This window comes from Serratia sp. FDAARGOS_506 (genome assembly GCF_003812745.1).
GTDB lineage: Bacteria > Pseudomonadota > Gammaproteobacteria > Enterobacterales > Enterobacteriaceae > Serratia.
In genome coordinates this window covers 1,198,627-1,256,297 of record NZ_CP033831.1, presented here as the reverse complement: position 1 = coordinate 1,256,297, position 57,671 = coordinate 1,198,627, and the positions used below count along the sequence as shown (strand labels likewise).

Here is a 57,671-nt window from a genome sequence, read left to right as displayed (position 1 = left end):
TCAGCATGATGCGCTCTTCGTCGCTCAGCGCGTCTTTATCCCTCCCGTCCTCCACGCCGGACAGATGCACCAGGCCGATCTGCGCCACCTGGATTTGCGCGTCGAAGTCGGCCTGCGCCACGCCGCTCAGATAGTGGTGGAAAGTATCGAGCACGATGCGGTACGGTGCGCCCGAATCGCCGATAAGCGCCTGGGTCAGCAGCGACGATCGCAGCGAGCTGATGCCGAATCCCAGCGGCTCGACGTACCCCTGCACGCCATAGCGGGCAAACAGCGGCGCCAGCAACCGCAACGCGGCGAGGGTGTCGTCCCGTTTTTGTTGCTCGCTGCGCTTGTCATCGGCGCTGCAGTGCGGGCACAGCACCAGCGCCCGGCTGTGGATGGCCTGTGCCTGCGCCAGCAGCGCTTCGGCGCGCTGCTGCAGCGCCGCCGGGTCGTCTACCCGATTGAACATGCCAAGGGCGTTGATCGTGACGATCTCGATGCCGTATTGCGCGGCGAGCGCGTTGAGCTGCGTGTCGCTCAGATCGTCTGTCACCTTGCCGCTGGGCATGTCGTTGCGCAGCTCAACCTTACTGAGCCCACAGCGTTTCACCAGGCGGAAAAAACTGTCCAGATCGAGATTCGGCGCGATCTTGCGGTTAATGCAGAAGCGGTTCAGCGCAATGGTCATGAGGCATTACTCCAGCGGTCAGGGGTGAGAGATCAGGATTTACCGTTTTCCAGCGGCAGCGGCTTGCCGTCGGGCAGGGGGTGACGGTGGCGTTTGGCCAGCACCACCTGCTCCATTTTTTCCAGCGAGACGCCTTTGGTTTCCGGAATGTAGCGGCCGATGAACCAGTAGCTGAACAGGCAGCAGGCGGCGAAGATCCACATCGGGAAGGCGCCGTGGAAATGAGAGAACAGGTAAGGGTGGTCGTTGATCATCGGGAACGACTGCGACACCGCGAAGTTGGCGACCCACATGCAGCCGACGGCGATGCTCATCCCCTGCGCGCGCATGCGGTTCGGGAAGATTTCCGACACCAGCACCCAGGCGCCGACGCCCCAGGACAGCGCATAAAACACCATGAAGAACAGCATGCCGAACAGCGCGAAATAGCCGGTGGCCTGGGTGTAGAGCGCATACGAGGTGAGCAGCAGGCCGGCGATGGCGCCCAGCGTGCCGTAGCGCATCAGCGGGATGCGGCCCATGCGATCCATCAGCATGGCGCCGATGACCGAACCGACCAGCTGCAGCACGCCGATCCAGATGGTTTGGAACAGCGCTTCCTGCGCGTTTTCGGTGACGGTTTTCAGCACCACCGGCGCGTAATACATCATCACGTTGACGCCGGTCACCTGCTGCAACATGGCGATCATGCAGCCGACGAACAGGATGAAACGTACCCGCACATCGCCGTAGTTCAGCTTCCGGTGCTGCTGCTGTTGATCCTGCTGCAGCGAGTCTTTGATTTCTTTCAGCAGATTCTGCGCGTGGGCGGCGTTGGAGACCTTGGTCAACATCGCCAGTGCCTGATCGTCGCGCCCCATCATTACGTTCCAGCGCGGGGATTCAGGAATGACGAATACCAGGATGCAGAACAGGATGCAGGGGATCACGCCTGAGGCGAACATCCAGCGCCAGCCCATTTCCACCAGCCAGGCTTCGCTGGCGAGGCTGGCGATTTTGAAGTTGACGTAGAAAATCACGATTTGGCCGAACACGATGGCGAACTGCTGCATGCTGAGCGCGCGCCCGCGCATGTCTTTCGGCGATACTTCCGACATGTACATCGGCGACACGGTGGCGGCAATGCCGACCGCCAGCCCGCCGATGATGCGGTAGATGACGAACCAGGTGAAGGTCGGGGCCAAGGCCGCGCCGACGGCGGACACGGTGAACAGCAGTGCCGCCAGCATCAGCGCCTTTTTACGGCCCCAGCGCGCCGCCAGCGGCCCGGCGGCGAAGGCGCCGACCACGCAGCCGATCACCACGTTGGAGACCGCCCAACCGGTTTCGGCCGGGCTGAGACTGAAATAGGTTTTCAACGCTTCGATCGCGCCGGAGATCACGGCGGTATCGTAGCCGAACAGAATGCCGCCCAAGGCGGCGATGCCGCAAATTCGCAATATGTAGCCGGTATTGTGCTTACGCTGATATGACATGTGTTGCTCCGATTTTTATCCTGGCTTCCGTCCGCACGGTTGGGGTGTCGGGGAGAGGGCGAGCGGAAGGGTGTGAACCGTGCCTGTCATCAAGGCGATGTCGTCGATAAATACTGGAACAAACAAGAACATTTATTTCATAATTAGTGAATAATGGAATATTGATTTTTAGATCCAGTTCAAAAAAAACCGTTGTGAGCGCTCCAGGCATCTTGGGCGCCCGGGGGCGGACGGTAACGGCGGCAGGGCAGGCACGGCGCGGATTTTATGTAGCAAAGTCAGTGTGCATTGCCCGCGATTTCTCCCCTGTCATCGCGCTTTGCTTGGCACGGTAATGAAAGCATCAACCCGATCGACACCGCAAAATTGCGACCTCACGCACTAAAAATAAATTTTCCAAAACAATTTATTTGAAACTTTTTTTTCAATGAAATAGAGTTTGCTGTATCCGGTCAGGATTTAGCCGGCTTGCCGACGGGGTTTGGCGAGCGGGACGATTAACGCCGCGCCACCTACGTGTGGTCAGGCGACAGCGGACTTGAAAAGAGGGCGTGACATGAAAACCGTGGGTAACTTTATTGGCGGGCAGGTGTGCCTGAGCAGCAGCAATCAAACCGTCGACGTGCATAACCCGGCCAGCGGGCAGGTTGAACGGCGCGTCACGCAGAGCACCGCCGCCGAAGTCAAACAGGCCATCGACGTGGCCCATCGGGCGTTTGCCGACTGGTCGCGCACCACGCCGCTGCGCCGCGCGCGCATCATGTTCAATTTCAAGGCGCTGCTGGAACAGCACCGCGACGAGCTGGCCGAACTTATCGTCAGCGAGCACGGCAAAGTGTATTCGGATGCGCTGGGTGAACTGACGCGCGGCATGGAAGTGGTCGAATTCGCCTGCGGCATCCCGCATTTGATCAAGGGCGAGTATTCACCGGACGTCGGCAGCGGCGTCGACAGCTTCTCGCTGATGCAGCCGCTGGGCGTGGTGGCGGGCATTACCCCGTTCAACTTCCCGGCGATGGTGCCGATGTGGATGTTCCCTATCGCGCTGGCCTGCGGCAACACCTTCATCCTCAAGCCGCCGGCGTTGGTGCCTTCCGCCTCGGTTCGCCTGGCGGAACTGCTGAAAGAAGCCGGCCTGCCGGACGGCGTGTTCAACGTGGTGCACTGCGCCAATGAAGACGCGGCGCAGCTGTGCACCGATCCGCGTATTCAGGCGGTGAGCTTCGTCGGCTCCTCCACCGTGGCGGAACATATCTACACCACCGCCAGCGCGCACGGCAAGCGGGTGCAGGCCTTCGGCGCGGCGAAGAACCAGGCGATCATCATGCCGGACGCCGATCTGGACGCCACGGTCAACGCGCTGATGGGCGGCGCATTCGGCTCCGCCGGCGAGCGCTGCATGGCGCTGCCGATCGCGGTGGTGGTCGGGGACGACACCGCCGATAAACTGATTGCCAAACTGAAGCCGCTGATTGCGCAGCTGCGCGTCGGGCCGGGCTTGCAGCAGGGCGGCGAAGAGAATGAAATGGGGCCGCTGGTGTCGTCCGCCCACCAGAAAAAGGTGCTGGGCTACATCGATCTGGGTGTGGAAGAAGGCGCGACCCTGGTGGCCGACGGCCGCAATTATCAGGTGCCGGGCTATCCTGAAGGCTATTACGTCGGGGGCACGCTGTTCGACCATGTGAAACCGAATATGCGCATCTATCGCGAAGAGATCTTCGGGCCGGTGCTGGGCATCGTGCGGGTGCCGGACTACCGCACTGCCATCGACACGGTCAACGGACACGAGTTCGGTAACGGCAGCGCTATCTTCACCGGCAGCGGCCACTATGCGCGCCAGTTCGTGCAAGAAGTGCAGGCCGGGATGGTTGGCGTCAACGTGCCGGTGCCGGTGCCGATGGCGTTCCACAGCTTCGGCGGCTGGAAACGCTCGGTATTCGGCGCGCTGAACGTGCACGGCACCGATGGCGTGCGCTTCTACACGCGCATGAAGACCGCCACCGCGCGCTGGCCGGCCGGGCAGCAGACGGTGTCCGAATTCAGCATGCCGACGCTGGGTTAAGCGATTTCAGAGTATGAGCGGGCCGTTGCTCCTGCGGGGCAGCGGCCTTTGCACGGGGAGTTAACAGGAGAATCGAGATGTCTTCACTGCTTGCCAAATGTCAGACGCCGAACGCCGAGGGGCGCATCCAGCACGTGACGCCGGAAAATGCCGGTTGGCGCTATGTCGGCTTTGACGTTTACCACCTGGCCGCCGGGCAGTCGCTGCAGCTTGAGTGCGGCGACAAGGAGCTGTGTCTGGTGTTGGTGGCCGGTATCGCCTCTGTCGCCACGCTGCGCGCCGAGTACCCGCATATCGGCAAGCGCATGAGCCCATTCGAGCGCACGCCGCCTTACGCGGTGTATGTGCCACACCACGATCGCATCGACGTGCGGGCAGAAACCGATCTGGAGCTGGCGGTGTGCAGCGCGCCCGGCAGCGGCCACCTGCCTTCACGGCTGATCACGCCGGCGGATATCGGCGTAGAGCGGCGCGGCAAGGGGCGTAACCAACGGTTGGTGCACAACATTCTGCCGGACAGCGAACCGGCCGACAGTCTGCTGGTGGTGGAGGTTTACACCGACGAGGGCAACACCAGCTCCTACCCAAGCCACAAGCACGATCGGGAAGATTCGCCGGACGAAACCTATCTCGAAGAGACGTACTATCACCGCATTCAGCCGGAGCAGGGGTTCTGCATGCAGCGCGTCTATACCGACGACCGCGCGCTCGACGAGTGCATGCCGGTCTACAATCGTGACGTGGTGAAAGTGCCGCGCGGTTACCACCCGGTGGCGACCCTGGCGGGCTACGACAATTATTATCTCAACGTGATGGCCGGGCCGGTGCGACAGTGGAAATTCACCTGGGAAAAAGACCACGCCTGGATTAACGGCGACGCCTATCCCGCCGCGCAATAAGCGCTTGAGGCCCGGCTTGCCGGGCCTTCTTTTTATCAGGGTATAAATTTGACCTAAATTTGCCCTCCATCTTGTTCAAATGATAACCTGTCCGCACGCGATCGCTCCCCGGCTGAGTGAATCCAAAGAACCGCTGTGATACAGCGTGATTGCCTATGCGCAGGAGGAAAAACCATGACGACTACCATGTCCCAAAAAGCGGCGCGAGAAGGATTAGGTTCGCCCGATCTGTTTGAAGGCGGGGTTTACGTCACAAAAAATGGTGTTGCTGAGCTGTTTGTGCAAACGGCGGCTGAGAGAGAGGCCGAAATTCGGGAACGCAATCTGGAGCGCCAGTCCAACGCGTTGCTGAAACTGACTATGATGGCGAAGCAAGAGATTAAGAATCAGCGCGGTCTGTCGCCCGAAGAAACGTTGCAGCGGCTGCGCGACGCGCGGAAATAGGCCCGAGGTGCAGGATGCCCAAGGAAATACGTTTTACCGTCGCGCCGGCGGCGGAATGGAGCCTGAAAGACATCGAGTCTTACAAGAGCGGAACGATAGGGGCCGCCGCAGCCGGGGTGTTCGTGGACAATCTGTTGTTATCGTCCCTTGCGGCAATTGCCGACGATCCTGCCCGCTACCGCTTCAACGCCGTGCTGGCGGGCATGGGGGTACGGTTGCACGAGCGATTGGATCCCGATAGCGAATACCGCGTTGTCTATGACTACGACGGCCAGACGGTGGAGATTCTGCTTTTCATCAGCATGAAACAGGATCTGGAAAGCGCGCTCTACCGCTATTTGTTGTTGCAATAATCCCGCCGCGCCCGAGCTTACCGGGCGCGTTCACACCAGCCTTACTCGTCCCGGGCGTTATTCAGCGCCAGCGAGACCGCCAGCGTCTGCGCCAGGCACATTGAGGCCACCTGCGAGCGGAACCCATCCACCTGCGCTTCGCGCACCACGAAACAGACGTCGCTGAAGGCGGCCAGCGGGCTGACCTGGCTGTCGGTGATGGCGATCTGTTGCGCGCCGCGCTTGGCGCCCAATTCCACCAGTTCCACCGCCTCGCGGGCGTACGGCGAATAGCTGATGGCGATCACCACGTCCTTCGGTTTCACCATGCTCAGCTGTTCGGTGAACATGCCGCCCAGCCCGTCGATCAGAAACGCGCGGCGCTCCAGATGGCGCAGCGCATAGGTGAGATAAGAGGCGACGCTGAACGAACGGCGCAGGCCGATCACGTAGATGTTTTCGGCGTTGTTGAGCAGCTCGACGGCGCGATCCAGCTGCTCGGGGGCGATCTGCATCGCCAGCTGCTGCAGCGCCTGCGCGTTGACCATGGTGAATACGTTGAGAATTTCCGCCGGTTTCTCCGGCGCGACGTTGTCGTCGGTGGAGGTTTGGCGGAACAGGCGCGCGCGTTCGGTATAGTTCACCGTTTCTTCCATCAGATGCTGACGGAACACCTGCTTCATTTCGTTGAAGCCGCTGAAGCCGAAGGCGTTGGCGAAACGGATCAGGGTGGAGGGGGGGACGCTGGCCTGTGCGGCGATGGAGGCAACGGTATCGAAAGCGATGCTGTTACTGTTATCCAAAATATAGCGCGCCACCTGCTTCAAACGCTTGCTCAGCGTTTCATAACGGTGGCGAATCTCGTCCTGTAACAGCGAAAGTTGAGTTGGGTTGTTCATCCATTCGGCTCGCAGTGGGGTGGAGGCGCATTGGCCTGACGCCTGAAATATTGACAGGGTATTTTAACAGACGGAGCGGAAATTTCATTTCCTCAAAAAGCGATTTATTCGATCGCACGGTGCGCGACTTCACAGAAAATGGGCAAAAAAATCCCCTTAAAGCGGCGAAATGGCCTTAAGGGGACGTGAACTCGCTTTCGCTGTCAGTGCGCGCCGCTCGCCCGCGGACGGTACTGGCGCCAGAAACCGATCAGCGTCAGGTATTTTTGTTTTACCTGTTCGATCAGGGCCGCGTCGTCGAGCTCACCTTGCAGCCAGCGGCGCGAAGGTTGGCCGAAGATGGTGCGGCCGACGGCGAAGCCCTTCACCCAGTGCGCATCCGCGGCGGCGGCAAAGCCCGCCTTCAGCACCGCTTCCGGGGAGTCGAGGCCCAGGATCAGCACACCGCGGCAGAAGGGATCGTAGGTGTCGATCAGCGCGCCGACCCGCTGCCAGTTTTCCGCGCTCAGCGGCGGCAGTTTCCACCAGTCCGGCTGAATGCCCAGCTGGTAGAAGTGTTCAATCATCTCCAGGTAATGGCGTTCGTCCTTGTCGGGGTTGCTGTCCGGCAGGATCACTTCCAGCAGCAGCTCGTGGCCGGATTTGCAGCAGCCGCGGTAGACGTCGGCGATCAGCTCATCCTGCTCGCGGCGCAGTTCCGCCGCGTCGTGCGGGTGATAAAACACCAGGCACTTCACCACGTGCTCCTGCGGCCAGTCGATCAATTGCGAGCCGATATTGCCGTGCTCCAGGCGCAGCGGACGCGAGCTGGGCAGTTCTACCGGCCGGCCGATCCACCATCCCTGGCCGGTTATCTCGTTCAGCGCCGCCTGTCCGTAGGTGGTATCGGCCAGAATGCCGCTGTTGCCGTTGAGGCCGGCCTCTGCAGCAGCCTGTTGCGCCGCAGCCAACAGCAGGGTTTTCAGGCGTGGAATGCGCTCTTCGCCGACGCCGGCTTCGCGCGCCATATCCGCCAACTGCTTGCGGTGATCGAAGGCGAACACGCACAGTTCCGGCCACTGCTGTTTGCGGGTGGTGACCCGATGCAGGTGGTTCAGACGCGCGTCGCGGTCCGGGCGCGTGACCTGCCGTTCGCGCAGCAGGTAGTCGTCCAGCTCCCGCTTGGTCGGCATCGCCGGCGCGCAGCCGTGGCGCGAGACCACCAATGCGCCGCAGGCGTTGGCGTAGCGGCAGGCCTGATCCCAGCCCTCATCGTTCAGGTAGCCGCGCAGCAGGCCGGACATAAAGGCGTCGCCGGCCCCCAGCACGTTCAGCACTTCAACCCGTACGCCGGCGTGCAGCTTCACCTGCGCCCAATCGTCGGCGATTTCGCTTTCGAATACTGAGCAACCCTGCGCGCCGCGCTTGCACACCAGCGTGGCCGCCGTGGCCCGGCGCACGTTTTTCAGCGCCGTCAGCGTGTCGGTGCTGCCGCCGGCGATATGAAACTCCTCTTCGGTGCCGACGATCAGATCGAAATGGTGCAGCACCTCCTGCAGCTCGCGGGTCACCTGATCCGACTCCACAAAGCGGGTTTCGCCGTCGCCCAGCGACGTCAGCCCCCACAGCACCGGGCGGTAATCGATGTCCAGCGCGGTACGCAAGCCGTGGCGGCGCGCGTATTCCAGCGCTTTCAGCACCGCGGCGCGGGTGTTCGGGTGGGACAGGTGCGTGCCGGTGATGGCCAGCGCGCGCGAGGAGGCGATGTAGGTCTCGTCAATGTCGTCCGGCGTCAGCGCCATGTCCGCGCAGTTTTCGCGGTAGAAGATCAGCGGGAAGGTTTCCTGATCCTTGATACCGAGGATCACCAGGCCGGTTAATCGTTGTTTGTCGGTGATGAGGCAGCGGGTATCGGCTCCGACGCGCTGCAGCTCTTCACGCAGAAAGCGGCCCATGTGCTCGTCGCCGACCCGCGCCAGCATGCCGGATTTTAACCCCTGGATGGCGGTGCCGTAGGCCACGTTGCCGGAGGAGCCGCCGAGGTATTTGGCGAATGTGCCGGCGTCTTCCAGACGCGCGCCGATCTGCTGAGCATAGAAATCGACGGCGATGCGCCCGAGACAAATGACATCAAGCTGTTTTTCTTGTGTAGCCATACCCGTTTCCTTCTGTTTAAGCAAAACTCCGGCGGCGGCCCGAGCGTGGCGCCCTGCAGGAAGCATGTTGACAGTATGGGGAATGAAAATTTCAATTTCAATATGAAATGAAATTTACACCCCAAAAATGTGATGCGTTTAAAACATCGACAGGGGGAGGGAAAAGCCGCTGAAACGGCCACGGAAGGGCAGCCAGGCGCGGGCAGAAAAGGAGAGCGAGGGCAGGATAAAAGGCTGTCATCCTGTGTACTGACGGCGTTCATCTGCCATTGCGCGGCGCGAAGTCAGTGAAGGCTGAACCACGAGATGAAACGGGCTTTTCATGTAATATGCGATCTTTATCGCAAAATGAAATGTTTCTTCTGTAATGTGATTTTATGAAAAATATATTTGTTTATAATCGCTTCACGTTTCAGGTTGTCGACTTCGTGAGCAGCGGGCATCGCCTGCTCAAGATAATAGCTGCCGCCGCGTAACACAAACACGGGATTGTCGGCTCGGCGCGAGCCCTTTCCGGGGCGGCCCTCAATCTAAAGGGTGAGTAAATGGGCAAGATCAGGCTAACCATGGCGCAGGCGCTCGTCAGATTTCTCGATAACCAGTATCTGCTGGCCGACGGGGTGGAAACCAAATTCGTCGCGGGCATTTTCGCGATTTTCGGCCACGGCAACGTGTTGGGGTTGGGGCAAGCGCTGGAACAGGATAGCGGCGAGCTGCGGGTGCATCAGGGCCGCAACGAGCAGGGCATGGCCCACGCGGCGATCGGTTTCGCCAAACAGAAGCTGCGCCGGCAGATCTACGCCTGCACCTCATCGGTCGGCCCCGGCGCCGCCAACATGATCACCGCGGCGGCCACCGCCACCGCCAACCGCATTCCTTTATTGCTGCTGCCGGGCGACGTTTACGCTTCCCGCCAGCCGGATCCGGTGCTGCAGCAAATCGAGCAGTCTTACGATCTCAGCATCAGCACCAACGACGCGTTCCGCGCGGTGAGCAAATACTGGGACCGCATCGTGCGGCCGGAACAGCTGATGAGCGCCTGCATCAACGCGATGCGCGTACTGACCGATCCGGCGGATACCGGCGCAGTGACGCTGTGCCTGCCGCAGGACGTGCAGGGGGAAGCCTACGATTATCCCGACTATTTCTTCCAAAAACGCGTGCATCGGCTCGATCGCCGCCCGGCAACCGAGGGCATGTTGGCGGACGCGTTGGCGCTGTTGATCGCCAAGCGCAAACCGCTGCTGGTGTGCGGCGGCGGCGTGAAGTACTCGCAGGCCGGGCGGGCGCTGCGCGAATTTGCCGAGCGCTTCGGCATTCCATTCGCCGAAACCCAGGCCGGCAAAGGCACAGTGCCGAGCGACCATGAATTCAACCTTGGTGGCATTGGCGAAACCGGCTGCCTGGCGGCCAACACGTTGGCCCGGCAGGCCGATCTGGTGATCGGCGTCGGCACCCGTTACACCGATTTCACCACCTCGTCCAAATGGCTGTTCCAAAATCCGGACGTCAATTTCCTCAACATCAACGTAAGCGCCTTCGATGCCGGCAAGCTCGACGGCGTGCAGGTGCTGGCGGACGCCCGCGAGGCCCTGAGCGAACTGGCCGCGCGGTTGGCGCAGGCCGAGTACCGAGCCGGCTGGGGCGACGCCATCGCTGCGGCGCGCGGCGCGCAGCGTGAAGAGACCGAGCGTGTTTACGCGGTGGAATACAGCGGCGCAGGCTTTGTGCCGGAGATCGACGATCACCTCGATCGCGAGCGGGTGTTCGCCGAATTTATCGCCCAGACCGATTCCGCGATGACGCAAAGCCGGGTACTGGGGGTGCTGAACCGCGAGCTGCCGGCGGACAGCGTGATCGTCGCCGCCGCCGGCAGCCTGCCCGGCGATCTGCAGCGGGTGTGGCACAACCGCGGCGAGCACGGCTACCACGTGGAATACGGCTACTCCTGCATGGGGTACGAGGTGAACGCCGCACTGGGGGTCAAGCTGGCCGAGCCGCAGCGCGAGGTGTACGCAATGGTAGGCGACGGCGCTTTCATGATGCTGCATTCCGAACTGGTCACCTCGATTCAGGAAGGTTGCAAGATCAACGTGGTGCTGTTCGACAACATGACCAACGGCTGCATCAACAACCTGCAGATGGAACACGGCATGGACAGCTACACCACCGAATTCCGCTTCCGCAATCCAGAGGGCGGCAAACTCGACGGCAAGCTGGTGCCGGTCGATTTCGCCATGCTGGCGGCGGCTTACGGCTGTAAAACCTACCGCGTCACCACCGAGCAGCAGCTGCTCGACGCGCTGGCCGACGCCCGCAGGCAAACCGTGTCCACGCTGTTGGACATCAAGGTGCTGCCGAAGACCATGGTGCACAAGTATCTCAGCTGGTGGCGCGTGGGCGGCGCTCAGGTGGCCGACAGCGAGAAAATCGTCGCAGTGGCGCGCAAGCTGCAGGAAAACATCGATAAGGCGCGCGATTACTGATTCGTTTTCATACATAAATCTCGAGGGTAGCGAAAATGACATTGAACATTGGGGTTATCGGCACCGGTGCCATCGGCCGCGATCATATCCGTCGCTGCAGCAAAGTTTTGCAGGGCGCCCGCGTGGTGGCGGTAAACGACATCAATCGCGACAATGCCGCCAAGGTGGTGAGCGATCTGCAGCTGGATGCGCGGGTGTATGACAACGGTCACGATCTGATCAAGGCCGCCGACGTGCAGGCGGTGCTGGTCACTTCCTGGGGGCCGAGCCACGAAGAGTTCGTGCTGGCGGCCATCGCCGCCGGCAAACCGGTGTTCTGCGAGAAGCCGCTGGCGGTGACCGCGCAGGGCTGCAAAAACATCGTCGACGCCGAAGCGAAGCACGGCAAACGACTGGTGCAGGTCGGTTTCATGCGCCCCTATGACCAGGGCTATCGCGCGCTGAAACAGGTGCTGACCAGCGGCCAGATCGGCGAGCCGCTGATGCTGCATTGCGCGCACCGCAACCCGACGGTCGGCGAGGCCTACACCACCGATATGGCGATCACCGACACTCTGATCCACGAAATCGACGTGCTGCGCTGGTTGCTCGACGACGACTACGTGTCGGTACAGGTGGTGTTCCCGCGCAAGAGTCCAAAGGCGTTCCCGCACCTGAAAGATCCGCAGATTGTGCTGTTTGAAACCGCCAAGGGTACGCGCATCGACGTCGAAATCTTCGTCAACTGCCAGTACGGCTACGACATTCAGTGCGAAGTGGTGGGGGAAACCGGCATCGCCAAACTGCCGGAGCCGTCCTCGGTGCAGATGCGCAGCGGCGCTCGCCTCTCGACCGAAATCCTGACCGACTGGAAGGATCGCTTTATCGACGCCTATGACGTCGAGCTGCAGGGGTTCATCAACGACGTAGCCGCAGGCCAGCTGACCGGTCCTTCCGCCTGGGACGGCTATGCCGCCGCCGTGACTGCCGACGCCTGCGTGGCGGCCCAGCTCAGCGGCGAGATCGTACCGGTGACCCTGCCGGCGCGCCCGGCTTTTTACAACAAGCCATCGGCTTGAACCCCGAACCCACGATTGCAGAGGAGTGACCATGAAGATCGCTTTTGATGTCGACGTTATCCGGGATTTGGGCGTGACCAAAATGGTTCAGCAGGTGGCGGACTGGGGCTATAAGTACATCGAGCAGTCGCCGCACCCGCAGATCAACCCGTTTTACAAGCATCCGAAGGCCAGCCGCGAAATCATGGCGGAGTATAAAAACGCCCTGAAAGCGACCGGCGTGGAGATCTCCTCATTTATCGTAGTGTATCGCTGGTCCGGACCGGGGGAAGATCGCCGCCAGGCGGCGGTTAAAAACTGGCGGCGGATGATCGAAATCGCGGTGGAGATGGGCGTGCAGGTGATTAACACCGAGTTGGCGGGTAACCCCAACGAGCCGGAGATCTGCGAGGAGCTGTGGTATCGCTCGATGGAGGAGCTGCTGCCGATCGTCGAGCGTGAGGGCATTCGTATGGAGATCCAGTCGCACCCGTGGGACTTCTGCGAGCTGAGCAACGAAACCGCCGATCTGGTGAAATCGCTGCGCAGCGACCACGTCAAATACCTCTACAGCGTGCCGCACACCTTCTACTACGACAAGGGGCAGGGCGACGTGGCCGGCATGCTGCAGTACGCCGGGGACGATCTTTCCCACGTGCTGATCGCTGACACCATGAATCACACCAAGCATTGCCGCTATATCGTCAACCCGCCGGGCGTTGACGCCGCGGTGCACCAGCACGTCGGTATCGGCGAAGGCGAGGTGAATTTCGACGCCCTGTTCCAGACGCTGCGCGACATGGAATTTGCCAACCGCAGTTTCAAGGTCGGTGGCGAATCGATCATCTGCACCTCGCTGTTCGGCTACCCGGAAAAGATGCCGAGCCAGGCGGTGGCGACCAGAGAGCGCATCGAAAGAGAGCTGTTGGGCAAATAATCTTATTCGGCTCGCCGGCTGCGTTTGCACCGGCGGCCCTCCAAGGACCGAGGCAGACCATGAATAAAGACAACGTGAAATTGGCCATTGCGCCGATCGGCTGGACCAACGACGACATGCCCGATCTGGGCAAGGAAAACACCTTCCAGCAGTGCGTCAGCGAAATGGCGCTGGCCGGCTTCGCCGGTAGCGAAGTGGGCAGCAAATACCCGCGCGATCCGGCGGTGCTGAAACCGATGTTGGATATTCGCGGCATCCAGATCTGCAACGCCTGGTTCAGCACCTTTTTCGCCGACGGTCAGAAAGACAAAACCATCGATGAATTTATCAACCACATGAATTTCCTGCATGCCATGGGCGCCAGGGTGATCGGCTGTTCCGAACAGAGCAAGAGCATTCAGGGCACCACCAAAGGCGTGTTCGAAGAGAAGCCGTACTTCAGCGATGAAGAGTGGCAGCGGGTGGCCGACGGTTACAACGAGTTGGCGAAGATCGCCGCCGGCAAAGGCATGCAGGTCTGTCTGCACCATCACATGGGCACCGGCATTCAGACTACGGCCGAAATCGATCGCTACATGAGCATGGTCAACGACGACGTCTACCTGCTGTTCGATACCGGCCACGCCTACTATTCGGAAGGCAGCCAGCAGGCGATGATGGCGATCCTGGAGAAGTACCTGCCGCGCATCAACCACGTCCATCTGAAGGACGTGCGCGATGAGGTGGTGGCGGAAGTGAAGGCCAACAAGCTGAGCTTCCTCGACGGCGTGAAGAAGGGCACCTTCACCGTGCCGGGTGATGGCGTGATCGACTTCAGGCCGGTGTTCAAACTGTTGGACGAGCGCGGTTACAAAGGGTGGATGGTGGTGGAGGCCGAGCAGGATCCGGCGTTGGCCAACCCGTTCGAGTATGCGGTGAAAGCGCGCCGTTATATTCGTGAAACCGCCGGCATTTAAGCTGCGGGGGTTAACAAAGATTAAGGGGCGCCAGCGCCTAATGCTGGTCACTTAAGCCTGACTGGCATTTTTTTATCCAGTCTCTGTACGTGGCGTGCAGGATGAATTGCCGTAAATGCCCAGAATTTCTCTGTTACTACAATGAATGGCAATTGGAGGGGCCGAAGGCGCGGCCCCTCCACCCGCGCCTTCGCTTAACACCGTCTGTCCGCTGTGCGGATACCCTCGCCGCGTCTGCATTGTCGGGCGGGTCGGCTACGACAAACGTCCCTGTTAGTCTCGCCTCAACCGGCCTTCCCTGGCCGGTTGCCCCTGACAATGCCGTCTTGCTCGGCAGCCGGTGATGCGCGCCAAAGGTCAACACCCGAGCTGGTGGCTACCGGGCAACCCGTCCTTTATGAGGTTATGGCAGAGAAGAGAAGTTGGAGATGAGCACAAGTGTAAGGCGCCCTTGAAGACGCCGAACGCAGGCATAGCGCATTAGGAGAAACCGCCATGGACGGCGGTTTCAGGTGAGACAGGCAGGGACGCCTGTCGCAACCGGCCTCAATGCGCTATGGCGGAGAGAGGACAAATCTGCCTGGAGCAGATTTGAACGCTGCTTGCAGCGGCCCCGAAGGGGCGAGGCCCAGGGATGGGCTGAGTAAAGTTGGCAAAGCCAATCGTCTGATAGGGCAAAGGCGCGGGTTGCCAGGGGCCGCGCCTTCGGCCCCTGGCTCGGTCGAGGTGCAGGAGCCACATGGGACATCTCGCTTTTATCGACCGAAAACTGCACAAATACGTTCAGAAAAACGCTAACTGACCAGCATTAGGCGCCAGCGCCCCTTTTTTGATGGCGGCGTGTTAGCCGCCGAGCGTTTGCCAGGTTGCGACCTGGCTACCCGGCCACGGCGTGGCGGCATGCACTCCGCGGGCGATCGCCCGGGCCAGGGTATCCGCCGCCAGCGCGCCGATTTGCAGCACTGCCAGTTCGCGGCTGCCCTGCACCTCCCGCTGCCCGGTGGACAGAGCGAACACTACGTCGCCGTCAAACGGGCTGTGCAGCGGGCGGATAGCGCGCGCCATGCCGTCTTGCGCCATAATGGCCACCCGTTTCAACTCCACTCGCGTCAGCGCCAGGTCGGTGGCGACGCAGGCCAGGGTAGTGTTCTTTCTGCCGCCCTGCGGCTCTTGTTCCATCCAATCTTCGCCCTGCGCGCGCAGTTGCGTCAGCGCCGCCGCGCCGCCGTTGCCGAACTCACCGTCAATTTCATAGGGGGCTGCCCAGAAGGCGCGGGTGCCGGGCGCTACCACCGCACCCAAACTGTTGACTGCCACCAGTGCGCCGACGGTAGCACCGTTGGCGGCAATGATAGACGCCGAGCCGAGGCCGCCTTTCAGCTTACCCATGCCGGTCATGGCGCCATAGCCGGCGCCGACGGTGCCCAGCGGAAAGTCCATCCCGGCCTTGCCGGCCGCATCGATGCCCAACTGGCGATACGGCGGTGTGAGCTGCCAGTTTTTGTCGCCGCCGTTGGCCAGATCGTACAGGCAGGCGGTGGGCACTATAGGGGAGACCGGCACACCGGGTGCCGGGCGCAGCGCGTAGCCTTTACCTTGTTGCCCCAGCCAGGCCGCGACGCCGTCCGCCGCCGCCAGACCGTAAACCGAGCCGCCGCTGAACGTCAGCGCATCGATGGTCTGTACCAAATTGTCTTCACCCAGCGCGTCGGTTTCCCGGGTGGCGGGACCGCCGCCGCGCACGTCCACGGCGGCGATCGCCGGGCTGTCCGGCAGGATAACCGTCACGCCGGTACGCACCCGGCTGTCCTGCGCCACGCCGACCTTAAGGCCCGGCACATCGGTAATCAGGTTGCGGGCGCCTGGGCGCCCGGCGGCGAAAGTTGGCATAGCGGCACCTACTGGGGTGAGAGGAGAGAATATGCCGGCGGCGGCGGTCAGGCCGGCCAGCGCTTGTAAAAAGGTTCGGCGGTTGATGTTCAGGGGCCGGCGCAGCGGCCCCTGCGGGTGGGGAAGATTACGCATCGCCGTGCGGCTGCCCGGAGCGCAAACGCGCCATATGGTAGGCGTCGACCAGTACCCCGTCGCGCATGGCATAGGCGCGGCTGGTGCCCTCTATCTCGAAACCGAATTTGCGGTACAGCGCAATGGCCGCCGGGTTGTCGGTGAACACCGTCAGCTCGATGCGCTCGATAGCCGCCCAGTTGTCGCACAGATCAATCATCGCCTGCATCAGGCGGCTGCCGACGCCTTTGCCGTGGTAGCGCGGGTCGACGCCGATGCCGAAGGTGGCCACGTGGCGGCGGCGCACGCGCTGATTCAGCATTACGGTCAACTGGCCGGCAAGCTGCCCGTCGATGAAGGCCGCCAGGCTATGCGTACCCGGTTCGGGATTGGCGAGGCGTTTCTGCCAGGATTCGACGGACGGTAGAGGAAGCTGCAGCGTATCGCGATAGACGGGCGTCTGAGAATAAAGATGATGCAGAGCTTGTGCATCCGTAGTTTCCACGTGGCGTATCACGATCTCGCTCATCTCGCTGCTCCTGTTGCTTACCGGTTGAATAACCTCTGAATTTATCCGTTTACTGCCTTGAGTCAATATTATTTGAACGGGTCAAAAAAAACGCTTTACAGGTGCGAATGATAATGATTATTATTGCGATGCGTTCCGGGGAGGGCATCAACCCTTGATACTCTCGCTGCGAAGGCACGACATTGCTCACATTGCTTCCAGTGTTTACTTAGCCAGCTCGGGTGCTGGCTTTTTTTTGCCCTTTTTCAACCGCTTCCGCCTTCAACAAATCCGTTGCCCATCCGCCGTTTCATTCCATCGAAATTTTTGAACAGAGGCATGAGTTTTTTACGCTTTCTTATTCTGCCCGCAGGACTAGACTGTAAAAAAACATTGAGGAGAGTTGAATATGATTTATGTACGTAAAGCGGAAGACCGCGGCCACGCCAATCATGGCTGGCTGGATAGCTGGCACACCTTCTCTTTTGCCGACTACTACGATCCGAACTTTATGGGATTCTCGGCGCTGCGGGTGATCAACGAAGACGTGATCGACGCGGGACAGGGCTTCGGCACCCACCCGCATAAAGACATGGAAATCCTGACCTATGTGCTGAGCGGTACGGTGGAACACCAGGACAGCATGGGTAACAAGGAGCAGATCCAGGCCGGCGAATTCCAGATCATGAGTGCGGGCACCGGGGTACGTCACTCCGAGTACAACGCCAATCAGGATCGTCCGCTGCACCTGTACCAGATTTGGATCATTCCTGATCAGGTCGGGCTGGAGCCGCGCTACGAGCAGCGCATGTTCGACGCGCCGCAGGGCCGCCAGTTGGTGCTGTCGCCGGATGCGCGCGATGGCTCGCTGAAGGTGTTCCAGGACATGACGCTGTCGCGTTGGGCGCTGAATAAAGGCGAGCAGGGTGAGTGCCCGATCGCCGCCGGCCGTCGCATTTGGATCCAGGTGGTGCGCGGCAAGGTCTCCGTCAACGGCCAGGCCGCCGGCATCAGCGACGCATTCGCGGTGTGGGATGAATCGACGTTGACGATTCAGGCCGACGAAGAGAGCGAAATCCTGCTGTTCGATCTGCCGCCGGTGTGATTAAGCGGTAAATATCAAGGGTTCACGGCCGCTGATTCGGTGAGTGGCATAATATGACCAATCAGGTGCTTCAGACTTAGTCTGGAGCACTGGTTGGTTTTCGCATTATGGCCCGGCTATTCCCTTCTGCTTTTTTGCGTTCCCATCTCGCCAGGTTTAAAAAAGTTTGTCTCCTGTTGACCAAGAAATTTAATCCCCATTTCTCTGTATGATTTTTATACATGCTGCATAAGTGTGAACATGATTAAATTTATCGTGTTTTACATCATAGATGATAATATTTACAGCCTGACTGTTTATTAATCAATTAAATGAAGATTTTTGAATTATTATAGGGGTTAATTATTTCTTCATAACGTGTTAATTGCAAACGTAATATAATTGCCAATGTTTGCATAACGTTAATTTCAGGTTGAGTACATGTGAACTGGTAGGGTAATAATATTTACTGATTGAAATATGTAAAGATAATGCTCCGAAAACTGATTTTATGGTGATTATTATTTGTTGATTAGACGATGGTCGTTAATTAGGTTGCGTGCTAAATATATTATTAATTCATTCGTCAGTTTATTTTCGTTTTTCAACTATGCCGTCTTGGTGATGTACGCTCTAAGGCGTATGGGCTTTCTATGTCCTGAATGACTTTTGCAGAAAACAGTTTCATACCTGGAGATAGAGGAAAAAATGATGAAATTTAAAAATGAACGTAACGGTACTTATGATGATTTCTTAAATGCGATACTCACTTTCGAAAGCACTATCGACCCGCAAAAAGCGCAATACTATGCGGAAAATTATAATAACCCAACCGCGACATCTTATCAGGATGTAGAGTATCCCGGCCGGGTTATTCGGGCTCAGGATGGAACGACAACCAAAAGCAATGTCTCGATAAGAGAATATTTCGAGCGTTTGGGTATTGGCAAATATTATACTCAGGGTTCAACGGATCCGCAGATGTTCAAGCAAATGCAATACGCGACGATGAACTATCTCGGTTTTATCGGTTATCAGCTCAGCGAACAGGATTTTTGGGATCTGGGTTATTACACGCACTATGATGAAAACCATCTTCCTAAATATTATTCAGATGTGCCAGTGTCAAATTGGGCTAACGGCGTGCGGGATAAGGTCATGAATCTGCCTGGCAAGGGCGAAGTGCATGTCACGGATGTAAATACCTGGCAAGGGACCTTTACCGGCAAACACGGCATTAATAGTTTTGACGATGTTCTCGATCCGGATAAACAGGACTATGTCGCTAAAGATCATTTTGTCGATAAGTACGAGGGCATGGTGCGTTTGCTGGCGGAGAGAGGCAAAACCCTGAATGATTATTTGGGCACCACTATTCGTTGGTCTGAATGCCATCCCGTGTTGACGCCGCCGTCTGGCGTGCCGGATGCGGTGGAAATCACTATGTCGGGTTTACTCGGCGGCGCCCATTTGCGTGGCGCGGAGGGCATTACCGCCTTGTTAGTCGATCATGAAAACCGGGCGGATGAAAACGGCACGGCGATTTTGCAGTATGTCTATGAGTTCGCAGGATATGACACACCGTTTAACCCCTAAGGCTCTTCAGTAGTCGCCGCGCATGGCATGATTCCCCCGCGCTTACGCACGGCGGGGGAATCGACGCGGGCCAGGGTTACCGCTCTTGCGTTTGCTGCTGCAGTAGCAGCCGATCTATCTCTCGTTTTGCTTCCCGAAATTGCTGCTGATATTCCGCGCTGGCTTGCAATCGGGCAAAGGCACCGGCCGCCAATACGCGGCCGGCTTCGACATCGCTGGCCCAGTGGACGCCGCAAATCAGCCGGCTGCGGCCAAACTCATAACCTTTGTGCATGAGTTCCGTCGCGCGTTGCGGCTCCATCGCCGTCAGCGTCATCGCCCATACGAAACCGGTTACGGCATGCCCGGAGGGATAGGAGCCGCCATCGTTGCTGAGCGCGTTGTGTTCTTTAGGGGTACAGCTGTCCACCCGTAGCGCGGAGTAGGGGCGAATGCGGGCGTAGGCCTTTTTCGCGCCGTTGGAAGCATAGCCGGCGTCCGTGAGCAGCCGGCTCAGCAAAAGATGGGTATGCGGCGTGTGCTTGCGCGAAATCTCCGTGCCCAACGCGTCGGAGAAAGCCCGACCGATGGCATCGAAGGACAGATTGGCATCCTCCACCGCCACCCGGCCCCGAGGCGTATCGCGCAGTTTGCGAAGCTGGTAAAAGATTTCCACGTCGGCTTTCCAGGCCGCGCTGTCTTCAACCGGTGGGGGTGGCAGGATCGCCGCGCCGTCCGGATAGTCCGCAGGCGTAAGATAACCGTTGATCCAGCCTTTGATATAGGGAGAAAAGCCTACGTTCGGATAGCCGATATCCGCATAGTCCACCCGCCAACGTTCGCGGGTATCGCTGTTGGGCGCGATGGACTCGGCATGCGCCAGCGCGTTTTGCAGGCAAATCAGGGCGAGCCCGGTAACGGCTCTTCTTATGTGCAGAACGAATGTAGCCATCATTATTCCCTTCCTGACATAATGTTGTTTCAGTCATGGTGCCGGTTTGATCACTGCGGAACAAACAGGCCGATCCAGCCGAAAATATTGAGCAGAATACCGGTGATAATTACCGCCACCACCGGCGCGGCGATTTTCAGTATCGGACGGCCGAGCGCTTCGTTGAGGAAGTAGAGCGCCGCCGCCATGCTGAACCCCGTGTACCCGGCCATTTTGATGGCCGCGAAAATCGAGCCGATCAACAAGGCGAACTCCATTAACATGTTCATCGCGTTGCGGATATTGTCGGATGCATTGCGCACCGAAGGATATCGGCCCAGCCATTTGCCGATATAGCGCAGCAGCAGGATTTCCAGCGTGATAACGACCGCTCCCGCCGGCGCGGCCAGCCAGGGCGAGGGCGAAAGGTAACCGACGACAAAGACGAACGTGAAGCCGGCCACTGCATATACCCCGGTCGCCAGCGCGGTAGTGGCGATCAGCGGAATGAATCCAAGCCCGCGCATGAATTCGGCAAGCGCCGCCTGGTGCAGGAGGGCTTCTGACTCTTCGGGCGAGATGCCGGGCGCGTAGGCTTTCGCCAGCGTATAAATCGAGACCTCGGAGCCGCCGAAGATTTTCATGCTGGCGACGGCGGAAATCAGCGCGCCGGTTACGGCAATAAGCGGCAGGTTGTTGATGATGCGCTGCGTGCGCTCCTCGAACATCGACGGGATCGAAGCCTCTTCACCCGTTGGGGAGGTCCGCCGATCTTTCAGATCGCGGAAAATCGCGATGCCCAACAACAAAACCATACCGACGAAGATTTCGATCGACTCCGGGAACAAATGCGGGAAATAACGCACGACGATCAGGCGCGACAGCAACACCAGCAGGGCTGCAATCACGCTTTGTTTCCAGCCGAACTGGTAGAAAATGGCGACCAGGGGAAAGAGAGCGAAGGCCGACACAACCGGATTGCTCAGTTCCCCCAGCGCACCAATGATGTCTACCGGCAGCGAGGTCAGGAGTTGGTTGATGGGCTGCAGGCTGGTGAAGACCAAAATGCCCCAGATTGCACCGAGAATGAATGCCAGCCACACGTTGACGGCCAGTACGCCGATGATGTCGGTAGGCAGAAACAGCAGCCAGCTGTTCAGCAAGCCGGTGGACAACGTAAATGAAATGCCGACGGAGGCCACGAACCCTATACTGAGGCCAAAAGCGATGCTGCCGGCTTCCCTACGGTTCATATTCCCTTCCACCAGTTGCGGAAGGATAGGGCGAATGCCGTCATGAAAAACCGCCGCCGAACGGTGAGATAAAAGTGCCGTCATGCCCGTCAACAGGGATACCAAGATGACGGAGAGGATATGGTCCATCTTCGCCTCCTTATGACAGTTGCCGAACCAGCAGCGGGATCGCATGCTCGACATGTTCGACGGAAAGGCCAAAAGCGACTTTTCCTTCCGCCACCCACTTCGTGATTTGCTCTTCTTTTGCGCGAATGCCCGGTTTGGCGATCGTGCAGCATTTATTGAAGCCGATGATAGCAATCGCGATCGACAACGCCGCGCCGGCGCCGGTATTGCAGGCGCCGATGAAATAGTCCAGCTCGCCGTTTTTGACTCGAGCGGCGGCCTCCATGTCGTTTAAGATGCTGACTTCAAAAGCACCTGGGGCAGCGGTCTCGATGGTCTGTTTGATCTGCTCCCGCTGTAAACCTGCAATTCCGATTTTTTTCATGGCTATCACCTTATTATTTGAAGAACCGATTTGGATTGTGTTGCAGCATTGAAGTCACGGCTTGCTGACCGATCCCCGCCTCCAGCAACAGCGGAACGAAGCTGTCCAGCAGGTAGCTGAACCCGGGCCCGCCGTTGCCGCGCAGATGCGAACGGCGCGTGATATCCATCGACAGCATCACCCGATCGAGCAGGCCGCGTTGCGATAGCGCGGTCAGCATCGCCACGCGTTTTTCATCCGGGTAGTAGCTGTTTTTGCCGATGGTATCGAACTGTACCCACGCTCCCTGATCGATCAGGTGCAGGATGGTTTCCAGGTTGTCTTTCAGGTCGCAGTGGCCAATCACCACCCGATCGGCCGGCACGCCGTAAGATTGCAGCAGAGCGAGCTGCTCTGGCCCCATGGTGCTGAAGCTGGTATGCGTGGAGATTGGCCGGCCCGTGGCGTGGTAAGCCAGGGCGGCGGCGTGGAACATTTTTGATTCGTCGGGCGTAATGCGGCCCTCGCTGCTGCCGATTTCGGCAATCACGCCGGCGCGCAGGCCGCTGCCGTCGATGCCGCATTCAATTTCGGCAATCATTTCGGCGGCCAGCGTTTGCGCATCTCGGGTGGCGACGTGTTCGGGATAGAAATCCTGCTGGTAATAGCCGGTGGACAGCAGCACGTTGATGCCCGTATCGCGCATCAGGCGCGCGATAAAGTGGACATCCCTCCCCATATGGCGATTTGTGACTTCGACGATGTTGCGGACTCCCCGCGCCATTAACGCCTTCATTTCATCGTGCAGCAGAGCATAGTCGTCGAGGCGGCAGTCTTCGTTATGCTTAAACGGCGAAAGATCGATGTGCAGATGTTCATGCGCATAGGTGTAGCCGCTGGCGTTGAGCCATTCAATCCGATCGGTCATGTGAGTTCCCCTGCAGTAATGAGAAAAAAGAGACGCCGTTCTGCGGTGCGGGAGCGTCGAAGGCTTCGCAAACGGAGGCGCCCACGTCGGACAGGGTGGCTCTCACACCCAGCCGGATACCGGTGACGCCCGGGCGCCAGACCAGCAGAGGCACGCACTCGCGTGTGTGCTGCGAATGCCCGATAGTCGGATCGTTGCCATGGTCGGCCATGACCACCAACACGTCGTCCTCATCCAGCAGCGACAGGAGATGTACCAGATATTCGTCCACCAGTTGCAGGCGCTCCGCATACCGCGCCACATCCTGCGCATGCCCGGCCAAGTCGGTTTCCTGTATGTTGGTGCAGATGAAGCGGCGGCCCGGCCGTTGAGTTTCGCTGAGGGTAAGCGCCATGATGTGCGCGGAGTCGACAATCCCGCCGAAGTTGTCACCGCCGGGATTGGCGACGATATCCGCCACTTTCCCTATCAGGGATGTGGGGACGTCTTGACGTTTTAGACAGGCGGGAACCTGTACGGCGTCATCGACGCCGTATCCCAAATGAACCACCCGGAAGCCTTGTCGGTAGACGCCCGAGAGCGGGGCATCGATGCCGGCGTACATGTCTTGCCGGCTTTGCGCCGCTGCGGCGATGGCTTCGTTGTTGGTGCTTTCTCCGCCGAAGACGATGACGCGGCTCACGCGCGCGCATTGCCGAACGATCGCGCCGATTTTTCTGACCGTGTCGTAATCAATCAGGTTCAGGTTGGCGGTCACGTTGTAGACCAAGCCAGGGTCGGTTTCAAGGTTATCGCCGACGGCCACGGCGTCGTTGACCCAAAGGTATGCGGTATTCGCCGTCACCGGTAGCCGCTGCACCCGGTAGCCCGCTTTCCGCAGGGCGTCAGCTGTTTCATCCATGATTTCGCCAAACGGCATTCTGAGGGGCTGCTTAGGTTGAGTTCCCATGATTTCCTGGTGCCCCATGAAAGAGTCGGCACCTTCATGCTGCAGCACCGCTTTGCCGACGTTTGCCTGCGGATTGGGCTCCATCACGTTGGCCCGGTATCCCAGCGCGTTGATCAAGCCCAATTTTTCCATTGCGGGCAGACGGAGATCGGGGCATTGCTGCAGAATATGGCCGCAGGTGTTGGCACCTGCGTCGTTCGGCCTGACTTGCGGCACATCTTCCATGGCGCCGACGCCAAAGCTGTCGATCACCAGGACTACAAATTTGTTCATGCTGTATTCCCCCCCAGATATTGGCGGCTGAGACGCTAGCGCCGTTTGGCTATTGCCGCGAGACGATAGGATTGCCCAAACTGTCGTAGAGCCCGGCTATCGTTGGCCGGCCCGTGCTGATGCCCTGGATAAGCGCTACGTCGCTGCGGGTGACGAAGATCTGTGTGCGAAAACACATGATGACCGGGCTGCCAACCGCGAAATTGCCCTCCAGCCCCAAGTAGTAATCGATATTGTCCGATTTGAACGGCAGCGTCCGCGTCTCGCGAGGGACATCCCCTGCGATAACCAGCGCATTCCGCAGGCGGCCGCGGCGATAATAGCCGCCGCCGAAGCACAGGCTGTTCGGTCCTGCGTTATGAGACACTTCCGACAGATAAAGCATGGCGATGCGTTCCGGTTGCTCGCCGCATTCGTTGGCCGGAATGGTGCCGGTAAACGCGTGGCCAGGTTCGATATGCGTCGCGCCGCCGCGGGCAAGCACAGGGATGGTGTCGCAGCTATTGGCCGACGGGGCGTTAATCTGTTCGATAGGAAAGCCCGCCGCGCGCAGCGTTTTCGCCGCGTTGACCAGCGTTGTAAAGTTCGGCGTGGTGAGGTTTTCACCATTCGTGGGCGACGCCAGGACACAGGGAAAATGCGTGACGCCGGCGATTTCCACGCCGCCAAGCGCGGCGATGCGGGTGGCGACGTCAAGCAGTTCGTCAGGATGAAAGCCACCTTCTTGGCCGGGGTAGACGATATCGCCTGGCTGGCATACCTTCAGCAGCAGGCGTTGCCGCATGCCGAGACGCCGGGCGCATTCGGCGATCCTGTGCGCTTTATCAAATGAGAAGACCGTGATGACTTCCGGCCTGCATCGCAGCGCGCTTTCGATTTCCCCGTCCGGGATTTGCACCAGATGCCCCAGATGGCGAAGCGGCACGCCGCTATTGGCGAGGCATCGTGCTTCGCGAAAATCCACCGCTACCGCTCCGCTGAATCCCAAGGCGATAATTTGTTGGGTCAGCCAGGGATTGCGTCCGAACTGCTTGCTCATCACATACGGCGTCACGCGATATTTTTCCGCTGTTTGCAGAATGCGGCGCGCATTCTCTTTCACCATATCCACATCGATCACCCAGGTATCCGGCGTGAGCTTGTGCTGGCGCAGCAGCTCGAGCGAAGTGTCAATCAGCGGCTGATTTTGTTTGCGTAGCGCATCTAAAAACATAAGGTTGGCGACTCCTTGATACAGAATACAGCGGTTTTTGAAACACCGAACCGATCGTTTTTTAAATATTCATTTTTTTGAATATTTTTTGTGAAAAAATCAAAGCTATTGTTCGGGGCGCAAGCCAAACAGGTTGGCCAGTAGATAGCCTTCTTCATTGGGATGCAGCCGTACGCTGAACTTTCCCAGCAGCGCATCATTTAGCCGCCGTAGGTAAGTCAGTTCCCCCGATGCGGCGATCTCCTGCAGAAAGTCTTCGCCCAGCGGTTCGATGATTTCGCCACGCCGTGAACGCATCAGCGCGTTAGCCATGTGCGCGATGGCCATCCACCCCTGTTCCTCGGGTAGCGGGCGCCCCCAGTGCGTTTCCAGATCTTCAATGACTTGCAGCATGCCGATGAAAATGTCTTCATCTATCACTCCGGTCTGGCAAAGCAGCCTCATCTTCTCTTCCACAACGTCTCCTTCAGTAGCTGGGCTCAATCTCTTCTGACACCACGGCGCGCTGGTGCTGGCGAACCCGGTGCGTATCGACAAAAGTATCCAGCAGTTTCCCGGTGCTCCGGTCATCGCTGCGGATTAAAATAGTGGCCTCCGTCGCCAGCACGACGCGCTGATCTCCTTCCAGAGGCACGGCTTCCAGCCCGTATCGAGCCAACACCTGGCGGTTCTCGACGTTCCAGACGACGGCATCGATGGTGCCGTTTTCGAGCCGGCTCAGGCAGTCGTGGTAAGGCACTTCCACCCGTGCGACCGTCGCCGGGTCATAGACCATATCCGTCAGCAGCTTTTGGTCCATAGAACGGCAGTCCACGCCGACTCTACCCACTGCGCCGTGATCTCCGCGGCGGCGAATGATCTGATGCGATACCCAGGAATGTTCCCCAAGCGTCGCCGCGATCTTCACCCCGTTTTCCGGCTTGCTTGCATATTCTTCAGCGGCCAGGCGCGAGACGACCGCCAGGTCATAAATACCATTGCGCAAACATTCCACGCGAATATCCGCGCCCCGCATATGCGCGAAGTAGAACGGCACGTCGGAAAACTCGCGCTTCAATCCGCTGGCGAGCCCTTCATACTCGCGGGTATAGGGCAGCGGCATGGCGCAAACAACGCGGGAAATGTTGGCGTAATCCAGCAGCGATCTATAGTCCACATGGGTTAAGAAGCTGCCGTTGCGCCCGCTGCGTTGTACGGTTATGCAGCCTGCGCTTTCCAGCGTCTTGAGCGCCGCCTGCATCAAGCCGATGGATAGGGCGTTGTCGCGGGCCAGTTCGCCAATCGTCTTTAACCGATCCCCCGATTGGCATCCCAGCAAGTACATCGCTAGACAGCTCAGCGATAACCCTTCTTTTTTTATAAATTGACTGCGGCTCATTTAAATATTCATTTAAGTGAAGATTTATCTCAGAGATACACCAAAAGCGTAGCGAGATCCAAAAATTACAGCGAATGTGTGATGAAGTGCACGTACCGGTTATCTGTTTCCGCTTGGCGCGGAGAAACTGTGAGTTCTGTTGGTCGTCGCATAACCGACAATATCGGCCCGCCGTTTTTTTTGCTAAAATGACTGCCCATTCACGGTTAGTCAGTTCATTGATAATGAAGAAAAAACGGCCGGTACTCCAGGATGTGGCGGACAAGGTGGGCGTGACCAAGATGACGGTGAGCCGTTATCTGCGCAATCCCGACCAGGTTTCTGCCGCCCTGCAGCAAAAAATCGCCGTCGCGCTGGATGAGCTGGGCTACATCCCCAACCGCGCGCCGGACATCCTCTCCAACGCCACCAGCCGGGCGATTGGCGTGCTGTTGCCGTCGCTGACCAACCAGGTGTTCGCCGAAGTGCTGCGTGGCATCGAAAGTGTCACCGACGCGCACAACTACCAGACCATGCTGGCGCACTATGGCTACCTGCCGGAGCGTGAAGAAGAGCGTCTGACCTCGCTGCTTTCTTACAATATCGACGGCCTGATCCTGTCCGAACGGCATCACACGCCGCGCACCCTGAAAATGATCGAGGTGGCGGGCATTCCGGTGGTGGAGCTGATGGACTGTGTCTCGCCGTGCATCGATCTGGCGGTGGGCTTCAACAACTTCGAGGCGGCGCGCCAGATGACCCAACAGATCATCGCGCATGGCCATCGCCACGTGGTCTATTTCGGCGCTCGTCAGGATGAGCGAACCATCATCAAGCAGCAGGGGTATGAGCAGGCGATGCGCGAATCCGGCCTGGAACCGTACAGCATCATGACCGCGCGCTCTTCCTCCTATTCCGCCGGCGGCGAACTGCTGCGTCAGGCGCAGCGTGACTACCCGCAGATCGACAGTATCTTCTGCACCAACGACGACCTGGCGATCGGCGCGGCCTTCGAGTGCCAGCGGCAAGGATTGTCGATCCCGCAGGACATGGCGATCGCCGGTTTCCACGGCCATGATATCGGTCAGGTGATGGTGCCGAAGCTGGCCAGTGTGCTGACGCCGCGCGAACGCATGGGACAGATCGGCGCCGAGCGCTTGTTGGCCCGGTTGCGTGGTGAAACGGTTTGCCCGCGCATGGTGGACGTCGGTTTCACCGTGATCCCCGGAGGCAGCATCTGAGGGATTTTAACGTTTTGTTTTAACAGTCTTTCTTTTTAAAGCGCGTCCTGAGGCGCGCTTTTTATCCCGCCTGTAAGCCCGCCGCTCGTTGCCGGCATAAGTTTGATCTCTGTCCCATAACGCGAATTTTAGCCGCTTACCCGGTTCCGGTGCTTATTCTGTTACCGGTATCATGATACCGGTAACAACGAGTGTGCGGTCATCTTGCTGCAAGACTGAACCTCTGACTCAACAACACCTACAGCTCTTCTTAAACACCGGGAAAGAGCCTAAAAATAAAACAACCGCACGCTTTACGCCTATCGTAAAGAGAGTCGCGATAAAAGGTTGGAGAAAAATTATGCCATTAGTGATTGTTGCAGGCGGCGTAGCGCTGCTGCTGCTGCTGATGATCCGCTTCAAGCTGAACGGCTTTATCTCTCTGGTTCTGGTTGCTCTGGCGGTCGGGATTGCGCAGGGTATGCCGGTCGATAAAGTCATCGGCTCCATCAAGGCCGGCGTGGGCGGCACGCTGGGCAGTCTGGCGCTGATCATGGGCTTCGGCGCCATGCTCGGCAAACTGCTGGCGGACTGCGGCGGCGCGCAGCGCATCGCCACCACGCTGATCGACAAGTTCGGCAGAAAACACATTCAATGGGCGGTGGTGCTGACCGGCTTCACCGTCGGCTTCGCGCTGTTCTACGAAGTAGGCTTCGTGCTGCTGCTGCCGCTGGTGTTCACCATCGCCGCCTCCGCGCGCATCCCGCTGCTGTACGTCGGCGTGCCGATGGCCGCCGCGCTGTCGGTGACCCACGGCTTCCTGCCGCCGCACCCGGGCCCGACGGCCATCGCCACCATCTTTCATGCCGACATGGGTAAAACCCTGTTGTACGGCACGCTGCTGGCGATCCCGACGGTGATCCTGGCCGGCCCGGTTTATGCCCGCTTCCTGAAAGGCATCGACAAGCCGGTGCCGGAAGGCCTGTACAACCCGAAAACCTTTACCGATGCAGAGATGCCGAGCTTTGGCGTCAGCGTCGCCACGTCGCTGGTGCCGGTGATCCTGATGGCGCTGCGCGCGGTGGCTGAAATGGTGCTGCCGAAGGGCCACAGTTTGCTGCGCTTCGCCGAGTTCTTCGGCGACCCGGTGATGGCGACCCTGATCGCCGTGCTGATCGCTATCTTCACCTTCGGCCTGAACCGCGGCCGCACCATGGATGAAGTGATGGGCACCATCACCGACTCGATTAAAATCATCGCCATGATGCTGTTGATCATCGGCGGCGGCGGCGCCTTCAAGCAGGTGCTGGTGGACAGCGGCGTCGAGCAGTACATCGCCGGCCTGATGGAAGGCAGCAACGTCTCGCCGATTCTGATGGCCTGGTCAATCGCCGCTGCGCTGCGTCTGGCGCTGGGTTCCGCCACCGTGGCGGCGATCACCGCCGGCGGCATCGTGGCACCGCTGATCGCCACCACCGGCGTCAGTCCAGAGCTGATGGTGATTGCGGTCGGTTCCGGCAGCGTTATCTTCTCGCACGTCAACGATCCGGGCTTCTGGCTGTTCAAGGAGTACTTCAACCTGAGCATCATGGAAACCATCAAATCCTGGTCGGTGCTGGAAACCATCATCTCGGTGTGCGGCCTGGTGGGCTGCCTGTTGCTGGCGACGGTCGTATAATCTTTATCCGGCGCCCTGCGGGGCGTCGGCGTTTCAGGTTATCTTTATCAGTTGGGACGCATTTGGCGCGCTTGCGCCAGTACCCATAAGGGCATGACACAATGAGTAATCCGCAGAATCACGTATTTATCCTGATGGGGGTGTCCGGCAGCGGCAAATCTGCCGTGGCCAGCGCCGTCGCCCGTGAAGCCGATGCCGCCATGCTGGACGGCGATTACCTGCACCCGCGCGCCAACATCAACAAGATGGCCGCCGGGCATGCGCTGGACGATAACGATCGCGCGCCTTGGCTGGCTGCGCTCAACGACGCCATCTTCGCCATGCAACGCACCAATCCGGTGTCGCTGCTGGTGTGCTCGGCGCTGAAAAAAAGCTATCGCGACCGCCTGCGTGAAGGCAATAGCAACCTGCATTTCCTCTACCTGAAAGGGGACAAGACGGTAATTGAGGATCGCCTGAAACAGCGCAAGGGCCACTTCTTCAAACCGCAGATGCTGGTTTCACAGTTCGCCACGCTGGAAGAGCCGGGTGAGCAGGAGCCGGATGTGCAAGCGATCGACATCAACCAGCCGCTTGACGGCGTGGTCGCCGATACGCTCGCCTATATTCGCCGCGTTACCGCCCGCTAAGCACAGGCCGTTGTCGGCGCCGCGAGGCGCCTACAGCTTCATGTAAGCCCGCACGCCGTCCAGGAACATCTGGGTCGACAGCATCACCAGAATCAACCCCATCAACCGCTCCAGCGCGCTGACGCCTTTGCTGCCCAGCAGGCGCAGGAACAGGTTCGACATCAGTAAAATGGCCGCAGAGAGACCCCAGGCGATCAGCAGCGCCGCCACCAGATGGGGCAGCTGGTGCGGGTATTGGTGCGACAGCAGCATCAGCGCCGCCAGAATCGACGGCCCGGCTACCAGTGGGATCGCCAGCGGCACCAGGAAGGGTTCTTCACCGGCGGACAGCCCCGAGCTGTTGCCCTCCTGAGACGGGAAAATCATCTTGATGGCGATCAGGAACAGAATGATGCCGCCGGAAATGGAGACGGTTTCGGTGCGCAGGTTGAGGAACGCCAGAATTTTCTCGCCGGCGAACAGGAAGATCAGCATCAGCAGCAGGGCGATCAACAACTCGCGGATCAGTACCACTCGGCGCCTGCGCGGCTCCAGGTGCTTGAGCACCGACATGAAAATCGGCAGATTGCCCAGCGGATCCATAATTAAAAACAGCAATACCGTAGCGGAAATCATCTCTGTCATGGTGACCTCGTGATCGGGAAAACGCCTCGGCCTTTCCGGCCGCGTCCTTGCCTATAAGAAGGATTGCTGAGAAATCCTCAGCCATCGAATAAATTCACTTTGCGCCCGCGCCGACATTTTGTAAGGTGAGGAGATATTGCACACAACTCGTTATCACCTACATAGCCCTTATCCGGGCGGGACACAGATATTATGAAAAACGTTGGTTTCATCGGTTGGCGCGGAATGGTCGGCTCGGTTCTCATGCAACGCATGACGGAAGAGCGCGATTTCGACGCCATTCGCCCGGTCTTTTTCTCCACCTCGCAGCACGGTTCCGCCGCGCCGGCCTTCGGCGGCCAGCAGGGTACGCTGCAGGATGCGTATGACATCGACGCGCTGAGCGCGCTCGATATCATTATTACCTGTCAGGGCGGCGATTATACCAACGAAGTTTATCCTAAGCTGCGCGCCAGCGGCTGGCAGGGGTACTGGATCGACGCAGCTTCTTCGCTGCGCATGCAGGACGACGCCATCATTATCCTGGATCCGGTCAACCACGCGGTGATTCAGCAGGGTCTGGACAAAGGCATCAAAACCTTCGTCGGCGGCAACTGCACCGTCAGCCTGATGCTGATGTCGCTCGGCGGCCTGTTCGCCAACGATCTGGTGGAGTGGGCGTCGGTCGCTACCTACCAGGCGGCCTCCGGCGGCGGCGCACGCCACATGCGCGAACTGCTGACCCAGATGGGCATGCTGCACGCCGACGTGGCGAAAGAGCTGCAGGACCCGGCTTCTGCCATTCTGGATATCGAGCGTAAGGTGACAGAGGCCACTCGCAGCGGCAAACTGCCGACCGATAACTTCGGCGTACCGTTGGCCGGCAGCCTGATCCCGTGGATCGACAAGCAGCTCGACAACGGCCAGAGCCGCGAAGAGTGGAAAGGCCAGGCGGAAACCAACAAGATTCTGAATACCGGCAGCGTGATCCCGGTCGATGGCCTGTGCGTGCGCGTTGGTGCGCTGCGTTGCCACAGCCAGGCGTTCACCCTGAAACTGAAAAAAGACGTGTCGCTGCCGGAAATCGAGCAGATGCTGGCGACGCACAACGACTGGGTGCGCGTGATCCCGAACGACCGCGAGCTGACCATGCGTGAACTGACGCCGGCGGCGGTGACCGGTACGCTGAATACGCCGGTCGGCCGTCTGCGCAAGCTGAATATGGGGCCGGAGTACCTGTCGGCGTTCACCGTGGGCGACCAGCTGCTGTGGGGCGCGGCCGAGCCGCTGCGCCGCATGCTGCGTATCCTGCTGTAAACTCGCATTTCCTGGGGGCTGGCTGCTTTCAGCCCCCTAAAGCCTTATTTTCCGCTTTTTTGTTCGCTGCGCACCGCACCGGGCAACGTCACCGCAAGCTTCGTTTCACAGGGTTCTACCCCGCATATCTCCTCGTCGGCCGCGGCATGCAGACGCTGCCGGGCTGGCAGTTTTCTTAATGAAGAATTTTCCTGAGCAATGCTGAGCAGTTTTTAACAGACATTGGCTATGCTTAACGCATTGGCGAACAATTTTTCACCATGACTGAAATATTTCAAAAAATAAGCATAAAGAGCGAAATTCAGGTCGGCAGAGTAAAGATTGGTCAATAACCGACCGCAATCACGCTTTAGAGTCCGAATGCATTGCATGATGACCAAAACGGCCAAGGAATAACCAACAAGCCGTGCTTAGATCATGCTGTTAATCTAAGGAAGAAGACTATGCCTGTACTTCCCGATCGTGACGTGATTGATCAGATCATCTCCGGCCATTACGCCGACCCCTTTGCTCTGCTTGGCATGCATGCGACCGATAACGGTCTGCAGGTGCGTGCACTGCTGCCGGATGCCACCGAAGTTTGGCTGGTGGAGCAGCAAACCGGCCGGCGATTGGCGCAACTGAACTGCGACGATCCACGCGGCTTCTTCAGCGCCGTGGTGCCGCGGCGAAAAAATCCTTTCCGCTATCAGCTGCAGGTCAGCTGGCACGATCATCAACAGATCGTCGACGATCCCTATCGGTTCGGCCCGCTGCTGCAGGATATCGACAGCTGGCTGCTGGCCGAGGGCACGCACCTGCGCCCCTATGAACGGCTGGGCGCTCATCTTACGACGCTGGATGGCGTCGACGGCGTCAGCTTTGCCGTTTGGGCGCCTAACGCCCAGCGCGTCTCGGTGGTAGGGGAGTTCAACTTCTGGGACGGCCGCCGCCATCCGATGCGTCTGCGGCGTGAAAACGGCATCTGGGAGCTGTTCCTGCCCGGCGTGCGGGCCGGCCAGCTGTACAAATATGAAATCGTCGATTGCTACGGCAACACCCAGCTGAAAGCCGATCCTTACGCCTTCGAGGCGCAGATGCGCCCGGACACCGCCTCGCTGGTGGCGCCGCTGCCGGAGGTGGTGCCGTCGACGCAGGCGCGGCGTCGCGCCAACGATTTTGACCAGCCGATCGCCATCTACGAGGTGCATCTCGGCTCATGGCGTCGCCACACCGATAATCACTTCTGGCTCAGCTACGGCGAACTGGCGGTGCAGCTTATCGACTATGTGAAGGACATGGGATTCACCCATATCGAGCTGTTGCCGATCAATGAGCATCCGTTCGACGGCAGCTGGGGCTACCAGCCGCTGGGGCTGTATGCGCCGACCCGGCGCTTTGGCACGCCGGCCGATTTCAGGGCGTTCGTGGCGGCGGCGCATGAGGCGGGCATCAACGTGATCCTCGACTGGGTGCCGGGGCACTTCCCGAGCGACGCTTACGGCCTGGCGAACTTCGACGGTACTGCGCTGTACGAGTACGCCGATCCGCGCGAGGGCTTCCATCAGGACTGGAATACGCTGATCTACAACTACGGCCGCCACGAGGTGCGCAACTACCTGGCGGGCAACGCGCTGTATTGGCTGGAGCGCTTCGGCATCGACGCGCTGCGGGTCGATGCGGTGGCGTCGATGATCTATCGCGACTACAGCCGCGCCGACGGCGAGTGGGTGCCGAATTACTACGGCGGCAACGAGAACCTGGAGGCGATCGCCTTCCTGCGTTATACCAACCAGACTATCGGCCAGGCGCAGCCGGGCGCGGTGACGCTGGCGGAGGAGTCCACCGACTACCCCGGCGTCACCCTGCCGCCGGACGCCAACGGCCTGGGGTTTCACTACAAATGGAACCTCGGCTGGATGCACGACACGCTCAATTACATGAAGTGCGATCCGGTGCACCGCAAGTATCACCACAACCAGATGACCTTCGGCATGCTGTATGCCTATACCGAGAACTTCGTGTTGCCGATCTCGCACGATGAAGTGGTGCACGGCAAAAAATCGATCCTCGACCGCATGCCGGGCGACGCCTGGCAAAAGTTCGCCAACCTGCGCGCCTATTATGGGTTTATGTGGGCGCATCCGGGCAAAAAGCTGCTGTTCATGGGCTGCGAGTTCGCGCAGGGGCGCGAGTGGAATTTTGATACCAGCCTCGACTGGCATTTGCTGGAGGGGTTGGATAACTGGCACAACGGCGTGCAGCGGTTGGTGCGCGATCTGAACCATTGTTACCGGCAGCAGGCGCCGTTGTACGAGCGCGACTACCGCCCGGACGGCTTCGAATGGCTGGTGGTCGACGATCACGACAACTCGGTGTTCGCCTTCGCGCGCTACGATTCCCAGGGCAATGAACTGATCGCCATCAGCAACTTTACCCCGGTGCCGCGCTATCGCTACCGCATTGGCCTCTCGCGCGCCGGTGACTATCGCGAGATCCTCAATACCGATTCGCACCACTATCACGGCAGCAACGCCGGTAATCAGGGGCGGGTCTCTTCCGAAGCGGTCGGCAGCCACGGCCGCGACTTTTCCATCAGCGTGACGCTGCCGCCGCTGGCGACCATTTATCTGCTGCGGGAGGCGTCATGACGGAGCTGACAGCCGGCCTCGCTGCGCCGCTGGGCGCGCATTATGACGGCGAAGGCATCAATTTTACCCTGTACTCGGCGCACGCCGAGCGGGTGGAGCTGTGTCTGTTCGATGGCCAGCAGCGCGAAGTGCGCCTGCCGCTGCCGGCGCGCAGCGGCGATATCTGGCATGGCTATCTGCCGGGCGGCAAGCCGGGGCAACGTTACGGTTACCGGGTCTACGGCCCGTTCGACCCGGCGAACGGACAGCGCTTCAACCCCAACAAACTGGCGCTCGATCCGGCCGCGCGTGCGGTGGAAGGGCCGGTGGCGGACCACCCGCACCTGCACGGCGGATATGACCAACCGGATCCGCATGACAGCGCCGAGCTGATGCCGAAATGCGTGGTGGTGGACGAATGCTACGACTGGCAGGACGATCGTCCTCCCGCCACGCCCTGGGGACAGACGGTGATTTATGAGGCGCACGTGCGCGGCCTGACGTTGCTGCACCCGAAGATCCCGCCGTCGCTGCGCGGCAGCTTCGCCGCGCTCGGGCATCCGGTGATGATCGCCCATTTCAAACGCCTCGGCATCACCGCGCTGGAACTGCTGCCGGTGCAGCAACATACCTCCGAACCGCGGCTGCAGCGGCTGGGGCTGATCAACTACTGGGGCTATAACGTGCTGGCGCCCTATGCGCCGGACAACCGCTACGCCAGCCTGAGCACCGACGGCACGCCGCTGAACGAATTTCGTGACGCGGTCAAGGCGCTGCACCAAGCCGGCATCGAGGTGATCCTCGACGTGGTGTTCAACCACAGCGCTGAGCTGGATATGGACGGGCCGATGCTGTCGCTGAGCGGCATCGATAACCAGAGCTACTACTGGCTGACGCCGGAGGGGGACTACGTCAACGATACCGGCTGCGGTAACACCCTGCGGCTCGATCAGCCGCAGGGCGTAGCCTGGGTGATGGATTGCCTGCGTTTTTGGGTGCGGGAGTGCCATGTCGACGGCTTTCGCTTCGATCTGGGCAGCGTGCTCGGCCGCACGCCGGGGTTCGATCGCGATGCGCCGCTGTTCCAGGCGATGCTGGCGGACGATGTGCTGTCGCGCTGCAAGCTGATCGCCGAACCCTGGGACGTTGGCCCCGGCGGCTATCAGGTGGGGGCGTTTCCCGGCCGCTTCGCCGAATGGAACGACCATTACCGCGACGACATGCGCCGTTTCTGGCTGCAGAGCGGCGTATCGCTCGGCCAGTTCGCCCGGCGTTTTGCCGCCTCCAGCGATCTGTACAACCAGCGCGGAAGGGCTCCTTACGCCACCGTCAACATGCTGACCGCCCATGACGGTTTTACCCTGCAAGACGTGGTCAGCTTCAACGAGAAACACAACCAGCCGAACGGCGAAGGCAACCGTGACGGCAGCGATCGCAATTTCAGCAACAACCACGGCGTTGAAGGCTTGGTCGCCGACGACGCCATTGTGCAACGCCGCAGGGCCAGCCAGCGGGCGATGCTCGCCACGCTGTTGCTGTCCCAGGGAACGCCGATGCTGCTGGCCGGCGATGAACAGGGACACAGCCAGCAGGGGAACAACAATGCCTATTGTCAGGACAACGCCACCACCTGGCTCGATTGGGCCACGGCGGATGATGCGCTGACCGATTACGTCGCGGCGCTGATCGCGTTGCGCCGCCAGATCCCCGCGCTGCGGCAGGACCGCTGGTGGCAGCAGGACGACGGCAGCGTGCAGTGGCTGAATGCGCAAGGGCAGCCGCTCGACGCGCAGCAGTGGGAGCAAGGCGAGCTGCTCATGCAGATCCTGCTGTCGCAGCGCTGGCTGCTGCTGGTCAACGCCACGCCGCAAACGGTGGAGATGAGATTGCCGGAAGGCGATTGGCAGGTTGTTCCCCCGTTCATTCAGGAAGACTCACGGGCGGTGTTACCCGCCTGGCACCAGGCCGCACGCTCGCTTTGCGTTCTGGTACGGAAATAATAAAAGGAGTCCGCTATGGTTAGGTTTGAAAATAAAGACCCCCTGATGTTGGCGCGCCAGCTGCCGATTAAATCCGTAGCGCTGATCCTGGCCGGCGGCCGCGGCTCGCGCCTGAAAGATTTGACTTCCACCCGCGCCAAGCCCGCCGTCCACTTTGGCGGCAAATTCCGCATCATCGATTTCGCCCTGTCGAACTGCCTGAACTCCGGCATTCGCCGCATCGGCGTCATCACCCAATACCAGTCGCACACGCTGGTGCAGCACATTCAGCGCGGCTGGTCGTTCCTTAACGAAGAGATGAACGAGTTCGTCGATCTGCTGCCGGCCCAGCAGCGCCTCAGCACCGAGCATTGGTACAAAGGCACCGCCGACGCGGTCTACCAGAACCTGGACATCATCCGCCGCTACGAAGCCGAATACGTGGTGATCCTGGCGGGCGATCACATTTACAAGATGGATTACTCGCGCATGCTGATCGACCACGTCGAGAAGGGGGCCCAATGCACCGTGGCCTGCCTGCCGGTGCCGCGCAGCGAAGCCGGCGAATTCGGCGTCATGAAGGTGGATGAACGCGACCGCATCATCGAGTTTCTGGAGAAACCCGCTAACCCGCCGGCGATGCCAGGCAATCCGGATATGTCACTGGCCAGCATGGGCATCTATATTTTTAATGCCGCCTACCTGTTCCAACTGCTGGAAGAGGATATGTCGACCCCCGGCTCCAGTCACGATTTCGGCAAGGATCTGATCCCGAAAATCACCGCGCAGCAGGCGGCGTGGGCGCATCCGTTTACCTTGTCCTGCGTGACCTCCAACCCCGATCTGCCGCCGTACTGGCGCGACGTGGGCACGCTGGACGCCTACTGGCGCGCCAACCTCGATCTGGCGTCGGTGACGCCGGAGCTGGACATGTATGACCGCGCCTGGCCGATCCGCACCCACATGGAGCCGCTGCCGCCGGCCAAGTTCGTGCAGGATCGCTCCGGCAGCCACGGTATGACCATGAACTCGCTGGTGTCCGGCGGTTGTATCGTCTCAGGCTCGGTGGTGGTGCATTCGGTGCTGTTCCCGCGCGTGCGAGTGAACTCGTTCTGCACCATCGACTCTACCGTATTGTTGCCGGACGTGAACGTCGGCCGTTCCTGCCGCCTGCGGCGCTGCATCATCGACCGCGCCTGCCACATTCCGGAGGGCATGGTGATCGGGGAAAACGCCGATGAAGACAGCAAGCGCTTTTATCGCTCGGAAGGCGGCATCGTGCTGGTGACGCGCGAAATGTTGTCAAAATTGTGAGTTAACGTGGGCGGCAGAACGATAGCCTGCCGCCCGATGAACGGTTCGATGGCTTGCGCAACGCGGCACGCATAACAGCGGCAAGCCTGCTTTATTTCTTATCCAGAGGCCTTCTTAGGGCCGACTTTCAGGAGTGATAATGCAGGTCTTACACGTATGTTCTGAAATGTTCCCCCTGCTGAAAACGGGCGGACTCGCAGACGTGGTTGGCGCGCTGCCGGCGGCGCAAATCGCCGAGGGCGCCGATGTTCGGGTGTTATTGCCCGCTTTCCCTGACGTACGCAACGGCATCCCCGACACTTCGCTGGTGGCGGAAATCGACTCGTTCGCCGGCCGGGTCGGCCTGCGCTACGGCACCTATCACGGTGTGGGTATCTACCTGATTGACGCGCCCTGGCTGTACGACCGGCCAGGCAGCCCGTACCACGATCAATCCATGTACGCCTACCCCGACAACCACCGCCGTTTTGCGTTGCTGGGCTGGATGGCCTGCGAGCTGGCCAAGGGGCTGGATCGCTACTGGCGACCGCAGCTGGTGCACGCCCATGACTGGCACGCCGGCCTGACCTGCGCCTATTTGGCCGCCAACGGCCACCCGGCGCGCTCGGTGTTCACCGTACACAACCTGGCCTATCAAGGGCTGTTCTCCGCTCATCACGTGACCGAACTGTGGCTGCCGGCGTCGTTTTACGATGTCTACGGCCTGGAGTTCTATGGCCAGATGTCGTTCCTCAAGGCCGGGCTGTTTTATGCCGACCACGTGTCCGCCGTCAGCCCGACCTATGCGCGCGAGATCACCCGGCCGGAGTTCGGCTACGGCATGGAGGGGCTGCTGCAGGAGCGGCAGCGGCAGGGCAGGCTGAGCGGCATTCTCAACGGGGTGGACGACAAGATTTGGGATCCTGCCCACGACCCGCGGCTGAGCGCCCGCTATGACGCCGACGATCTGAAAAGCAAGGTCAAAAACAAGCTGCATCTGCAAAAGACCATGGGGCTGAAGGTGGATGAATCGCTGCCGGTGTTCGCGGTGGTGAGCCGATTGACCAGCCAAAAAGGGTTGGATCTGGTGCTGCAGGCGTTGCCTGAGTTGCTGGCGCAGGGTGGCCAACTGGCGCTGCTGGGGGCCGGCGACGCGGTGTTGCAACAGGCGTTTTTGGCCGCCGCCGCCGATTATCCCGAGCAGGTTGGGGTGCAGATCGGTTATCACGAATCCTTCTCCCACCGCATCATCGGCGGCGCCGACGTGATTCTGGTGCCGAGCCGCTTCGAGCCCTGTGGCCTGACGCAGCTCTACGGCCTGAAATACGGCACGCTGCCGCTGGTGCGTCGCACTGGCGGGCTGGCGGATACGGTAGTGGATTGCGCGCTGGAAAACCTGGCTGATGGCACCGCCAGCGGCTTCGTGTTCGACGATTGCGATGCCGTCGCGCTGGGCAACGCCATCCGCCGTGCCATGGTGCTGTGGAGCCGACCGAAACACTGGCGCCACGTTCAGCGCCACGCCATGAGCGTGGACTTCGGCTGGCCGGTAGCGGCGAAAGAGTATCTGTCGCTTTATCAACGTTTGTAGCCCGCGTTTCGCGTCTCGGGTTGGCGCGCGGCGGGCAGCCGTTTGTTTGGGTTGATTGTCGGGGCACGGCGTGCTGTGCCCATGTTCAGCGGGGCCAGCTATTCCACGGCGAATGGCTGGGCTCCCTACAAGGGATCAAAAAGCCATGACTTCACCGTTTAGTTACACCTCACCTACGGTCAGTGTGGAAGCGCTGAAACACTCCATCGCCTATAAGCTGATGTTTATCGTCGGCAAGGATCCGGCCATCGCCAACCGGCACGACTGGCTGAACGCCGTGCTGTTCGCGGTGCGCGATCGCATGGTGGAGCGTTGGCTGCGCTCCAACCGCGCCCAGCTGTCGCAGGACGTGCGGCAGGTGTATTACCTGTCGATGGAGTTTCTTATCGGCCGTACCCTGTCGAACGCGCTGCTGTCGATGGGCATCTATCAGGATATCGACAACGCGCTGAACGAGATGGGGCTGAGCCTGGCGGAACTGCTGGAAGAAGAGAACGACCCCGGCCTCGGCAACGGCGGCCTGGGCCGCCTGGCGGCCTGTTTCCTCGATTCTCTGGCGACGCTGGCGCTGCCGGGGCGCGGCTACGGTATTCGCTACGAGTACGGCATGTTCAAGCAGAACATCGTCAACGGCCAGCAGATGGAGTCGCCGGACTATTGGCTGGAGTACGGTAATCCATGGGAGTTTCCACGCCACAACACCCGCTATAAGGTGCGCTTCGGCGGCCGCGTGCAGCAGGAGGGCGCCAAGGCGCGCTGGCTGGAGACCGAAGAGATCGTGGCCATCGCCTACGATCAGGTGATCCCCGGTTTCGACACCGACGCCACCAACACCCTGCGGCTGTGGAGCGCGCAGGCCAGTAACGAGATCAACCTCGGCAAGTTCAACCAGGGCGATTATTTCGCCGCGGTGGAGGATAAAAACCATTCGGAGAACGTGTCGCGCGTGCTGTATCCGGACGACTCGACCTCATCCGGGCGCGAGCTGCGGCTGCGGCAGGAGTATTTCCTGGTGTCGGCCACGGTGCAGGATATCCTCAACCGCCACTGGCTGATGCATAAAACCTTCGACAACCTGGCGGACAAGATCGCCATTCACCTCAACGACACCCACCCGGTGCTGTCGATTCCGGAGCTGATGCACCGGCTGATCGACGAGCACAAATTCAAATGGCTAGACGCCTGGGAGGTGGTGGAGCAGGTGTTCTCCTACACCAACCACACGCTGATGAGCGAGGCGCTGGAGACCTGGCCGGTTGACATGATAGGCCGTATCTTGCCGCGTCATCTGCAGCTGATTTTCGAGATCAACGATCACTTCCTCAAGATGGTTCAGGAAGTGGCGCCGGGGGACAACGACCTACTGGCGCGGGTCTCGATCATTGACGAAACCAACGGCCGCCGGGTGCGCATGGCATGGCTGGCGGTGGTGGCCAGCCATAAGGTCAACGGCGTTTCCGCCCTGCATTCCGAGTTGATGGTGCAGTCGCTGTTCGCCGACTTCGCCCGATTGTTCCCTAACCGTTTCTGCAACAAAACCAACGGAGTGACGCCGCGCCGTTGGCTGGCGCTGGCCAATCCGCCGTTGGCGGCGGTGCTGGACGATTGCATCGGCCAGACCTGGCGCACCGATCTCAGCCAGCTGAGCGAAATCAAGGCTAACGTCGATTATCCAAGCTTCCTGCAGGCGGTGCAGCGCGCCAAGCGGCAGAACAAAGAGCGGTTGGCGCTGTACATCGCCAAAACGCTCAACGTGGTGGTCAACCCGGACGCGCTGTTCGACGTGCAGATCAAACGCATCCACGAGTACAAACGGCAGCTGCTCAACGTGTTGCACGTCATCACGCTGTATAACCGCCTGTTAGCCGATCCGGATATCGAGCGCGTGCCGCGGGTGGTGATCTTCGCCGGTAAGGCGGCGTCCGCCTACTACGCCGCCAAGCAGATCATCCGTTTGATCAACGACGTGGCCAAAGTGATCAACAACGATCCGCGTGTGCATACCCAACTGAAGGTGGTGTTCATTCCGAACTATGGCGTCAGCCTGGCGCAGATCATCATCCCGGCGGCGGATCTTTCCGAGCAGATCTCGTTGGCGGGCACCGAAGCTTCAGGCACCAGCAACATGAAGTTTGCGCTGAATGGCGCATTAACCATCGGGACGCTGGACGGCGCCAACGTCGAGATGCGTGAGCACGTGGGGGAGGAGAATATCTTTATCTTCGGCAATACCGCCGAACAGGTGGAGGAGCTGCGCCGCAACGGCTACAACCCGCATCAGTATTATGAGCAGGATCCCGAGCTGCATCAAGCACTCACGCAGATCGCCACCGGCGTCTTCAGCCCGGATGAACCCAAGCGCTACAGCAATCTGTTCGACTCGTTGGTCAACCTCGGCGATCACTATCAGCTGCTGGCGGATTACCGCAGCTACGTGGATACGCAGGACAAGGTGGACGAGGTGTATCTCAATCAGGACGAGTGGACGCGGCGCGCGGTGCTGAATATCGCCAACATGGGCTACTTCTCCTCCGATCGCACCATTCAGGAATACGCGGACGAAATCTGGCACATTCAGCCGGTGAAGTTGTAAGGCGGAAGAGAAAGAGTAAAAAAGGGCCGGATAACCGGCCCTTTTTTCGTTACGCTGCGGCTCAGGAAGCCAGAGACAGCGCTTTCGTTTTCGCGTGTTCCGCCAGCCAGGCTTTGACTCGCGCCTGCTGCGCGTCGTCCAGCCACATGCCCAGCTTGGTGCGGCGCCAGATGGCGTCGTCCAGCTCTACAACCCACTCTTTGTCGGTCAGGTAGCGCAGTTCGGCTTCATACAGACCGTGGCCGAAATCTTCGCCCAGATCGGCGAGGCCGTTGGCGCCGGCCAGGATCAGTTCGCTCTGGCTGCCGTAGGTGCGGGCATAGCGGCGCGCCAGGGCTTCCGGCAGCCAGCCGTGTGCACGGCGCAGTTTGGCTGCGTAGCTGTCGCGGTCGCCGTCGATGTCACCGCCCGGCAGGGTGGCGTTTTTGGTCCACGCCGGGCCGCAGCCTGGGTAGTAGTGGGCCAGTTTTTCCATCGCGTGCTCGGCCAGCTTGCGGTAGGTGGTCAGCTTGCCGCCGAAGACCGACAGCAGCGGCGCCTTGCCTTGCTCGTCGTGCACGTCCAGCGTGTAATCGCGGGTGATCGCCTGCGGCGAATCGGATTCGTCGTCGCACAGCGGACGCACGCCGGAGTAAGTCCAGACGATGTCGTCGCGGCCCAGCTGCTTCTTGAAGTGATCGTTGTACACTTTCAGCAGATAAGCGATTTCGTTCTCGTCGATCTTCACGTCCTTCGGATCGCCTTTGTACTCCACGTCGGTGGTGCCGATGATGGAGAACTCGTCGTTCCACGGGATCACGAACACGATGCGGTGGTCTTCATTCTGCAGAATGTAAGACTGCGGCTGATCGTGCACGCGTGGCACCACGATGTGGCTGCCTTTGATCAGGCGGATGCCGTAAGGCGATTTCAGCTTCAGGCCGTCGTCGAAGAAGTTTTTCACCCACGGGCCGGTGGCGTTCACCAGGCCTTTGGCGCGCCAGGTGAAGGTTTTGCCGCTGTCGATATCGACCGCTTCCACCATCCACATGCCGTTTTCGCGCCAGGCGCGGGTCACTTTGGTGCGGGTGCGCACTTCGCCGCCGCGTTTTTCCACTTCCTGCGCGTTCAGTACCACCAGGCGAGCATCGTCGACCCAGCAGTCGGAATATTCGAAACCGCGCTTCAGTTCAGGCTTCAGCACCGACTCTGGTCCAAAGCGCAAACCCTTGCTGCCCGGCAGGCTGGTGCGTTTGCCCAGGTGATCGTACAGGAACAGGCCGATGCGGATCATCCAGGCTGGGCGCAGGTGCGGCTGGTGCGGCAGGCGGAAACGCATCGGGAACGCGATGTGCGGCGCCAGCTTCAGCAGCACTTCACGCTCGGCCAGCGCTTCGCTCACCAGACGGAATTCGTAGTGTTCCAGGTAGCGCAGGCCACCGTGGATCAGTTTGGAACTGGCGGAAGACGTAGCACAGGCCAAGTCTTGCGCTTCCAGTAGCAGTACCGACAGCCCGCGCCCGGCAGCATCCGCCGCGATGCCGGCACCGTTGATGCCGCCACCGATAACGATCAAGTCTTTGGTTTCCACGTCATCTTCCTCCAGATGTTCGAAATAGCTCTTTCATGTTCGTTTTCGCTCATGATTGTAATCAAAAACCAACAAGCAAGCCAAGAGTTAACCAAACAAAAACATTTAGGCGTGATAGAGGTAACAGTTTGGTGATAATAGTCACATAAATGGTATGGATATGGCGCGGGCGCGCAAACGGCTGTCGATAGGGGAATCGGGGGAGGAAAACGGGGCGGCGGCGCGCCCCGCAAGGTTAAGACCGGATCAGCACAGCTCCAGCTGCACGTCGTACTGCTCGATGATTTTCATCACGCTCGGCGGCGGCAACTGGTCGGTAAACAGGTAGTCGATCAGGTTCATGTTTCCCAGGTTGACCATGGCGTTGCGACCGAATTTGGAGTGGTCGGTGACCAGCATCACGCAGCGGGAATTTTCGATAATCGCGCGTTTGGTACGCACTTCGTGATAGTCGAATTCGAGCAGCGAGCCATCCATATCGATGCCGCTGATGCCGAGAATGCCGTAATCGAGGCGGAATTGGGAGATGAAGTCCAGGGTGGCTTCGCCCATGATGCCGCCGTCGCGGGTGCGCACTTCGCCGCCGGCCAGGATCAGGCGGAAGTCTTCCTTGGCGGTCAGCAGGGTAGCGACGTTGAGGTTGTTGGTGACCACGCGCAGGTTCTTATGGTTCATCAGCGCGTGGGCCACCGCTTCCGGCGTGGTGCCGATATCGATGAACAGCGTGGCGCCGTCCGGGATCTGGCTGGCGACGCGCTGCGCGATGCGGGCTTTCTCTTCCGACCACATCACCTTGCGATCGTTATAGGCAGCGTTGACCGAGCTGGAAGGCAGCGCCGCGCCGCCGTGGTGACGCTGGATCTTGTTCTGGTCGGCCAGGTCATTCAAATCGCGGCGAATCGTTTGCGGGCTGACGTCAAAATGTTCGACCAGCTCTTCCGTGCTGACGTAACCCTGCAGGCGCACCAGCTCGATAATTGCGTCATGACGCTGTGTTTGCTTCACGATAATCCCCTAAAACGCCCGCTATGCCCGCTGGGCACAGCTCCCGGCTGTTATTGTTCGTTGTGTGCGCGATGACGCGTATCCCAAAATGCCATCAATAACCCTAACACTAAACCGGCTACGTGTGCCGCGTTGGCGATCGACATTCCTAAAATATCGAAATATCCGGCCACCAGCCACAGCACCGAGAACACCATCAGCCCGCGCGGCAGCATCAGGCCACGCTCCGGCGCCCGTTCACCCGTCAGCCACACATAGCCCATCAGCGCATAGACCACACCCGACAGCCCGCCGAACAGCGCGCCGCTGAACAGCGATTGCGCCCAGCCGCTGAAGAAGGCCGACACCACCGCCAGCACGAACAGCTTGCCGGCACCGAGGCGTTTTTCCATCTGGCCGCCGAGATACCACCACCACATCAGGTTAAACAGGATATGCAGCAGGGAGAAATGCAGGAACGCATGGCTGACCCAGCGCCACAGCTGCGTGTATTGGCTGCTGTCCTGCGGCCAGGAGAGCCAGTACATCACGGCATCGTCGCCCAGCACTTGCATCAGGATGTAGACCGCGATGCACAGCACCATCACGCCGAGCGTCAGCGGCCCGGCCTTGCTGCGCAGGGTGTGCAGATAGGATTCGCTCTGATAGTGCAGCCCGGCGTCGGTATGGCCGGTCTGCCAACTGGCGGCCTGATAACGGCGGTTGAGTGGATCGACCAAAAACTGCTGCAGCTCGTGTTGCACCTGCTCGAGGTGACCGTCGTCGGCCAGCCAGATTTCCGCCGCCTCGCCGCTGTTGCGCAGCTCAAGCCGAATGCCCTGGGTCGCCATATAGTCGACAAAGGCCAGCGCCAGGCGCGGGTTGGATATGGCGATTACTCTAACCATTGCTCTTCCGTCGTAAGTGAATGATTTTGGCCGCGGCTTGCTCGGCGGCGACCCTGACGGCCGATTATAACGTTGAAATCCTGAGCGCTGGCAAACGGATCTGCGAAAAACCCGCGAAAACGCGCACAAAAATGAAGGGAAGCCCGCCGACGCACGGCGGGTGGCGGGAATCAGGCAGAGGTTTCCACGTCTTGCGGATACTGGCGGGCCCAGGCCTCGAAACCGCCGTCGATGCTGTAGACCGCGTCGAACCCCTGGTGCAGCAGGTACTGCGCCGCGCTGCGGCTGCTATTGCCGTGGTAGCACATCACCATCACCGGCCGCTCGAAGTCGTTTTGCTGCATAAAGGCCGACAGGGTGGCGTTGGTGAGGTGGAAGGCGCCCGGCGTATGCCCGGCTTCAAAACTTTGCGGATCGCGGATGTCGACCAGGGCGGCGCTGCCCTCTTTCCAGCGGGTGTACGCCTGCTCAACGTTGATCGCTTCGAACTGTTCCATACTGCTGACTGCCTCGTAATTGGGGGACGCCGCTATTGTAACCAACTCTGCGGCGTTTAAGACCAGAGGGATATCAGGGTTTTTAAGCGCCGTACCCCATCATCTTCAACAGCTGCTGCGCCTGCTGCACCGCCTCCTGGCGATGGGCCACGCCGAGCTTCTGATACAGATTGCGGATGTGCGTCTTGATGGTGGTGGCCGCTACGTCCAGCTCGCCGGCGATCTGGTCATTACTGTAGCCGGAATAGATCAGCCCCAGCACCTGCCATTCGCGCTGGGTGAGCGGACTGGTGCGGATCAGCTCCGGCACCTGCGGATGGGTCAGCAGCTTATCGACGAAGTTCTCGTCAAAATGCGCGAACTTGTGCCGATGATGCTGGTTGATGTCGCGCAGGATGCGCTGGGCGCGATGTTGTTCCAGCTCCGGCAGCGTGTTGAGCTGGATCAGCTGGCGCAGCTGCTGCGCCATCGCTTCGCCCTCGATGACGAAGTGGCTGATGAAACCGGTGCGGTTAGCCAGCGACAGCGCTTCGATCAGCGCCTGCTGCGCTTCGCCCTTGCGCTCTTGCAGCCAGTACAGCTGGTTGCTGAGCAGCAGGTTACGGTTGAGATCGCTCACCAGCCGCAGCCGGCGGGCGTTTTCGTTCAGCTCATCCAGCACCACGCCGGCCTCATCATACTGGCCGAGCAGGATCTGCACCCGCGCAATGTTGCGCCACTGGCCCTGCGTGAAGTGGTTGTCCGCCATGCCGGGTTTTTCGGTGTGGCGCAGCCACTGGGCGGCGGCGGCGGTGTCGCCGGTCATCTGCCAGTGGATCACCCGTGACTTGTCGGTGTTGGTCAGCCAGTCGCGATGGTAGTGGGCGCCGTGCAGCAGGGTTTCACAGCGCTGCAGGTGGGTATTGGCATTGTCCAGATCGCCGCGCGCCAGCGAGCATTTGGCCAGCATGGCGATGCACTGCAGCTGTTGCTGCGGCTGGTAGTTCGCCAGGATTTTCAGCCCGGTGCGCGCCGCGTCTTCCGCCTCGTCCAGCCGCGACCACGACCACAAGATCTGCGCGCGAATGCGCAGCAGGAACTCGTGCATCGGCAGCTGTTCCAGGTGCTGCTCGCGGATCAGTTCGAACGCCTTGTCCTGGGTTTCGTAAGCGGCCTGCAGGAAGCCCTGGGCGATGAGGATTTCGCTCTGCTGCAACAGTGCCCAGAGCGCGTAATGGTTGGCCTGATGGCGACGCGCCATCTGCTCGGTTTGCTGCATCATCGGCAGCGCGCGCGCCAGTTCGCCTTTGCAGTGGTGCACTTCGCCGGTCACCGAGGTGGCGACGATGCGGCTGTAGTAACTGGACAGCGGCAGGAATTTCAACGCTTCGGTCGCCAGCCGTTCGGCCTCTTCCGGCTTGCCGGCGTTGATCGCCACCTGGGCACGCAGGGCGTCGAACTCGGCGTGCAGCGTTTGGTCTATCTCGATTTTCTGTTCGCGCATGGTGCGTTCGGCACGCTCCAGCAGGGTGTTGACCTCGCCGTAGCGGTGCTGGCTCTGCGCCAGCCAGGCCTGCAGCAGCGCCAGCTTGGGATTCTGGATCAGGCGCTCATAGGGCAGCGCGTTGAGGCACTCTTCCAGCAAGGCCAGTTCGCTGTGGTGGAACAGCGACCAGGCGTGTTGCAGCAGGATATCGCGCAGCATGCTGACGTCGCTGGCCGCCAGCGCATGGTGAATGGCCTCCGCCGGATACCCCAGCGCCAGCCAGCCCTCGGCGGCGGCGCGGTGCAACCCCGGCAGTTCCAGCGCCAGCTCCCACTGGCAACGCTGGCGCAGGAAAGAGGCGAACAGCGGATGGAAGTTGAACCATTCGCCGGTGTCGTCCATGCGGTGGATAAACAGCCCCTGGCGCTCCAGCTCCTCCAGCCGTTGCTGGCCGTTGTCTTCGCCGGTCAGCCGCACGATCAGCGCGTCGTTCATCGAGCGCAGCACCGAACAGCGCAGCAGGAAGGCGCGCGCATCGGCATCGACGTGATCCAGTACTTCGTCCACCAGGTAGTCGGACAGGTGGCTGGCATTCAGCCCCGCCAGGCGCTTGGCCGACAGCTGGGCCGATGAGGCGGACTGGCGGGCCGACAGCGCGATCAGCTGCAGCGCGGTGGCCCAGCCTTCGACTTCGTCGCACAGGCGGCTGCTGTCCTGCTGTTCCATCGGCGCCGCCAGGCGGCAGTCGAAGAACTGTTTGGCTTCCTGATGGGTAAACGCCAGCTGCTGCGTGCCCATTTCCAGCAGCTGATCGCGCACGCGCAGATTGGCGATGCCGAGCGGCGGCAGGGTGCGCGAGAGCAGGATCAGCGTCAGGTTTTCCGGCTGATGGCGCAGGAAAAAGCGCATGGCTTCGTGGATAGCGTCGTTGGTGATCAGGTGATAGTCGTCGATCACCAGGTACAGCGGCTGGTGCCAGTCGGCCAGCTCGATAAACAGCTGGGCGAACAGCGCCGACAGGCTGGCGTACTGATGCTTCTGGCTCAGCGCCTCGCTCTTGACGCAGCGGCCGCCGCTGGCCTGCTGCAGCGCGGCGATCAGGTAGCTGGCGAAGCGCTCCGGTTGGTTGTCGCTCTCATCCAGAGAATACCAGCCCAGATCGGCCTTGCCGGCCGCCCATTGGGCGATCAGCGTGGTTTTCCCGTATCCCGCCGGGCAATTGACCAGTGTCAGGCGATAGTTGCCCGCGCTGGCCAGTTTGGCCAGCAGGCGATCGCGGATCACGGTATTTTGCAGCCGTACCGGGCGGCTCAGTTTTGATGGGATCAGCATAGTATTCCAGGGTATAAATCGCGGTTCCCGCCGGGATTGGAGTGGCGCTAATTATTTTATGGTTCGTAATTAATAGCTCCCCCTAACTTCTGCCAACCCTAAACGTATTGCAACAAGCTTCCGCATCGGCTTGGAGTTAAGTTGCTATCGATCACACTTTTTTACGTTTGTTGCCGGCGCGCGGTGATGCGCTGGCGGATCGCATTTCCGGCCATGGACAAAACTTCAGCAGTGCGAATACTTGTGCTAACGTCATGGTTAACGTTCTCAGTGCTCGCCGCACGCGTTGGCGGGCTTTTTTGCATCGTTGCAAGGGAGTCAAACAGTGCCTGAGATCACAATTCCAGCTACGCCCCAATCCTCCTCCCCAGCTAATCCCCAGGCGGGATGATGCCGTCAGGCTTTCTCACCGGCACGATAGCGGCAATTTGACCCACTTACTGGATAGAGAGTTTTCCTTATGTCACAGCCTACGCTCAAGAAGGATGCTTTTCTGGCGGCGCTTGCCCGCCAGTGGCAACGATTCGGCCTCAGTTCCGCACAGCAGATGACGCAGCATCAATGGTGGGAAGCCGTCAGTGCGGCGCTGGCCGAGCAGTTGGCCGCGCAGCCGGCGCCGCGCAAAAGCGCCAAACCGCTGCGCCACGTGAACTACATCTCGATGGAGTTTCTGATCGGCCGGCTGACGGCGAACAACCTGATCAACCTGGGCTGGTACGACACCGTCGAGCAGGCGCTGGCGGAGCAGAACGTCAAGCTGGCGGATCTGCTGGAGCAGGAAACCGATCCGGCGCTGGGCAACGGCGGGCTGGGGCGCTTGGCGGCCTGTTTCCTCGACTCGATGGCGACGGTGGAACAACCGGCTACCGGCTATGGGCTGAACTACCAGTACGGGCTGTTCCGTCAGTCGTTCCTCGATGGGCAACAGCAAGAGGCACCGGATAACTGGCAGCGCGAAAGCTACCCATGGTTCCGCCACAACGCCGCGCTGGCAGTGGACGTGGGCATCGGCGGCAAGCTGGAAAAGCAGGCCGACGGCCGCGAACTGTGGCGCCCGGCCTTCATCCTGCGCGGCGAAGCCTGGGATCTGCCGGTGCTGGGATATCGCAACGGCGTGGCGCAGCCGTTGCGCCTGTGGCAGGCGACCCATCAGCATCCGTTCAACCTGAGCGATTTCAACGACGGCAAATTCTTGCAGGCGGAGAAACAGGGCGTAGAAGCCGACAAGCTGACCAAGGTGCTTTACCCGAACGACAACCATCAGGCCGGCAAGCGCCTGCGCCTGATGCAGCAGTATTTCCAGTGTGCCTGCTCGGTGGCGGATATTTTGCGCAAGCACCATCAGGCCGGCCGCAAGATTGAAGAGCTGCCGAAGTATGAAGTGATCCAGCTGAACGACACCCATCCGACCATCGCCATTCCGGAAATGCTGCGCATTCTGCTGGACGAGTACCAGCTGGAGTGGGAGGCGGCCTGGGCGATCACCAGCAACACCTTCGCCTATACCAACCACACCCTGATGCCGGAAGCGCTGGAGTGCTGGGATGAAAAACTGGTGCGCAGCCTGCTGCCGCGCCATTTCTCCATCATCAAACAGATCAACGCCAGGTTTAAAAAATTGGTGGATAAGCACTGGCCGGGCGATGAGGCGGTGTGGGCCAAACTGGCGGTGCACCACAACAAGCAGGTGCGCATGGCCAATCTGTGCGTGGTAAGCGGCTTTGCGGTCAACGGCGTGGCGCAGCTGCACTCGGACCTGGTGGTGAAAGATCTGTTCCCGGAATATCACCAGTTGTGGCCAAACAAATTCCATAACGTCACCAACGGCATCACGCCGCGCCGCTGGCTGAAACAGTGCAATCCGGCGCTGTCGGGCCTGATCGACGAGACGCTGAAAGTGGAGTGGGCGAGCGATCTCGACGCGCTGCGCGGGCTGGAGAAATTCGCCGACGACGCGGCGTTCCGCCAGCGTTATCAGCAGATCAAACGCGACAACAAGGTGGCGCTGGCCCATTACGTGCACGGCGTGATGGGGTTGACGCTCGACCCGGATGCTATTTTCGACGTGCAGATCAAGCGTCTGCACGAGTACAAACGCCAGCACCTTAACCTGCTGCACATCCTGTCGCTGTATCGCCAGCTGCGCGACAACCCGAATCTGGACATCGTGCCGCGCGTCTTCCTGTTCGGCGCCAAGGCGGCGCCGGGCTACTACCTGGCGAAGAACATCATTTACGCGATCAACCAGGCGGCCGAGAAGATCAATAACGATCCGTTGGTGAAAGATCGCCTGAAAGTGGCGTTCATTCCCGACTACCGCGTGTCGGTGGCTGAACTGATGATCCCGGCGGCGGATATCTCCGAGCAGATCTCCACCGCCGGTAAAGAGGCCTCCGGTACCGGCAACATGAAGCTGGCGCTGAACGGCGCGCTGACGGTCGGCACGCTGGACGGCGCCAACGTCGAAATCGCCGAGCAGGTGGGCGAAGACAATATCTTTATCTTCGGCAATACCGTGGAGCAGGTGAAGGCGATACTGGCGAAGGGCTATGATCCGCTTAGCTATCGCAAGAAAGACAAGCACCTGAAGGCGATTCTGGACGAGCTGGCGAGCGGCATGTTCAGCCACGGCGACAAGCACGCGTTCGACATGATGCTGCACAGCCTGCTGGAGGGCGGCGATCCCTATCTGGTGCTGGCGGACTTCGCCTCGTACTGCCAGGCGCAGCGCCGGGTCGATGAACTGTACCGCGATCGGGATGAATGGACGCGGCGGACTATCCTTAACACCGCGCGCGTCGGCATGTTCAGCTCGGATCGCTCGATTCGCGATTACCAGCAGCGCATCTGGCAAGCCAAACGTTAAGGAGAGCGAATGGATCGTAAGCGTATCGATCAGGCGGCGGCGCAGGCAGGGATCGCTGCCGATTTCATCAATGCCCACGGCAAGCGGCAGGCGATTGAACCGGAGACCAAGCGCAAGCTGCTGGCGGCCATGAACCGGGCCGATGCCGCGCAGGAAGACGCAGCGTTACCGTTACCGGCGGTCAAGGTGTTCTATCAGGGCGCGCCGCTGGCGCTGACCCCGACGGGCGAAGGCGAGTACCTGTGGGCGCTGCAGCGTGAAGACGGCGAATGTCTGCAGGGGCGCGTCGGCGCGCGCAAGACCCTGACGCTGCCGGGCGATCTGCCGGCCGGTTACCACCAATTGACGCTAAGCCAAGGCGCGCAGCAGTGGTCATGCCGCGTGATCGTCGCGCCAAGGCGCTGCTTCGAGCCGGACGCCTTGTTGACCGGCAAGAAACTGTGGGGCGCCTGCGTTCAGCTGTATACGCTGCGCTCCGATCGCAACTGGGGCATCGGCGATTTCGGCGATCTGCGCCTGATGGTGGAGCAGGTGGGGGAACGCGGCGGCGCCTTCGTCGGCCTCAATCCGATTCATGCGCTGTATCCGGCCAACCCGGAGAGCGCCAGCCCCTACAGCCCCTCGTCGCGCCGCTGGCTGAATCTGGCGTATATCGATGTCAACGCAGTGGAGGATTTCCAGCGCAGCGACGCGGCGCAGCGCTGGTGGCAGAAGCCGGCGACGCAGAAGCAGCTGGCCAAGGCGCGCGCTGCGGAGTGGGTGGATTACACCGCCGTGATGCAGCTGAAGCTGGCGGCGCTGAAGCTGGCGTTCCCGCTGTTTGAGGCGCGCAAACCGAACGATACGCAGCGTCAGGCGTTCGAACAGTTCGTGGCTGAGGGCGGCGACAGCCTGTATCAGCAGGCGGCGTTCGATGCGCTGCACGCTCATCTGGCGGCCAACGATGCCAGCCAGTGGGGTTGGCCTGCCTGGCCCGAGCGCTATCGGCATGGGCAAAGCGAAGCGGTGCGGCAGTTCTGCGACGAACATCAGGACAGGGTTCGCTTTTACCTGTGGCTGCAGTGGCTGGCGGTCACGCAGTTTGCACAGTGTTTTGAGCAGAGTCAGCAGCAACAGATGCCGATTGGCCTGTATCGCGATCTGGCGGTTGGAGTGGCGGAAGGCGGGGCGGAAACCTGGTGTGACCGCGAGCTTTACTGCTTGAAAGCATCGGTCGGAGCACCGCCGGACATCCTGGGGCCGCTGGGGCAAAACTGGGGCCTGCCGCCGATGGATCCGCACGTAATGGCGGCGCGCGGTTATCAGCCATTCATCGATCTTTTGCGCGCCAACATGACCCACTGCGGCGCGCTGCGCATCGATCATGTCATGGTGCTACTGCGGCTGTGGTGGATCCCTTATGGCGAAACTGCCGATCGCGGCGCCTACGTCAAATACCCGGTGGACGATCTGCTGGCGGTGCTGGCGCTGGAAAGCCAGCGCCACCGCTGCATGGTGATCGGCGAGGATCTTGGCACGGTGCCGGTGGAGATCGTCGGCAAGCTGCGCGACAGCGGCGTTTACTCATACAAAGTGCTGTATTTCGAAAGCGACGCTGAACACCATTTCCGCGCGCCGCAGGCGTACCCGGTGCAGGCGATGGCGACCATCACTACCCACGATCTGCCGACGCTGCGCGGTTACTGGCAGAGCGGTGATTTGACGCTCGGCAACCGGCTGGGCCTGTATCCGGACGCGGAGATTCTGCAGGAGCTGTTCGCCGATCGGGAACGCGCCAAACAGGGGCTGCTGGATGGACTGCATCGCTATGGCTGCGTGCCGCAGAAGGTGGGCAAGAAGGCGGCGCTGCTCGGCATGAGCCCGCTGCTCAACCGCGGCCTGCAGCGTTATGTCGCCGACAGCGCCAGCGCCTTGCTCGGCCTGCAACCGGAAGACTGGCTGGACATGGCCGATCCGGTCAACATTCCCGGCACCAGTGACCAGTACCCTAATTGGCGACGCAAGCTGACCCAGACGCTGGAAGAGATGTTTGCTGACCCGCAGATAAACCGGCTGCTGAAGGATTTGGACAAACGGCGGCGCAAGGTGTCGGTGGGGTGACGATGGCGTGTCGTTGTATTAAGACAAAGGATGAAGACCGTAGCCCTATCCAAATAATGGATACCCGAATTAATTGGAGTTGCAGCTAGGCGGCAAGTGCGTAAATCCCCAGGAGCTTACTTAAGTAAGTGACTGGGGATTTACGCAGCCAACAACGCTGCAACTTCAAGTAAGAAGGGGAATCAGTAGTAAGAGTGCTCGCCGCGCTGATGCTCGGTCAAATCACGCACGCCCTTCAGTTCCGGGAACTTCTGCAGCAGCTCTTTCTCGATGCCTTCTTTCAGCGTAACGTCGACCATCGAGCAGCCGTTGCAACCGCCGCCGAACTGCAGGATAGCCATGTTGTCGTCGGTGATCTCCATCAGCGTCACGCGGCCGCCGTGGCCCGCCAGCTGTGGGTTGATCTGCGACTGCAGCACGTATTCCACGCGTTCCATCAACGGCGCGTCGTCATCGACCTTGCGCATCTTGGCGTTCGGCGCTTTCAGCGTCAGCTGAGAACCCAGCTGATCGGTCACGAAGTCGATTTCGGCGTCTTCCAGGTACGGCGCGCTCAGCTCATCGACATAGGCGGACAGTTTGTCGAACTTCAGTTCGGTATCCGTCGCTTCTACCGCGTCCGGCGGGCAATAAGAGACACCGCATTCGGCCGTCGGCGTGCCCGGGTTGATCACGAATACGCGGATTTGGGTGCCTTCTTCTTGATTTGCCAGCAGTTTGGCAAAGTGTTCCTGTGCAGCATCTGTTATACGGATCATAGCATTAGCTCAATAGTTGACTTCTATAGTCGGTTATAATACGCCCATTGCCGTAGCACTACAACGTGCGGCAAACGCACCATATCTGCACCGAGGCGGCGCCTTGCCGCCGCAGCAGCGCCGCGATCTCCGTAACGGTGCTGCCGGTGGTCACCACGTCATCCACCAGGGCGATATGCCGGCCGGCGACCGATGCCGTGCAGACGAATGCACGCTGCAGATTGCGTCTGCGCGCCCCGGCGCTCAGCCTCTGTTGCAGGGCGGTTTTGCGCACTCGGCGCAAGGCGGCGGGCCGATAGACGCAGCCCAGCCAGCGCGCCAACGGCCGGGCCAGCAGGTCGCTCTGATTATAGCCGCGGCGCCAGCAGCGCGTTGCATGCAAGGGTACCGCTAAAATCAGGTCGGGTCTGTTCAGATACTGCTCTCTGCGTGCCTGCTGCCAGCGCAACAGCATCAGGCGCGCCAGCGTTGGCGCCAGTTCGGGCGCGCGATGGAACTTGAACCTTTTTACCAGCCGGCTGAGCGGGGCCACGTAGTCGCCGACGAACACCAATCGTTGCCAGGGCGGCGGCCGTTGCAGGCAGCGGCCGCAGGGCGTTTGCGTCGCCCCGGCGGGCAAGCCGCAGCGTGGGCAACACGGTGGGCTTACCGGCAGATGGCGCAGGCAGCAGCTGCAGATGCCATGACGTATCAGGCTCAACGGCTGTCGGCATAGCCAACAGCGGCTGCGGATTGATAGCATAGAGCCTCCGAGACGGGTGATCATGAAAGGACAATAACCAATGACAGCGCTGTACTGGCAAACAATAGGTGAAGGCGAACGCGATCTTGTGCTGCTGCACGGTTGGGGCTTGAACGCCGAAGTGTGGAGTTGCATTCAGGCGCGACTGGCGCCGCATTTTCGCCTGCACCTGGTCGATCTGCCGGGTTATGGCCGCAGCCAGGGATTCGGCGCACTGTCGCTGGAGCAGATGACGGAAATCGTGCTGGCGGCCGCCCCACAGCAGGCCTGGTGGCTTGGCTGGTCGCTCGGTGGGCTGGTGGCCAGCCAGGCGGCGCTGATGCAGCCTGAGCGGCTCAAGGGGCTTATCACCGTGGCCTCTTCGCCGTGCTTTGCCGCCCGCGATGAGTGGCCGGGTATCCGTCCGGACGTGTTAAGCGGTTTCCAGCATCAGCTGAGCCTGGATTTCCAGCGCACCGTCGAGCGTTTTCTGGCGTTGCAGACGCTGGGTACCGAGAGCGCGCGTCAGGATGCGCGTCAGCTGAAAGCGGTGGTGCTCAACCAGCCGACGCCGAGCGTCGAGGTGTTGAACGGTGGGCTGGAGATCCTGCGCACCGCCGATCTGCGTACGCCTTTGGCCGCGCTGGAGCTGCCGCTGCTGCGGATCTACGGCTATCTGGACGGGCTGGTGCCACGCAAGGTCGCCGAGCTGCTCGACGCCGCTTGGCCGAATTCTACGTCGCAGGTCGTGGCCAAAGCCGCTCATGCGCCGTTTATCTCTCATCCCGACGAATTTGTGACGATGATCGAAGCGTTTATTGCAGCACATTGAATGCGGCGGGAAAACGCACGATAGAGCGCGAAAAAAAACGCCGCCGGGTGGATAAAAGACAAAGCTGTTCAATACTTAGTGAGTCAATGCGTTGGCTGAAAAATGAAAAGACCGCGTGCGGCGATTTTCATTTTGGCGTTTCGTCTCTGGGAAACAGGCCCCGTCAGGGAAAGCAACGAGGCCTGAGGATGTCGCGGCAGCCTGCGGTACTACGCATGGATTCTGGACGGCTTTCATAACAGATAAATTATCCATTGAGAGGTTAGTGTCATGAAATCATTGAAGATGATTATTGCAGCGGCAGTGCTGGGTTCGGTGTCTTTCGGCTCCATGGCGGCAACCCTGCTGACCAAGGAAGATCTGGATAAGAACCCGGGTAAATATGAGAAGATCGGCACCGTGACCACCACGGCGCAGACTACGTCGCCGATGGATGCCAAGGAAGAGCTGTCCAAACTGGCGGACGAAAAGGGTGGTCAATACTACGTGATCCTGGCAGGCCGTGAGCATGGCAAATTCAGCGCCATCGCTGAAGTTTACAAAGATAAGCAATAAGCCTTGAATGGCAAAGGGGCGCCCGCAGCGGCGCCCCTGATCGTTAGGCCTTCAGCCGGTAGAACACTGTGCTGCACCCCTGACCCTGCGGGCAGCTTTTGCAACTGCCGCTCAGACAGGCGCCGTCATCCTGTTCGATGCGCTCCACCTTTCCCATCGCCGCCAAACGGTCCAGCATCGCCTGCACCAGCGGCAGCGGCGTCGCCAGCGATTGGCTGAGCTGCTGCGCCTGGGCGCTGCCGAGCAGCGCCAACGCATCGCGCACCTGCAGCAGCCCGGCCATCAGTGACAGCTCCCTTTGGCGTCCTGACAGCAGGCCGCCGGCGTCGCGTTGCCCAGGCGCACCGTAACGCGGCTGCGCGCCCGGCGCAGGCCGAACAGCACCAGCAGATTCACCACCACTACCACCAGGATCGCCGTCAGGCTGTACTGCGGGTGTTGGTTGAAGGTGGCTACCTGATAGAACAGCGTCGCCAGCGAGTAGGCCACGTTCAGCCCCCACAGAATGGAGAAGGTCATCCAGCCGCGGCTTGACTCACGGGCGATGGCGCCCATCACCGAGACGCAAGGCACATACAGCAGCACGAAGATCAGGTAGCTGTAGGCGGAGATGCCGGAGCCGAATTTGCTGCTCATCACGCCCATCGAGCCGACGCCCATCTCGCCGTCGCCTTTGCTGGCTTCGATCG

General features: G+C 60.2%; 47 protein-coding genes (2 of these 47 only partly in view). 23 read left to right on the top strand and 24 right to left on the bottom strand.

The features are described from left to right. Both EGY12_RS06260 and EGY12_RS06255 read right to left on the bottom strand, forming a co-directional pair. On the bottom strand, positions 1–673 hold the 5' portion of the coding sequence (locus EGY12_RS06260) for a TIM barrel protein (RefSeq protein ID WP_123892899.1). Its footprint begins 164 nt before the window's first position; 673 of the gene's 837 nt are visible here — the first part of the coding sequence; its start codon is at positions 671–673; the stop codon falls past the left edge of the window. A gap of 32 nt (positions 674–705) precedes the next feature. Continuing rightward, the gene (locus EGY12_RS06255; protein ID WP_049202853.1) at positions 706–2,148 is read right to left on the bottom strand and encodes a sugar porter family MFS transporter; all 1,443 of its coding nucleotides are present in this window, start codon (positions 2,146–2,148) and stop codon (positions 706–708) included. 556 nt (positions 2,149–2,704) lie between these two features. Between EGY12_RS06255 and EGY12_RS06250 the strand changes: the two genes are divergently transcribed. From EGY12_RS06250 to EGY12_RS06235, 4 genes are all read left to right on the top strand, one after another. After that, positions 2,705–4,210, top strand: coding sequence for a CoA-acylating methylmalonate-semialdehyde dehydrogenase (locus EGY12_RS06250; protein ID WP_123892898.1), 1,506 nt, complete (start codon positions 2,705–2,707; stop codon positions 4,208–4,210). Positions 4,211–4,287: 77 nt separating this feature from the next. Further along, a complete protein-coding gene (gene iolB / locus EGY12_RS06245) occupies positions 4,288–5,109 on the top strand; it encodes a 5-deoxy-glucuronate isomerase (RefSeq protein ID WP_123892897.1) in 822 nt (273 codons plus the stop codon). Between the two features lie 174 nt (positions 5,110–5,283). Further along, the gene (locus tag EGY12_RS06240; RefSeq protein WP_004930864.1) at positions 5,284–5,553 is read left to right on the top strand and encodes a hypothetical protein; all 270 of its coding nucleotides are present in this window, start codon (positions 5,284–5,286) and stop codon (positions 5,551–5,553) included. A gap of 14 nt (positions 5,554–5,567) precedes the next feature. Beyond that, positions 5,568–5,906: a type II toxin-antitoxin system RelE/ParE family toxin gene (locus tag EGY12_RS06235; protein ID WP_123892896.1), complete on the top strand. Its 339-nt coding sequence runs from the start codon at positions 5,568–5,570 to the stop codon at positions 5,904–5,906. A gap of 41 nt (positions 5,907–5,947) precedes the next feature. Here the strand turns inward: EGY12_RS06235 and EGY12_RS06230 are convergent, their stop codons facing one another. Together EGY12_RS06230 and iolC are read right to left on the bottom strand one after the other, a co-directional pair. Continuing rightward, positions 5,948–6,784 (bottom strand): MurR/RpiR family transcriptional regulator, encoded by an 837-nt coding sequence (locus EGY12_RS06230; protein ID WP_004930856.1) that lies wholly within the window; start codon positions 6,782–6,784, stop codon positions 5,948–5,950. A 203-nt stretch (positions 6,785–6,987) separates the two neighbouring features. Further along, a complete protein-coding gene (gene iolC, locus EGY12_RS06225) occupies positions 6,988–8,919 on the bottom strand; it encodes a 5-dehydro-2-deoxygluconokinase (RefSeq protein ID WP_123892895.1) in 1,932 nt (643 codons plus the stop codon). Between the two features lie 545 nt (positions 8,920–9,464). Between iolC and iolD the strand changes: the two genes are divergently transcribed. The 4 genes from iolD to iolE are packed head-to-tail and all read left to right on the top strand — an operon-like array spanning position 9,465 to position 14,335. Further along, positions 9,465–11,405: a 3D-(3,5/4)-trihydroxycyclohexane-1,2-dione acylhydrolase (decyclizing) gene (iolD, locus tag EGY12_RS06220; protein ID WP_123892894.1), complete on the top strand. Its 1,941-nt coding sequence runs from the start codon at positions 9,465–9,467 to the stop codon at positions 11,403–11,405. A 35-nt stretch (positions 11,406–11,440) separates the two neighbouring features. Then, entirely contained in the window at positions 11,441–12,463 is a 1,023-nt protein-coding gene (locus EGY12_RS06215; RefSeq protein ID WP_025304575.1) for a Gfo/Idh/MocA family protein, read from the top strand. Positions 12,464–12,494: 31 nt separating this feature from the next. Continuing rightward, on the top strand, positions 12,495–13,379 hold the full coding sequence (locus tag EGY12_RS06210) for a sugar phosphate isomerase/epimerase family protein (protein ID WP_004930845.1): 885 nt from the start codon (positions 12,495–12,497) through the stop codon (positions 13,377–13,379). Positions 13,380–13,438: 59 nt separating this feature from the next. After that, a complete protein-coding gene (iolE, locus tag EGY12_RS06205) occupies positions 13,439–14,335 on the top strand; it encodes a myo-inosose-2 dehydratase (protein ID WP_123892893.1) in 897 nt (298 codons plus the stop codon). A gap of 843 nt (positions 14,336–15,178) precedes the next feature. Here iolE and EGY12_RS06200 read toward each other — a convergent pair. Together EGY12_RS06200 and EGY12_RS06195 are read right to left on the bottom strand one after the other, a co-directional pair. Next, positions 15,179–16,360: a P1 family peptidase gene (locus tag EGY12_RS06200; protein ID WP_123892892.1), complete on the bottom strand. Its 1,182-nt coding sequence runs from the start codon at positions 16,358–16,360 to the stop codon at positions 15,179–15,181. Further along, on the bottom strand, positions 16,353–16,868 hold the full coding sequence (locus EGY12_RS06195; RefSeq protein WP_123892891.1) for a GNAT family N-acetyltransferase: 516 nt from the start codon (positions 16,866–16,868) through the stop codon (positions 16,353–16,355). The genes EGY12_RS06200 and EGY12_RS06195 overlap by 8 nt, the downstream gene beginning before the upstream one ends. Positions 16,869–17,256: 388 nt before the next feature. Between EGY12_RS06195 and EGY12_RS06190 the strand changes: the two genes are divergently transcribed. Together EGY12_RS06190 and EGY12_RS06185 are read left to right on the top strand one after the other, a co-directional pair. Beyond that, positions 17,257–17,952, top strand: coding sequence for a pirin family protein (locus EGY12_RS06190; RefSeq protein ID WP_123892890.1), 696 nt, complete (start codon positions 17,257–17,259; stop codon positions 17,950–17,952). A 687-nt stretch (positions 17,953–18,639) separates the two neighbouring features. After that, a complete protein-coding gene (locus EGY12_RS06185) occupies positions 18,640–19,527 on the top strand; it encodes a hypothetical protein (protein WP_123892889.1) in 888 nt (295 codons plus the stop codon). A gap of 76 nt (positions 19,528–19,603) precedes the next feature. Here EGY12_RS06185 and EGY12_RS06180 read toward each other — a convergent pair whose 3' ends face one another. The 8 genes from EGY12_RS06180 to yhfZ form a co-directional block, all read right to left on the bottom strand. After that, complete coding sequence (locus tag EGY12_RS06180) at positions 19,604–20,461, bottom strand: phosphatase PAP2 family protein (protein ID WP_253722939.1); 858 nt, start codon at positions 20,459–20,461, stop codon at positions 19,604–19,606. Between the two features lie 47 nt (positions 20,462–20,508). Continuing rightward, a complete protein-coding gene (locus EGY12_RS06175; RefSeq protein ID WP_123892887.1) occupies positions 20,509–21,819 on the bottom strand; it encodes a YhfT family protein in 1,311 nt (436 codons plus the stop codon). Positions 21,820–21,829: 10 nt separating this feature from the next. Next, on the bottom strand, positions 21,830–22,183 hold the full coding sequence (locus EGY12_RS06170) for a DUF2620 domain-containing protein (protein WP_123892886.1): 354 nt from the start codon (positions 22,181–22,183) through the stop codon (positions 21,830–21,832). Between the two features lie 13 nt (positions 22,184–22,196). Continuing rightward, positions 22,197–23,090: a phosphotriesterase-related protein gene (locus EGY12_RS06165; protein ID WP_123892885.1), complete on the bottom strand. Its 894-nt coding sequence runs from the start codon at positions 23,088–23,090 to the stop codon at positions 22,197–22,199. Next, positions 23,074–24,312, bottom strand: coding sequence for a phosphopentomutase (locus EGY12_RS06160; RefSeq protein ID WP_123892884.1), 1,239 nt, complete (start codon positions 24,310–24,312; stop codon positions 23,074–23,076). The genes EGY12_RS06165 and EGY12_RS06160 overlap by 17 nt, the downstream gene beginning before the upstream one ends. A gap of 49 nt (positions 24,313–24,361) precedes the next feature. Continuing rightward, entirely contained in the window at positions 24,362–25,525 is a 1,164-nt protein-coding gene (locus tag EGY12_RS06155) for an alanine racemase (protein ID WP_123892883.1), read from the bottom strand. A gap of 105 nt (positions 25,526–25,630) precedes the next feature. After that, complete coding sequence (locus EGY12_RS06150) at positions 25,631–25,981, bottom strand: hypothetical protein (RefSeq protein ID WP_123892882.1); 351 nt, start codon at positions 25,979–25,981, stop codon at positions 25,631–25,633. 10 nt (positions 25,982–25,991) lie between these two features. After that, positions 25,992–26,903, bottom strand: coding sequence for a GntR family transcriptional regulator YhfZ (yhfZ, locus tag EGY12_RS06145; protein ID WP_123892881.1), 912 nt, complete (start codon positions 26,901–26,903; stop codon positions 25,992–25,994). Positions 26,904–27,127: 224 nt separating this feature from the next. On the opposite strand from yhfZ, the gene gntR reads away from it, so the two are divergent. From gntR to gntK, 3 genes are all read left to right on the top strand, one after another. Next, on the top strand, positions 27,128–28,123 hold the full coding sequence (gntR, locus tag EGY12_RS06140; protein ID WP_004930833.1) for a gluconate operon transcriptional repressor GntR: 996 nt from the start codon (positions 27,128–27,130) through the stop codon (positions 28,121–28,123). A gap of 340 nt (positions 28,124–28,463) precedes the next feature. Continuing rightward, the gene (gene gntT / locus EGY12_RS06135) at positions 28,464–29,780 is read left to right on the top strand and encodes a gluconate transporter (protein ID WP_016930400.1); all 1,317 of its coding nucleotides are present in this window, start codon (positions 28,464–28,466) and stop codon (positions 29,778–29,780) included. A 101-nt stretch (positions 29,781–29,881) separates the two neighbouring features. After that, positions 29,882–30,409 carry a gluconokinase gene (gene gntK, locus EGY12_RS06130; RefSeq protein WP_123892880.1) on the top strand — a complete coding sequence of 176 codons (528 nt, stop codon included), beginning with the start codon at positions 29,882–29,884 and terminating at the stop codon, positions 30,407–30,409. Between the two features lie 30 nt (positions 30,410–30,439). On the opposite strand, the gene EGY12_RS06125 is transcribed toward gntK, so the two are convergent. After that, positions 30,440–31,033: a YhgN family NAAT transporter gene (locus tag EGY12_RS06125; RefSeq protein ID WP_025159894.1), complete on the bottom strand. Its 594-nt coding sequence runs from the start codon at positions 31,031–31,033 to the stop codon at positions 30,440–30,442. A 192-nt stretch (positions 31,034–31,225) separates the two neighbouring features. Here EGY12_RS06125 and asd point away from each other — a divergent pair, with 192 nt between their 5' ends. The 6 genes from asd to glgP all read left to right on the top strand — a co-directional run bounded on the left by asd (position 31,226) and on the right by glgP (position 42,394). Further along, entirely contained in the window at positions 31,226–32,329 is a 1,104-nt protein-coding gene (asd, locus tag EGY12_RS06120) for an aspartate-semialdehyde dehydrogenase (RefSeq protein ID WP_016930397.1), read from the top strand. Positions 32,330–32,772: 443 nt separating this feature from the next. Continuing rightward, positions 32,773–34,959: a 1,4-alpha-glucan branching protein GlgB gene (gene glgB, locus EGY12_RS06115; RefSeq protein WP_123892879.1), complete on the top strand. Its 2,187-nt coding sequence runs from the start codon at positions 32,773–32,775 to the stop codon at positions 34,957–34,959. Further along, a complete protein-coding gene (glgX, locus tag EGY12_RS06110; protein ID WP_123892878.1) occupies positions 34,956–36,938 on the top strand; it encodes a glycogen debranching protein GlgX in 1,983 nt (660 codons plus the stop codon). Before glgB ends, glgX begins: the two co-directional genes overlap by 4 nt. A 15-nt stretch (positions 36,939–36,953) precedes the next feature. Further along, complete coding sequence (gene glgC, locus EGY12_RS06105) at positions 36,954–38,231, top strand: glucose-1-phosphate adenylyltransferase (protein ID WP_123892877.1); 1,278 nt, start codon at positions 36,954–36,956, stop codon at positions 38,229–38,231. A 139-nt stretch (positions 38,232–38,370) separates the two neighbouring features. After that, a complete protein-coding gene (gene glgA, locus EGY12_RS06100) occupies positions 38,371–39,801 on the top strand; it encodes a glycogen synthase GlgA (protein ID WP_123892876.1) in 1,431 nt (476 codons plus the stop codon). Between the two features lie 145 nt (positions 39,802–39,946). Next, on the top strand, positions 39,947–42,394 hold the full coding sequence (glgP, locus tag EGY12_RS06095; protein ID WP_061872376.1) for a glycogen phosphorylase: 2,448 nt from the start codon (positions 39,947–39,949) through the stop codon (positions 42,392–42,394). 61 nt (positions 42,395–42,455) lie between these two features. On the opposite strand, the gene glpD is transcribed toward glgP, so the two are convergent. The 5 genes from glpD to malT all read right to left on the bottom strand — a co-directional run bounded on the left by glpD (position 42,456) and on the right by malT (position 49,150). Further along, positions 42,456–43,964: a glycerol-3-phosphate dehydrogenase gene (glpD, locus tag EGY12_RS06090; protein WP_123892875.1), complete on the bottom strand. Its 1,509-nt coding sequence runs from the start codon at positions 43,962–43,964 to the stop codon at positions 42,456–42,458. A 246-nt stretch (positions 43,965–44,210) separates the two neighbouring features. Further along, on the bottom strand, positions 44,211–44,969 hold the full coding sequence (locus EGY12_RS06085) for a DeoR/GlpR family transcriptional regulator (RefSeq protein ID WP_004930797.1): 759 nt from the start codon (positions 44,967–44,969) through the stop codon (positions 44,211–44,213). Positions 44,970–45,019: 50 nt separating this feature from the next. Beyond that, on the bottom strand, positions 45,020–45,856 hold the full coding sequence (gene glpG, locus EGY12_RS06080) for a rhomboid family intramembrane serine protease GlpG (protein WP_123892874.1): 837 nt from the start codon (positions 45,854–45,856) through the stop codon (positions 45,020–45,022). A gap of 170 nt (positions 45,857–46,026) precedes the next feature. Then, a complete protein-coding gene (glpE, locus tag EGY12_RS06075) occupies positions 46,027–46,353 on the bottom strand; it encodes a thiosulfate sulfurtransferase GlpE (RefSeq protein WP_004930790.1) in 327 nt (108 codons plus the stop codon). Between the two features lie 82 nt (positions 46,354–46,435). Next, complete coding sequence (gene malT / locus EGY12_RS06070; RefSeq protein WP_060424501.1) at positions 46,436–49,150, bottom strand: HTH-type transcriptional regulator MalT; 2,715 nt, start codon at positions 49,148–49,150, stop codon at positions 46,436–46,438. A gap of 460 nt (positions 49,151–49,610) precedes the next feature. Between malT and malP the strand changes: the two genes are divergently transcribed. After that, positions 49,611–52,016 (top strand): maltodextrin phosphorylase, encoded by a 2,406-nt coding sequence (gene malP / locus EGY12_RS06065; protein ID WP_123892873.1) that lies wholly within the window; start codon positions 49,611–49,613, stop codon positions 52,014–52,016. 9 nt (positions 52,017–52,025) lie between these two features. Continuing rightward, on the top strand, positions 52,026–54,116 hold the full coding sequence (gene malQ / locus EGY12_RS06060) for a 4-alpha-glucanotransferase (protein WP_123892872.1): 2,091 nt from the start codon (positions 52,026–52,028) through the stop codon (positions 54,114–54,116). Between the two features lie 182 nt (positions 54,117–54,298). Here malQ and nfuA read toward each other — a convergent pair whose 3' ends face one another. Then, entirely contained in the window at positions 54,299–54,874 is a 576-nt protein-coding gene (nfuA, locus tag EGY12_RS06055) for a Fe-S biogenesis protein NfuA (protein ID WP_004930777.1), read from the bottom strand. Between the two features lie 58 nt (positions 54,875–54,932). Continuing rightward, on the bottom strand, positions 54,933–55,616 hold the full coding sequence (gene gntX / locus EGY12_RS06050) for a DNA utilization protein GntX (protein WP_123892871.1): 684 nt from the start codon (positions 55,614–55,616) through the stop codon (positions 54,933–54,935). 40 nt (positions 55,617–55,656) lie between these two features. On the opposite strand from gntX, the gene bioH reads away from it, so the two are divergent. Beyond that, complete coding sequence (gene bioH, locus EGY12_RS06045; protein WP_123892870.1) at positions 55,657–56,427, top strand: pimeloyl-ACP methyl ester esterase BioH; 771 nt, start codon at positions 55,657–55,659, stop codon at positions 56,425–56,427. 270 nt (positions 56,428–56,697) lie between these two features. After that, positions 56,698–56,982, top strand: coding sequence for a YdgH/BhsA/McbA-like domain containing protein (locus tag EGY12_RS06040; protein ID WP_033651745.1), 285 nt, complete (start codon positions 56,698–56,700; stop codon positions 56,980–56,982). Positions 56,983–57,025: 43 nt separating this feature from the next. On the opposite strand, the gene EGY12_RS06035 is transcribed toward EGY12_RS06040, so the two are convergent. Both EGY12_RS06035 and feoB read right to left on the bottom strand, forming a co-directional pair. Continuing rightward, positions 57,026–57,265 carry a FeoC-like transcriptional regulator gene (locus EGY12_RS06035; RefSeq protein ID WP_123892869.1) on the bottom strand — a complete coding sequence of 80 codons (240 nt, stop codon included), beginning with the start codon at positions 57,263–57,265 and terminating at the stop codon, positions 57,026–57,028. After that, positions 57,265–57,671: the 3' end of a Fe(2+) transporter permease subunit FeoB gene (feoB, locus tag EGY12_RS06030; RefSeq protein ID WP_123892868.1), read on the bottom strand. 1,909 nt of this gene lie beyond the right edge of the window; the window shows 407 of its 2,316 coding nt (coding positions 1,910–2,316); its start codon lies off the right edge, out of view; the stop codon is at positions 57,265–57,267. The genes EGY12_RS06035 and feoB overlap by 1 nt, the downstream gene beginning before the upstream one ends.

Coding starts and splice junctions, on each gene's coding strand:
- iolB (WP_123892897.1), top strand. CDS start 4,288: ATGTCTTCACTGCTTGCCAAATGTCAGACGCCGAACGCCGAGGGGCGC.
- asd (WP_016930397.1), top strand. CDS start 31,226: ATGAAAAACGTTGGTTTCATCGGTTGGCGCGGAATGGTCGGCTCGGTT.
- EGY12_RS06165 (WP_123892885.1), bottom strand. CDS start 23,090: ATGACCGATCGGATTGAATGGCTCAACGCCAGCGGCTACACCTATGCG.
- EGY12_RS06125 (WP_025159894.1), bottom strand. CDS start 31,033: ATGACAGAGATGATTTCCGCTACGGTATTGCTGTTTTTAATTATGGAT.
- glgB (WP_123892879.1), top strand. CDS start 32,773: ATGCCTGTACTTCCCGATCGTGACGTGATTGATCAGATCATCTCCGGC.
- EGY12_RS06170 (WP_123892886.1), bottom strand. CDS start 22,183: ATGAAAAAAATCGGAATTGCAGGTTTACAGCGGGAGCAGATCAAACAG.
- gntK (WP_123892880.1), top strand. CDS start 29,882: ATGAGTAATCCGCAGAATCACGTATTTATCCTGATGGGGGTGTCCGGC.
- EGY12_RS06035 (WP_123892869.1), bottom strand. CDS start 57,265: ATGGCCGGGCTGCTGCAGGTGCGCGATGCGTTGGCGCTGCTCGGCAGC.
- EGY12_RS06155 (WP_123892883.1), bottom strand. CDS start 25,525: ATGTTTTTAGATGCGCTACGCAAACAAAATCAGCCGCTGATTGACACT.
- EGY12_RS06240 (WP_004930864.1), top strand. CDS start 5,284: ATGACGACTACCATGTCCCAAAAAGCGGCGCGAGAAGGATTAGGTTCG.
- malQ (WP_123892872.1), top strand. CDS start 52,026: ATGGATCGTAAGCGTATCGATCAGGCGGCGGCGCAGGCAGGGATCGCT.
- EGY12_RS06215 (WP_025304575.1), top strand. CDS start 11,441: ATGACATTGAACATTGGGGTTATCGGCACCGGTGCCATCGGCCGCGAT.
- glpE (WP_004930790.1), bottom strand. CDS start 46,353: ATGGAACAGTTCGAAGCGATCAACGTTGAGCAGGCGTACACCCGCTGG.
- gntR (WP_004930833.1), top strand. CDS start 27,128: ATGAAGAAAAAACGGCCGGTACTCCAGGATGTGGCGGACAAGGTGGGC.
- EGY12_RS06175 (WP_123892887.1), bottom strand. CDS start 21,819: ATGGACCATATCCTCTCCGTCATCTTGGTATCCCTGTTGACGGGCATG.
- EGY12_RS06235 (WP_123892896.1), top strand. CDS start 5,568: ATGCCCAAGGAAATACGTTTTACCGTCGCGCCGGCGGCGGAATGGAGC.
- yhfZ (WP_123892881.1), bottom strand. CDS start 26,903: ATGAGCCGCAGTCAATTTATAAAAAAAGAAGGGTTATCGCTGAGCTGT.
- EGY12_RS06160 (WP_123892884.1), bottom strand. CDS start 24,312: ATGAACAAATTTGTAGTCCTGGTGATCGACAGCTTTGGCGTCGGCGCC.
- glgX (WP_123892878.1), top strand. CDS start 34,956: ATGACGGAGCTGACAGCCGGCCTCGCTGCGCCGCTGGGCGCGCATTAT.
- EGY12_RS06255 (WP_049202853.1), bottom strand. CDS start 2,148: ATGTCATATCAGCGTAAGCACAATACCGGCTACATATTGCGAATTTGC.
- EGY12_RS06185 (WP_123892889.1), top strand. CDS start 18,640: ATGATGAAATTTAAAAATGAACGTAACGGTACTTATGATGATTTCTTA.
- iolD (WP_123892894.1), top strand. CDS start 9,465: ATGGGCAAGATCAGGCTAACCATGGCGCAGGCGCTCGTCAGATTTCTC.
- EGY12_RS06195 (WP_123892891.1), bottom strand. CDS start 16,868: ATGAGCGAGATCGTGATACGCCACGTGGAAACTACGGATGCACAAGCT.
- iolC (WP_123892895.1), bottom strand. CDS start 8,919: ATGGCTACACAAGAAAAACAGCTTGATGTCATTTGTCTCGGGCGCATC.
- EGY12_RS06180 (WP_253722939.1), bottom strand. CDS start 20,461: ATGATGGCTACATTCGTTCTGCACATAAGAAGAGCCGTTACCGGGCTC.
- iolE (WP_123892893.1), top strand. CDS start 13,439: ATGAATAAAGACAACGTGAAATTGGCCATTGCGCCGATCGGCTGGACC.
- EGY12_RS06200 (WP_123892892.1), bottom strand. CDS start 16,360: ATGCGTAATCTTCCCCACCCGCAGGGGCCGCTGCGCCGGCCCCTGAAC.
- glgP (WP_061872376.1), top strand. CDS start 39,947: ATGACTTCACCGTTTAGTTACACCTCACCTACGGTCAGTGTGGAAGCG.
- EGY12_RS06210 (WP_004930845.1), top strand. CDS start 12,495: ATGAAGATCGCTTTTGATGTCGACGTTATCCGGGATTTGGGCGTGACC.
- malP (WP_123892873.1), top strand. CDS start 49,611: ATGTCACAGCCTACGCTCAAGAAGGATGCTTTTCTGGCGGCGCTTGCC.
- EGY12_RS06250 (WP_123892898.1), top strand. CDS start 2,705: ATGAAAACCGTGGGTAACTTTATTGGCGGGCAGGTGTGCCTGAGCAGC.
- EGY12_RS06040 (WP_033651745.1), top strand. CDS start 56,698: ATGAAATCATTGAAGATGATTATTGCAGCGGCAGTGCTGGGTTCGGTG.
- bioH (WP_123892870.1), top strand. CDS start 55,657: ATGACAGCGCTGTACTGGCAAACAATAGGTGAAGGCGAACGCGATCTT.
- glgA (WP_123892876.1), top strand. CDS start 38,371: ATGCAGGTCTTACACGTATGTTCTGAAATGTTCCCCCTGCTGAAAACG.
- glpG (WP_123892874.1), bottom strand. CDS start 45,856: ATGGTTAGAGTAATCGCCATATCCAACCCGCGCCTGGCGCTGGCCTTT.
- nfuA (WP_004930777.1), bottom strand. CDS start 54,874: ATGATCCGTATAACAGATGCTGCACAGGAACACTTTGCCAAACTGCTG.
- gntX (WP_123892871.1), bottom strand. CDS start 55,616: ATGCTATCAATCCGCAGCCGCTGTTGGCTATGCCGACAGCCGTTGAGC.
- glgC (WP_123892877.1), top strand. CDS start 36,954: ATGGTTAGGTTTGAAAATAAAGACCCCCTGATGTTGGCGCGCCAGCTG.
- EGY12_RS06190 (WP_123892890.1), top strand. CDS start 17,257: ATGATTTATGTACGTAAAGCGGAAGACCGCGGCCACGCCAATCATGGC.
- EGY12_RS06230 (WP_004930856.1), bottom strand. CDS start 6,784: ATGAACAACCCAACTCAACTTTCGCTGTTACAGGACGAGATTCGCCAC.
- gntT (WP_016930400.1), top strand. CDS start 28,464: ATGCCATTAGTGATTGTTGCAGGCGGCGTAGCGCTGCTGCTGCTGCTG.
- malT (WP_060424501.1), bottom strand. CDS start 49,150: ATGCTGATCCCATCAAAACTGAGCCGCCCGGTACGGCTGCAAAATACC.